Here is a 57,671-nt window from a genome sequence, read left to right as displayed (position 1 = left end):
TGAATACATCGATCCAGAAAGAGGCTCCATTAAAATTGGTTTTCCTACCAGTTTGGCAAGTAACCTATTACCTACAGTTGTTTCGGAATTTAAGAAAAAGCACCCTAAAATCGGCTTTCAGCTACGACAAGGTTCTTATAACTTTTTAATTGAATCTGTAGAAAACCGTGAAATTGATGTAGCTTTTTTAGGTCCTGTTCCTACCGAACATCCTGATATTTTAGGCGATGTCTTATTTACAGAAAATTTTTATGCACTAGTGCCAAATTCACACCCGTTAGCAGAACAGAGCAGTGTGGATTTGCGTGATTTACATGATGAAACATTTGTATTATTTCCGGAGGGATATATCTTACACCAACTCGTTATTGATGGCTGTGTGCAAGCAGGATTCACCCCAAATGTGTCATCTCAAGGGGAAGATTTAGATGCAATTAAGGGATTGGTAGCTGCAGGTATCGGGATCACATTGTTGCCGGAAAGTGCTTTCAATGATCTAAATCCATACTATAGCGCAAAAGTAGCGCTTCAAAATCCTGAATTAAAACGTACTGTTGGAATAATTATTCCTAAGAACAGAAAACTGGCCCCATCTGAACAAGTATTCTATGAGTTTATTAAAGAATTTTTCTCGATTTTACAAAGGTTTCAGTAAGTTATGAACTAGCTGGTGTTGGCTAGTCCATGGAATCCATTTAATCAGATATCTACTAGTGCTTCATTCAGTAACATTTTTCTTGTTTTGTTTGCCTTATATGTGATTATTTTGATTGCAAATAGATGGTTAAGAAAGAAAGAGTGTATGTAAGAAAAAATAATTAGTACTAAAACAAAAGAGCTAGCTTTTAGGCTAGCTCTTTTGTTTTATACTTTCATGATTATCTAGCTGCTTTCTCCCATAATTTATCCAACCAACGTCCAGGATTTTGGAATTCTAATTCATCGATTAGATACGTTCGAATATTTGTTAAATCATTGTTCCACACTGCTGTGTCTACTGAAAAAGCAAGGGGTACTTCTGTATGAATAGCAGCTAATTTTCGAGAGATTGCTAGATCGTCAGCATATTGCTCCAATTTCTTTTGCATACCTTTTGTTAAATTCTCTTTATCTGCTAACAAGTTGTCAATTGTTTCATATTGCATTAATAATTTTAAGGCAGTCTTTTCCCCTACACCTTTTACTCCTGGATAGTTATCAGATGAATCTCCCATCAATCCTTTTAGATCGATAATTTGTTTAGGAGTCAATCCCTTCTTCTCATAGAAGTTATCAGCATTAAAGACATCATAATTGCCTTGTCCTTTTTTCATGATAGCAATATTAATATTATCATCTACTAATTGCAACAGATCTTGATCACCAGTTACGACTGTCACTTGATGTTCTTTGTGCAGTTGTTTGGCAAGCGTACCAATACAGTCGTCCGCTTCAAATCCAGTAACTCCTACATTCGGAACTTGAAATGCTGTCACAATCTCTTTTGCCAAGTCAAACTGTGGTACAAGCTCTTCAGGAGGTGCATCACGGTTTGATTTATAGCTATCATATAACTCATTTCGAAACGTTTGGCTTCCCATATCCCAACAGCAAATAACGTGTGTTGGCTGAAAAGTTTCGATGGCATTGGTAAAATAATTCAAGAAACCAAACAACCCGTTTCTTGGAATGCCTTTACTATTGACCATAAAATTACCGGTAAATGCTGTTGCGAAAAATCCTCTAAACAATAATGCCATCCCATCTATAATAAGGATGTGAGATCTATCCGTCATTTTTTCACCCTCTAAGTTTAATTGATTTACTTCTTTTCATATAACTTGTATATTAAATGCTACAAGCGGATTTTGCAAGGTAAAGGAGAAACTGACAAAATGAAAAATTTAGAAAAAGCTACATTTGCTGGTGGTTGTTTCTGGTGTATGGTTAAACCTTTTGATCAATGGGATGGTGTTGAAAGCGTCATTTCAGGATACACTGGTGGAAATACAGAAAACCCAACCTATGAAAAAGTGAAAACGGGTATGACAGGTCACTATGAAGCTGTACAAATCACCTATGAACCTGAGAAAATATCGTATCAACAAATTCTCGATTTATTTTGGCCGCAAATTGATCCTACCGATGATGGTGGTCAGTTTCATGATAGAGGTCCACAATACCGGACAGCGATTTTCTATCATAATGATGAGCAAAAAAAATTAGCGATTCATTCTTTAGAGAAGCTAAAAAATTCAAATCGATTCCAAAAAGAGATCGTTACGAACATATTACCTGCTAGTACGTTTTATCCGGCCGAGGAATATCATCAAGACTTTTATAAGAAAAACAAAGAAGAATACTTGGAAGACCGTGAAAAATCAGGTAGAGATCAATTTATTGAAAAGCATTGGGAGCAAAACTAATCTTTTAAAAAGAAGAACAGCCTTATGTATCCTCGTAAGGCTGTTCTTTAATTATGCCATTGGTTATTTTAGATAGTGTCTTCCTAAGTAACAGCATAATGATATACATCGAAACTGCCACTATAATGAAAAACACTAAGTACTTTAATATATTTACAGGAATAAAGCTCACTAACCAGTTGCCTCCATAATAGATAACTACTAGCGCTATTCCAATATATAGTATATAGGTAAGTACTACTCCGATAATTTGGAGAATGGATAGCTTTTTAATTAAACTTTTGTTATCCAGTATGTGATATAAGAGAATGATCATTGCAGTGACAGCGATAATAGAATCCATAACTGTCCCCTTCCTTCAATCATGTAACCGTCGATTAACAAATAAATAATCGATTTGTATTAGCTATAATCAGTAAATAAGTAAAACGAGCAAAAAATCAGTACTAGCTAGAAAGAAAATTCATTATAGCTAATGGAATAGTCCTGCCTTATATTATGATAGATATATATTGCAAATTAATTCACTACCATTTCGCAATTTCCACACGGTCACCTTTACTGTTCCCTTTCTTAGCAAAGCGATTGGATAATTCTTGTTTGACATCTTCTAATGTTACACCTTGATTCGCCATCATAACAAGAGTGTGATATAACAGGTCACTCACCTCATTAGTCAGTTCTTCCTTATCATCGTTTTTGGCTGCGATTACCACTTCACCTGCTTCTTCAATGACCTTCTTACCAATCTTATCAACACCTTTATCATATAAATAATTGGTATAGGAATTCTCAACACGTTCCGTTTTACGCTGCTTCACTTCTTTCATAACATTTTCAATAATGGAAGTATCAAAGTTCGTTTCCTTTTCAGCTACGCGATTGAAAAAGCACGATGTCTCACCAGTATGACAAGCTGGTCCTGCTGGGATAACTTGAATCAACAATGTATCCTGATCACAATCTAAATCAATCGTCTGGACCTCTTGGGTATTTCCAGATGTCGCTCCTTTATTCCATAATTCTTCACGAGATCTGGAATAAAACCAGGTCTGTTTCGTTTCTAACGTTTTTTCGTACGCTTCTTCATTCATATAAGCAAGCATTAACACATCTTTTGTATAATAATCTGTTACGATTGCAGGTATAAGTCCTTTTGAAAAATCAGGCTTCACGAATATTCACTCCTTGCTGCATGCATACATCCTTTACTTGTTTGACTGTAAAGGAGTTTTCATGGAAGATTGATGCTGCTAAACCTGCAGATACATCGGTTTTATTAAAAACTTCTGGGAAATGCTCTGGCTTCCCGACACCTCCTGAGGCAATAACAGGAATACGCAAAGCGGAAACAACCGCAGCTGTTAATGGAAGATCAAAACCGTCTTTGACACCATCTGTATCAACACTTGTCAGCAAAATTTCACCTGCACCTCTTTTTTCAGCTTCTTTTGCCCATTCAATCGCATCCATACCGGTGTCTTTCGTTCCCCCATGTGTCATCACATGCCACTTGTCTCCAACTCGTTTTGCGTCAATTGCTACAACCGTGCATTGTGCACCAAATCTGTTAGAGGATTCTGTAATGAGTTGCGGATTATAAACCGCAGCAGAGTTCATCCCTACTTTGTCAGCGCCAGCCTTTAACAAACGGTTTACATCTTCAATTGTTCGAACCCCACCACCAACAGTAAACGGGACGTAAACTTGTTCAGCAGTACGTCTTACTATTTCCACCATTGTTTGTCGTCCCTCGTTTGTCGCTGAGATATCCAAAAAAATGATTTCGTCTGCACCATCTTTCGAGTAATTAGATGCCATCTCTACCGGATCACCTAGTTCTCTTAAACCAACAAAGTTCGTCCCTTTTACAACTTTTCCTTCTTTGACATCTAAGCATGGAATTATCCGTTTGGCAATCACACTAATTGCCCCCTATCGCTTTTGGTTTCTGCCATAAATACCTTTAACAACTCTACTCCGACTTCCCCACTTTTTTCCGGATGAAATTGCATACCATAGACATGACCATTTTGTACAATTCCGGGAACTTTTGTACCATAATCTGCTGTTGCGACAAGATATTGTTGATCGGTTCTTGCTTGAAAAGAATGCACAAAATAGACATGCTTATCTTGGAAAGTTGCAAAGGCTTGATTGTTATTTTCTATTTGTAATTGGTTCCAACCAATATGTGGCAGTATATATTCTGTTTCTATTCGATTAACCTCACCAGGAATCAGTCCAAGACCATTTGAAATACCATTTTCATAGCTTTTATCAAACAGTAATTGCATACCCAGGCATATACCTAAGAACGGTTTTTCTACAGCTAGCTTCTGCAATGGTTCAGCCAATTTCCGCTGGCTAATCTCCGAAGCTGCAGCTTGAAAAGATCCTACACCTGGTAAAACAATATGACTGGCAGCCTCTAATCGTTCAACAGAGTCAGTAATCTCTACCTCATATCCTAAGCGCTGAAAAGCTGTTTTCACACTTGCTACATTTCCCATACCATAATCTACAATTGCAATCATTCGATTAACCCCTTTGTAGAATTAACCCCTTTAATTTCCGGATTAATTCGGATTGCTTCTCCCAATGCGCGACCAAGTGCTTTGAAAATCGCCTCAATCTTATGGTGCGTATTGTGTCCGTACACAATTTTTGCGTGTAACGTAATGGCAGATTGGAAAGCAAAAGCCTGTAAAAATTCTTGGACTAATTCCGTGTCGAAGTTTCCAAGCTTGTCATTCGTAAATTCCCCATCAAATACAAGAAAAGGTCGTCCACTAATATCCAAGGCAACAAACCCTAACGATTCATCCATTGGTACATAGGCACTTCCGAAGCGATTGATTGATTTTTTGTCACCAAGTGCTTCTTTGATTAGTTGCCCCAACACTATACCGACATCCTCGACGGTGTGATGACTGTCGATGTGCAAGTCCCCTGAAGCTTTCACAACTAGACCGATTCTACCATGACGAGCAAATGCTTCAAGCATATGATCAAAAAAACCGACACCCGTTTCAATCCGAATTTCATTCGGATCATCTAAATTCACGGTAACTTCAATTTGCGTTTCTAGTGTTTCTCTTTTCTTAGTAGCTGTTCTCATTATTTCTCCTCCAAACGTTTGCTTACCGCAAGTCCATGGCCTGTTAATTGTTCTTGATTAGCAATTTTTATAACATCTTCACCAGCTTCTCGCAACGCATCTTCTGAATAATAGAGATACGTGGTTTTCTTAACAAAATCATCTACCGATAAACCGGAAGAAAATTTGGCTGTACCCGAGGTTGGTAAAACGTGATTAGGTCCTGCATAGTAATCACCTAAAGCTTCTGGTGTGTAGGAACCTAAAAAAACGGAGCCAGCATGTCTTACTTTGCCTAAATAGCTGAATGGATCATTTACTTGGATTTCCAGGTGTTCCGGTGCAATCCTATTTACTAGATCAAATGCTTCAGATAACGTACCTACAACTACACTCCCACCTTTTTCCTGAAGAGAAGCAGTCGCTATCTCCTTACGTGGTAGTACCTTACATTGTTTGACCAGTTCATGATCAACTGCTTTCACCAATGCTGGAGATGTCGTTATGAGGAAAGCACGGGCATTGGTATCGTGTTCAGCCTGCGCGATCAGGTCAGCTGCAATCATGACAGGATTTGCCGATTCATCAGCGATAATTGCTACCTCACTTGGACCTGCAATCATATCAATGCCAACATCACCATAAACTAATTTTTTCGCAGCAGCAACATATGCATTGCCAGGACCAACAATCTTATCAACCTTTGGAATAGATTCCGTACCATATGCTAGGGCTGCAATTGCTTGTACGCCGCCGACACGATAGATATTGGTTACACCTGCAATATCAGCTGCAACAGCTAAAATTGGCGCAAGCTCTTCGCCGTCTTTAACAGGTGTTGTCATATTTACTTCAGAAACACCAGCAAGAACAGCTGGAATAGCATTCATTAAAACCGATGATGGATAAACGGCTGTTCCCCCTGGTACGTAAACACCTACACGGTCGATTGGACGATACAGTTGACCAGAGATAATGTCTCCATCAACCTGCATCATTCGGGCATTAGTATGTTGCTTGCGATGAAACTCACGAATATTAGTAGCAGCACGTTGTAGCGCATTTATGACGTCTTCCTCCACTTTATCCCATGCTGCTTTTCGTTCTTCAGCTGTGACTAAAAATGTATCCGGGGCTTTACCGTCAAATTTCTCAATGTATGACCGTACAGCTTCATCACCACCATTTTGTACATCTGTGATAATGCGGCTTGCTGCTTGTAAGTATTTTTGTTGCTCTTGACTATTTGTTTTTTCTGGTGCTGCTTTTGTTAAAAATTCCTCAGGCGATAATAAAGGAATCATTCCTTTCTCGCTCCTTCCCTAAATCGTTCTATTACAGGTACTAATTGATTTCGTTTAATTTTCAATGACGATCGATTAGCAATTAACCTGGCACTAAACGACAAGAATTCGTCTTGTATCACTAGACCATTCTCTTTTAGTGTCGTTCCTGTTTCCACAATATCTACAATTCCATCAGCGAGTCCTAATATTGGTGCAAGCTCGACAGATCCTTCTAGCTTGATGATATCAACCGATTCACCTTTTTCTTTAAAATACGTTTTTGTAATATTGGTAAATGTACTGGCAATACGTTTTTTTTGATCTGGCCACTGGTAATCGCTTTTGGTTGCCAATGCCATTCGGCAATAACCAAATGGTAAAGGGAATAAATTAAATACATCAGGCTGATGCTCGATTAAAATATCTCCACCGACAACCCCGATATCTGCTATACCGTTCTCTACATATGTGGTTACATCTACCCCTTTGGCAAAAAAGAAGGAAAATTCCTTTGTCTCAATTTGAAGCTTCCTGCCTTTTTCTAATAGTGGAGCAACTTCATATCCTAAACCTTCGAAAAATTTCAAAAATTGCTTTTCCAGTCGTCCTTTTGTTAACGCAATTACAGGCTTCATTTTTCAACCACCTTATACTGACTGTTCTCCTCTACCACGTGATATATTTTATGATAGCTTGATTGATTCTTTAATTTATATTGGATATCAACTACTTGCTCATCCATTTCCATACGGAACTTTTCAGCAATTGCGTGTGTTTCCGGAGAAGCTATGATACAAATTTTTTCCGGTTCTCGTTCCGGTTCCATGTGTTTCGCTAACTCATCGACATCAAAAGCAAGTCCTACTGCTGATGTTGATTGATCAAATTGCTCGTAGAGACGGTCATACCTGCCACCAGAAAAGCAAGTCGATCCATCATTAGTGAGAAACCCTCTAAACATAATACCATCATAATAAGGCAGATTTTTCACACGGCCAAGATCTACGATAACCTCTGTGACACCGGAAGCTTCAAGTAAATCAATCAACCTGTCAATATGGCTTAAAATCTCTGTCAATTCTTCACGATTGGCCCAACGTTTTCGATATTGTCCAATAATATCTCGGGATCCGTATGCATCAATTAATGCAAGTAATGGGTCAGCTAACTCCGGATTTCCAGCTTTCACAACGATCTCTTTGACAAGATCTGATCGTTTGTCATGCATTGCTTTCAATAATTCCTCTTCCTCACGTTTACTGAATTTAAATGGTGAAATCAATGCATCAAAAATTCCCGTATGCCCTAACTCGATAACATAAGCATTGATATTTAAATTTTTTAGGTATGCTACTGCTGTTAGCAGGCTCTCTGCCTCTCCAAAAAAACGATCAGCATGAACGATCTCAATACCGGCCTGTCTGCTCTCTGTATCTTCTTTATCAAAGCGAAACACACTGCCTTGATAGGACCACTTTTGTTTGGAGGGATGTTGTCCTGCTATCGCTCGTGCAATAGCTGCAGTCCAATCGGGTCTTAACACTTCAATCTCACCATCACCATTAAACCATTTCAGCATAGAATGTAAGTCCATTCCTGCTACTTCATTGGTAAAGGTCTCGGCATACTCTACTACCGGGGTAGAGATTTGCTGAAAATTACGTTTCTGAGTAACTCTTCTAAAAATTTCAGATGCTCGTAGCCTGTTAGATATTTGACTACCTGTTTCGTCTTGGCTTCCTGCCGGTAAAAACATAAGATCTTCACATCCTAATTATCACTTTATTGATTTACCACTCTACCGTGGTAAAGTGGTTGCTTCTGTCTACAACATTAGCATATTTTTTTCTATTCTGTCAATCATCACTTTTCATTTTTGTAAATTCTGTATACAATAATAAGCATACTTATTTACACAAGGAGATGTCTACTATGTACTTGAAGGGAGATTATCATGTACATACCCAATATTGTCCGCATGGCTCAAATGATAAAGTCGAAAGATATATAGAACAAGCCATTAAAAAGGGTATGAAAGAGTTAAGCTTTACTGAACACGCACCATTGCCGAAAGATTTCAGTGACCCAACGCCAGACCAAGACAGTGCGATGTCATGGGACAATCTTGATGCATATATTGAGACTATTGAGCATGCCAAACAAAAATATAAGGCAGATATTAAAATTAATGTAGGCTTTGAAATCGATTATATTGAAGCATATGAAGATGCAACTACTGCATTTCTTGATCAATATGGTCACTACATCGATGATGCCATTCTATCAGTTCACATGCTGAGAAGTCCTGATCAAAACTATGTATGTATTGATTTCAGCAGTGAAGAATTTGCACGGATCATTCAATTATTTGGCAGTGTAGAAGCGGTTTACGATAAATATTATCAAACACTCGAAAAAGCAATTATTGCTGATCTAGGTACTTATAAGCCAAACCGAATCGGTCATTTAACGTTAATTCATAAATATCAGCGCAAATATGCTGTCGATCAGAGCTATCATGTTACCTTAGACAGGATGCTCCATCTAATTCAAGAACATCAATTAGAATTAGATATCAACACAGCAGGTCTTTTTAAAGAAGAATGTCAGGAATTATATCCTCCATTGCCAATCATCGAAAAAGCAATACAAAAAGGCATTCCATGCAAACCAGGTTCCGATAGTCATAATTATCATACCATTGCACGTGGATTTGAACAATTAAAGATCAAGTAGACTATGAACAGTGGGGTTATACAGACGTTTAGGACCGAGTGACGGATATTCTCTCGGTTCTTTTTTACTACTATTTGGAAGTGCTTTGTCTTTTTCCAATCTCTTTATTATTCCTTCGTATCGTTTTGTTTTTATTACTAAAATCTCCTCAGCTTTTTTATTTCAATTGGTTGAAATGATCGCTTTCTTACTTATAGTATTCACTGATGATAAACCTCATTGATTTATTTGAATTATCTCTTATTTCTTCAGTTTCTAATCAATCTTACCAAAATAATCACCTCTAAACACTTCACTAAAAGGGCATTCTTTGTAAGGATATCTCCAAAACAATCTCATGTTTAACAGCGGATAATGCGAAATAATCTGTAAAATCATCTTACAACATACCAGACCACCATTCCAAAACATGTAAAAATGATACTAAATTTAATTCTTGTTGGGGAGTGGCTGAATGAAATTCACAGATTTATTTTCTTTTAAGGATGAACGTGTGAAAGTATTACATTTTACTTGGTTTGCTTTTTTTGTTTCCTTCTTCGCGTGGTTCAATATGGCACCATTAGCAACGACCATGATGGCAGATATGGACTGGTTAACTGCGGACCATATTGCCGCCTTAGGGATCTGTAATGTCGTACTTACTATACCTGCCCGAATTATTATTGGGCAACTACTTGATAAATTTGGGCCAAGAGTTGTTTATGCAGGTCTGTTGATTACGATGTCAGTACCTACACTTGTATTTGCATTTGGAGACTCGTGGGCACAACTGATGATAGCAAGGTTAATTCTAGGAAGTATTGGCGCAAGTTTTGTAATTGGTATAAGAATGGTCGCTGAATGGTTCCCCCCTAAAAATGTCGGTTTTGCTGAAGGAATCTACGGTGGCTGGGGAAATTTTGGCTCTGCAGTTGGGGCAATGGTACTACCGTGGCTTGCATTAACCTTATTAGGAGGAGATGATGGCTACCGTTATGCCTTAGCCTTTACAGGTATTATTTGTTTCGTCTACGGTATTATTTACTATATTTGTGTCCGAGACACACCCGAAGGTAAAACACTGATTAAACCAAAGAAGGCTGCTGCCCTTGAAGTTAGTAGCTGGGGAGATATGATCCAACTTATTCTTTGGACCATTCCTCTAGGTGGTGCAGTTGCTGTTAGTGCATGGAGACTGGAAGGATTAGGGTTTATCTCCAATCAATTATTATATATTGTATATGCTACAATTGGCATTGTCTTAATTTATCAAATCTATGCCATTTTGAAAGTAAACGTCCCGATCCTAAAAAAAGGAGTACCTGAACAAGATAAATACAAGTTCAAGAATGTTGTAGCATTAAATAGTACTTATTTTGCCAATTTTGGAGCGGAACTTGCAATTGTTTCGATGTTGCCGATGTTTTTTCAGTTAACATTTTCTTTGTCACCAGGGCAGGCTGGATTAATTGCCTCCTCTTTTGCTTTCGTAAATTTATTGGCTAGACCGCTTGGGGGTGTTCTGTCAGATAGAATGGGAAGCAGAAGAAAGGTTATGCTTGTATATATGATTGGTATTTCGATCGGTCTTGTATCAATGGGTTTCATCAATTCGAGCTGGCCAATTATTGTTGCTATAGCCATTACCATTCTTACTTCTATGTTTATCCAAGGAGCAGAAGGAGCCACCTTTGCGGTTATCCCAATGGTAAAGAAGCGGGTTACAGGACAAATTGCGGGTATGTCTGGTGCTTATGGAAATGTTGGTTCAACTATTTACTTAACCTTATATACCTTTGTAAATCCACAGCAATTTTTCTTTATCTTAGCTGGTGGTGCTTTCTTAAGCTTTGTTATTTGTTATTTCATGTTAGAGGAGCCTAAAAACTCCTTTGGAGAAGAATATTATTTAACAGATGATGAATTGCATGAACAATATGAACAAAAAAAGGATACCGATAATATACCGTTACAAAAACAGGCATGATCAGAGCAACATAGGACTAGCGAATAACTTCATTAGTAGTTATAAATGGCAAGAGGATGTCCAAGTATTTTGGACATCCTCTTTTTCTTCTTACACTAAACGCTTTGATGTTAACACTTGCTCTAAATAATTGTTAATCTGATTCAACTGCTCTTTATTTTTCTCCTGGTCTGCGATACCTTCCATCACCTGGCGATAGTAAGTGTTTATTTCGTCTTGATACTTATCCCAAATCACTTGGTCACGTTGCTTCCATTGCTGTTGGTAAAACGTGACTAAATCTTTTTCCATTAATTCAACCGCTTGCTTCCAGTTATCTGTAAAGTATTCGATGGTAACTTCTTCTAATTCTTTTCTTCCATTTCCAGCAAAAAAGGATTTAGAATCTTTGTAGAAGTTACTCCACTTTGTTAGCAAACCTTTATTTTCTTTTATCAGTGTGACAGGTGAGTCTGGTTGAGATAAGGAAATCTCTTCTAATGCTGATAAAGAAAATTGCGGATCAATTTGTTTCATTTTCTCTTGTATATGTTGGTGCATTTGTTGTAACGATTGATTAAAACTTTGCTCCAAACGAATTAGGATAGCTTGATATTCATGCTTTAACCATGTATTCATTGCTTCCCAAAGTGCAAGAAGGGCTGTTTCCAGTTCTTTTTTTCCTTTTCGTCCATTAGACTGAATAGCCCCAGGATGTATATAATCCTTGAATTGATCTGTATACTGAATAGAAAAACGTTGCTTGGCAAAAAACGTTTGTTTGGTGAGTTTCTGAATAACTTGATCAAGATATGAATGATGATCTCGCTCACTGATTAAACGATTTAATTCCGCTTGATTATTTTTATTTTGTGCAATTAATCTTGTTCTTTCTGCTTGATCTCCGTTTATCATCGATAACCAATTAGTGACTAATGCGTTAGCTCTCTTAAGATCTGTATAGATCGAACGCATACTCATCTGGGTTAATTCTTCCTTTACAAAGCGATAAAAGGATTTTTCAAACTGCGGAAATCCATTACTTTCCCTTTTCTCCTTCAACGCATCTTTACTTGAAACAGAAAACATTCTCGGGTCCTTTATATCAAATTGCTGTAATTGATTACGGACATAATCAATCACTAATGTTGCTTCTTGTTCGTCTTCTGCCAAATCAATTGCATTAATAATGAAAAACATTTTGTCTAATTCGAATGCAGACTTTACCTTGCCTAAACGTTCTAAAAATTGCTGGTCAGGCTTTGAAAATGGGTGATTATAGTAGGTTACAAAAAGGATAGCGTCAGCATCCTTAATATAAGAAAATGCTAAATCAGTATGCCGGGCATTGACAGAATCCGCTCCTGGTGTATCTACTAACGTAATTTGCTTTTTCGTTAGTGGACAGTCATAGAAAAGCTCCATCTCCTTCACAAAACAGGCAATCTCTTCATCACGTATATAGCGATGGAATTCATCAAAAGGAATAACATAATCTGTTCCAATTCGATGCTCCATTTCATTAAAGCCATTGTAAAAAGCGGTTAAAAACGATTTATGCTGGTCTGCGATATCTAATTTGTCAAGCTTTGTTTTCTTGATCCATTTATGTGCATCAGACAAATTGTTGAAATCTCCTCCAACAATTTGGCGTATATCCACTAATAGTTCATGCTCCTTTTTCATCACAACGTACACATCTTTGTGTTGATACGTATCGTTTACAGGACTAATTTTATTAATGGCCGCTGTTGTTGGATTGGGTGAAACAGGCAATATCTTTTCTCCGATTAATGCATTAGCAAAAGAAGATTTCCCCGCGCTAAATGCTCCAAATAATGCGATCGTAAACGTTCGGTCACTTAACCGTTCTTTTTTCTGAAGGACCTCTTGACGGATGGAATCCAAGCTGTTGATTCCTTCCATTAGTTGGTCTGCTTTTTCTACATCAGTCACTGTTTCTTCAAAAGAAAACAGAGGTGTATCACTATCTGGATCTTGTTTCACAGACGTCTCTTGCTCTATTTTGCCTGCTGGCAATTTTGAGGGCAACTCCTGCAACTCCAACACATTATCTACAATTCGAGCATCCAGTTCCTTCTCAATTGCTAATAATACTTCGTCCCCAAAAGTGTATTCTCGTTTAAAAATCGATTCTGCTTGTTCTTTGTACGCGGTAAATGCTTGCTTCCGTTCTACCATTTCTTGTTGAATACTTTGATACCTCTTAATGTTTTCTAATTCTTTTTGCATCCAACTTAATTGATCTTCGATTGGCGTTAAAATGTTATCTTTTAATTCAGACCATTTACTCTTATAATACTGACGATATATTTTCTTAATCGTTGCGGAGACTTGATCTGTATAGACAAGAATATAGTCATTATTAACGGTCGCACCATCATTTATTAATTTTAGCAAATCATTTGGTTGGATTTGTTGTTCAAAAACAGATTCTGTAAAGTGGACGGATAGAAAAGGCTTTAAAAAGGCTGACATTTTATCTCTTAATTTCCACTCTAAACTTATTTCTGCTTTTTCCTTGATTGCCTGGTAGAAAGATTGTAATCGTTGCTCACGTTCTTCTTCTATTTTTCTGCGGTTACGAAAAAATCCGACTTTGAATTTAGGATCATACGCTTCTAACAAATGTCCTGCTTTTTCCCGAATTTCGTAGGGAATAAGCTGGGCATTTTTCGTTGTCTGTTCTACTTCTTGCAGATATTCCTTTTCGAGATTATTGCGCTTCTGTTGTAATTGTTTATAGGTTTGTTGTACTTCTTCCAAGGGGTTTTCTGGCAGTTTTACTTGCTCCAAATCCATCTCTAACTGATGTAGGCTGTCATTCAATTGTTGTTGCTTTTCCTTGATGCTTTGGTATACGGTGTATTCCGTTCCATACCATAAGGTATCCTGTAGAATGTCTTGATGATTTGCTGTAATTAATCGAACAATGGTTGCTTGCAGCTCGGCAAACTGATTTATTTTATTGTCTTTTTCCCGCATAGAAGTAAAAAAAACTCTTACAGGATCGATCCCCCACTGGTCAAATACATTCTCTAAGCTTTGCTTAAAATGGGAAAAGGGAATCTCCGCTTCATCATGTTTATCCATCTGGTTAATAATGACATAATACGGCTTATTCATTTCGTCTATTTGTTTTAAAAATCGCGCATTAACCTCTGACTGTACATGGTTATAATCCATTACATAGAACAATACATCAACTTGATGGAGCGCAGATTCTGTCATTAATCGATCAGCATCATTTGCTGCATCAATACCAGGCGTATCCATAAATGTTACTCCATAAGGTAAGTCTTTGATGTCTTTAAAGATTTCTATCTTTTTTACTTCATTGCCATCTCGACATAATTGATGAAGATCTTTGACGGAAGGAAGAGCTTTCATTTTAATAGCAGGCTGACCGGTAAAATGAACGATGACGCCTTCTTCTCCTCTTTTTATCTCCACGATATTTGCGCTTGTAGGAATGGGACTTTGTGGTAATAAGGCTTCATTCATTAAATGATTAATTAACGTAGATTTTCCTGCTGAAAAATGTCCACTAAAACAAACGTTCATCATTTGATTTTGTAATTTGGCATAATAATCAAGTATTTGTCCTTGGAGAGCTGTTTGATCAGTTTGATTAAAAAAATGATATAAGTCCGCTAATTGTTGTTTATCTACCATTTGGCTACTTGTTGTCAACATTATCTAAACTCCTTGATTCATCAGTCTATTTTCCCATTATAACGATTTTTTACAATTATGGCTAATGGTTTTCTCACTTAAAGGGGTAGCGTCAGGAAAATGCGGATTTACAACGTTAAGGAAATTTTCAATATTAAAAAGCCTAATTTCTCAATTTAAAGTGAAGAAATTAGGCTTTCATTGCTCCATTAAAGCGCCCTTTAATTGAAGATCATTCTGCAAAGGATGTAAGCTAGTGATATTACAGTAACGCCTCAGATTGATGAATAAAACTATTCATTTAGCCACTCATTTTTGAGGAGTCCATATATAGTTCTATCTAGATATTCACCATTAAGGAATTCTTAATTTCTTATAACTCCTTCTTTTTTAAAACCCAATCGGTTTGGAATAGCTGCACTCCTAAAATTGTTTGTGGCTACGTTATTTCCACTTGTTCAATTTCAAATTATTGAAAGCATTCTCGATTAACAATTTACTTGCTCTAGTTGCAACCCTAAACCTTCAAAATTCCCACCTAACCAATACCCGATTTCTGTCTTTTTGTTGTCATTATCTACATACAAATAGCCGATTGAACCAGCCAATCTTCCTTTATACCAAATTCCATCCCAATATCGTCAGGACACACAGGATTTTATTAATAGATCTCTAAACCGATTTGCTTCAAACAACACTTTATTTGTGTATGCAGGAAAAGACAACCACTTAAAGATAAACTTAACCACCGACAACACTCTCAAATAGCCTAATATAGTAAATTAGGTTGTTGTTTTAACGATAACCGGTAGCATTTGCTTGCTTACCAGCATTCTCCACTTCCACGATATACCGCCAGCAATCTGGCTGAGAACCATCAAGATCAGTGAAACCATAAACTTGTGCAAGCTTTCCGCTTGACAAAGATTGACCGTTCCAACGTGAGACTTCGAGATCTCCAGCAAGGGCAGCAACGGCGCGCCCCACATAACGTGGCGTTTCTGAGATGACGAAATGAGGTTCCTTCTCAGTAGCGTCACGCCAGTTTTCTTCATTAACACCATAATGATCGAGCATGATTTCGGATCGCATCCATCCTGGGGTTAAAGAGACAGCTGTGCAATGATGCTGTTCTAATTCGTGAGCGAGCCCTTCTGCTATACGGGTGACTGAGCTTTTCGCTAGATCATAAAACATTGGTAGGCGATAGTTCTCATTATTATACTCTTTTGTACCATCGGTCATTTCTATGACAAGTCCTCCTTCGTTTTTGATGAGCAACGGTAATGCGTAGTGGCTCGTAATCAAATGAGTATCGATCGCTAAACGAAGCATTCGTAAGCCTTTCTCAAGCGAATGCTCCCATACTCTCGTATTCCAGTCAACGAGATATTCACCTCCCCAAATATCATTTACAAGTATATCTAACCTTCCATGTTCCTTCTCAATTCTTTCAATTAAGGACTGTACTTGTTCATGTATAAGATGGTCAACTTGAACAGCGATTCCGATTCCACCTAAGTTATTTACTAAATCTGCTGTTTCTTCAATCGTTTCAGGGCGCCCGTATTCAGAAATCTCGTTTCGTGTAGTACGGCCAGTGATATAGACAGTAGCTCCTGCAGCACCTAATTCCATAGCAATACCACGTCCTGCTCCTCTTGTTCCACCAGCTACCAAAGCTACTTGTCCCTTTAAAGACTTCATTTGCATCTGCCTCCCATTTTGTAATATCTATAGTATAATAATTAATGATGACACCTTTTGTCATATATTGAATATCTTTTTTTATTATTTTATTTAGGGGGGAAGATATGCGCGCGGACAGACTGCTTACCATTTTGTTGTTGTTACAAAATAAAGGAAAATTGACAACTAAAGCATTGGCCAACGAATTAGAAGTGACTGAACGTACCATCCATCGAGATATGGAAGCATTGAGTGCAGCAGGTATTCCTGTTGTAGCTGAACGGGGAAAATCAGGGGGATGGCGATTACTTGAACAATATCGGACAAATTTAACTGGTTTAAAAGCCAATGAAATTAAGTCTTTGTTTATTTCACCATCATTTCAGTTGCTTACTGATCTAGGTTTAACGAAAGATTGGCAAGAAGCGCGTCAAAAACTTCTAGCTTCGATTCCAAGCTCCTTACAGAAAAACGCCGATGATGTTTGGAGCCGAATCCATGTTGATTCGAATGCATGGAGACGGTCAACTGAAAAAATTGAGTCATTTAAAATTTTACAACAAGCGATTTGGGATGAAAGAAAACTACAAATAAAGTATGAACGGGCAGATGGGGAATGTGTTGAACGAATTGTTGACCCGTTAGGATTAGTCGCTAAAGGTAGCACATGGTATTTAATAGCGTCCTCCAACGGAGATTTTCGAAATTACAGAGCTTCAAGAGTGAAGTCGGCAACATTGACGAAGGAAACGTTCTTGCGACCAACAGACTTTAACTTGGTCCAATATTGGAGGGACTCAACGCAAATGTTTATTAAAAGTCTGCCAAGATATGAGGTAGATGTTGAAATATCTCCGTCTATCGTTCAGAGAATAAAGTTTACCGGACGCTTTGTACAAATAGTAAAAATTGATTCACCCATAAAAAATGGATGGATCCCTGCAAATCTGTGTTTTGATACTGAACAAGAGGCGAAAGAATATATTCTAGGCTTCGGGGATCAGATAAGAATCATTCATCCCAACACATTAAAGCAAAATATTTATGATATGGCAAAGGCTGTAGTGGATTTTTATAAGCAATAGAATTGTAGGTAAAATTGCGAGAGGTAGAGAATTGCTTACACCGGAACAGAGACAGGCTTTTATGCAAATCCCTGAAGATGAATGGATACTGGGGACCTACTTCACTTTTTCCAAACGGGATTTAGAAATAGTTAATAAGCGAAGGAGGGAAGAAAACCGTTTAGGATTTGCTGTTCAATTAGCTGTTCTTCGGTATCCCGGTTGGCCATACACTCATATCAAAAGCATCCCAGATTCGGTCATACAATATATATCGAAACAGATTGGTGTTAGTCCATCCTCGCTTGATCATTATCCTCAAAGGGAAAATACACTTTGGGATCGTTTGAAAGAAATTCGAAGTGAATACGACTTTGTAACTTTTACCCTGAGTGAATATCGAATGACATTTAAGTACCTTCATCAATTAGCTTTGGAAAATGGTAATGCCATTCATCTACTGCATGAATGCATAGATTTTCTAAGAAAAAACAAAATTATACTGCCTGCTATCACTACACTTGAAAGAATGGTGGAAGCAAGGGCAATGGCTGAAAAGAAGCTATTTAATACGGTTAGTAAATCTCTAACATTTTAGGAATGGGAATGAATATTGGCTTGAGTAAGATGGCCGAAGCCACACCCGGACTTACATATAAGCAACTAGCCAATGTATCTCAATGGCGCATGTATGAAGATGCCATGAATAAAGCCCAAGCCATATTAGTAAACTTTCATCATAAATTACAATTGCCTTTCTATTGGGGCGACGGTACAACATCTTCATCAGATGGTATGAGAATGCAGCTAGGTGTTTCATCACTACATGCAGATGCAAATCCACATTATGGTACTGGAAAAGGAGCCATCATCTACCGATTTACAAGTGATCAATTCTCTTCTTACTACACAAAGATTATTCATACTAATTCAAGAGATGCGATTCATGTTTTGGATGGTTTGTTACATCATGAGACGGATCTAAACATAGAGGAACATTATACAGACACTGCCGGTTACACGGACCAAATATTCGGACTGACTCATTTATTAGGATTTAAATTTGCCCCAAGAATAAGGGATTTATCGAACTCAAAATTATTTACGATAGATAAAGCAAGTGAGTATCCAAAACTAGAAGCCATTTTACGTGGACAAATAAATACAAAGGTCATTAAAGAAAATTATGAGGATGTTTTGCGATTAGCTCATTCTATAAGGGAGGGAACAGTTTCAGCATCCCTTATTATGGGGAAGTTAGGTTCCTATTCAAGACAAAACAGCTTAGCTACAGCCTTACGTGAGATGGGCCGAATAGAAAAAACGATCTTTATTTTGAATTATATATCGGATGAATCATTAAGAAGAAAAATACAAAGAGGATTGAATAAAGGAGAAGCCATGAATGGATTGGCAAGAGCTATTTTCTTCGGAAAACAAGGTGAGCTTAGAGAACGCACCATACAGCATCAATTGCAAAGAGCCAGTGCTTTAAACATAATTATCAATGCTATAAGTATTTGGAATACTCTCCACCTAACAACAGCAGTTGAATATAAAAAACGGACAGGTAGCTTTAATGAAGATTTGTTACACCATATGTCGCCCTTAGGTTGGGAACATATTAATTTACTAGGAGAATACCATTTTAACGCAGAGAAAGTAGTCTCATTAAATTCTTTAAGACCACTAAAACTTTCTTAACGTTGTTAAAAACGAGGGATTCGTCAGGAAAATAGGCTTAGCGTTGTAAATCCGCATTTTCCTGACGCTACCCCTTAAATGACGAGTGAGTGCTATAATAAGAGTCAGGCTTTTCTTCCCTTCTAACTAACAACCTTATTATATATTTACCCAATTTTTTACTACATGCCCTATCTAAAAAAAGATACCCAACTAAATGCTGGGTATCTGTATATTCTATTCTTTTTCTTCGTCAAAAACTTTGGTTAGTTCGATTTTGGATTTGATTGTTGTTACTTCGCCTTCAATATCCGTATCGATTACATAGGATCCATTACTATAACGATCACTTATCGGAAGGTCCATTGGTTTTACTTCATGGATTTCCCCCTTAGTCGTTACTAGGCTGATAACATCTGTACTATCGACGATATCGAATCCAACTATACGGTGAGGTTTTGATTTCAGTTCTCGTAACATAACTAATCCTTTTTTTGCTCGTGATGATTTTTCGAATCGATCAATCGTCATTCGCTTACAGGCACCACGTTGTGTCGTTACAAATAAATGTCGATTCTCACGTAATTCATCCATAAGTACCCCATTGATAACAAATTCATCTGCTTTTAATTGAATTGCTTTTACACCTGCCGCACGTTGACCAATAGCAGATACTTCTGATTCATGATACCATAGTCCATACCCTTTATTAGTTGCTACGAAGATATCTCGATTGCCGTCAGTCTCATACACATTGATTAGTTCGTCCCCTTTTTTCAAATTCAAAGCAATCAACGGACGAGAAAAACGTTGTGAAAAATATAAATCTAATGTACTTTTCTTCACCATCCCATTTTTGGTAAAGAAAATCAGATATTTGTCTTTAGCAAACTCCCGAATAGGTATTGCTTTAACAATTGTTTCATCTTTATCAATAGAAGCTATATTAGATAGATGTTGTCCGAGCTCCTTCCAACGAATATCTGGTAACTGGTGAACTGGGATTGGTACATACCGCCCTTTATTCGTGAACAATAACAAATGATCAGTCGTATTCAGTTCTAACAAAGAAATTAAGTAATCATTATCTTTGATCGAAAAATCTTCATTGGTTGAAGCGGTATACGATCTGATACTTGTTCGTTTTACGTAGCCTTGTTCAGTTACAGAGGTAATAACATCCTCACTTGCGACTGTTACCTCAACATTAATTTTTAATTCTTCGATTTGTTCTTCTACTTTTGTCCGACGATCTTCTGCATACTGTTTCTTCATACTTCTTAAGTCTTTTTTAATCACTGATAATAATTTCTTTTCATCAGCTAGAATCGCTTGATACTCTGCTACTCTTTTTTGAAGCTCATCTGCTTCTTTTTCTAAAGCGGTGATATCTGTATTAGTTAAACGATATAATTGCAATGTCACAATTGCTTCTGCTTGAGGTTCTGTAAAACCATATGCTTCCATAATTCGTTTTTTGGCATCTTGTTTATCTTTAGATGCTCGAATTGTTTGAATTAATTCATCTAAAATGGAAACAGCTTTTATCAGACCCTCGACAATATGAGCCCTTTTCTCTGCCTTATTTAAATCGTAGCGCGTTTGTCTTGTAACAACTTCTTTCTGGTGCTGAATATAAGCATCGATCATTTGTAATAAATTTAACAACTGTGGTGTTTTATCTTTGATTGCTACCATATTGAAATGATAGGTAATTTGCAAATCAGTATTTTTATATAGATAATTGAGTACACCTTGACTATCTGCGTTCTTTTTCAGTTCTACCACTATTCGTAAACCTGTTCGATCCGTTTCATCACGAACTTCTGCGATTCCCTCTACTTTACGGTCAATTCGCAGCTCATCCATTCGTTTGACTAGAACTGCCTTATTGACTTCATATGGTATTTCATCAATCACAATTTGTTCACGGTTTCCTTTTAATGGTTCAATACTTGCTTTCCCACGTACGACAACTTTTCCTTTACCTGTCTGATAAGCTTTCTTTAATCCTTCATATCCTTGTATAATACCACCAGTTGGAAAATCTGGACCTTTCACAATCTCCAGTAACTCTTCCACTGTAACAGAAGGTTTATCAAGACGTTTAATAATAGCATCAATAACTTCTCCTAAATTATGAGGCGGGATCTCAGTTGCATAACCAGCAGATATACCGGTCGAACCATTTACTAATAAATTCGGGATTCTTGCTGGTAGCACAACCGGTTCATCAATGGAGTCATCAAAGTTCGGAATGTAATCCACGGTTTCTTTATCGATATCGCGAATCATCTCAGATGCGATAGCAGATAATCTTGCCTCGGTATAACGCATCGCTGCTGGTGGGTCACCATCGACACTACCGTTGTTACCGTGCATTTCTACAAGGACATTACGAACCTTCCAAGTTTGACTTAACCTTACCATTGCTTCATATACAGATGAATCACCGTGAGGGTGATAGTTACCAATTACAGTCCCTACCGTTTTGGCTGATTTACGGAACGGTTTATCATGTGTATTTTTTTCCTCGTACATTGCATACAAAATTCTGCGTTGTACCGGTTTTAATCCATCGCGTGCATCAGGCAATGCACGGTCCTGGATAATATATTTACTATAACGTCCAAAGCGATCTCCCATTACATCTTCTAAAGGGAGATCTAAATACTTTTCTTCTATTGCCAACGAAATTCCTCCTATAAAGTAAGACTTCCAACAGTGAGTATCTTTTACACTGTTGATTAGCAAACTTATCACGGTGATAGCGGCCGTTCCCCCTCTTCGTTCTTTAATGTAGGATTTTACGGACGATTAACACCGTGATAAAACCTTAAATTTGAATATTTTCATTATCTATAATATTATCGTCTTCTTCTAGTGAAAATTGTACATTAGATTCAATCCATTTACGACGAGGCTCTACTTTATCCCCCATTAAGGTGGTCACTCTTCGCTCCGCTCTGGCTAAATCATCTATTGTTACGCGAATTAACGTACGGGTTTCAGGATTCATCGTTGTTTCCCATAACTGATCTGCATTCATCTCTCCTAGCCCCTTATAGCGTTGCAGGTGATAACCATTTTTGAATTTTTTCGTGACGTCTTTTAGTTCATCCTCCGTCCAGCAATACTCTATCTGGGCTTTGGCACCTTTTCCCTTTGATATTTGATACAAAGGTGGCAAGGCAATGAATACTTTTCCAGCTTCAATCAATGGTCTCATATATCGATAGAAAAAGGTAAGCAATAGTATTTGGATGTGAGCTCCGTCTGTATCGGCATCTGTCATAATGACGACTTTGTTGTACTGTACATCATCTATCGAAAATTCACTGCCGACACCTGCACCGATTGTATGAATGATTGTAGATATCTCTTCATTTTTTAATATATCCACCAATTTAGCTTTTTCCGTATTTACAACTTTACCTCTCAACGGCAATACCGCTTGAAATTTTCTGTCTCTTCCTTGTTTGGCAGATCCACCTGCAGAATCACCCTCCACAAGGTACAGTTCGTTCTTGTCTGGATTACGGGATTGTGCTGGTGTTAATTTTCCGCTTAATAAAGCGTCTTTTCTACGCTTTTTCTTTCCGCTTCTAGCTTCTTCTCTTGCTTTTCTTGCAGCTAATCGAGCATCTTTAGCACGAATCGCTTTTTTAATAAGCATAGAAGCAACGTCTGGATTTTCTTCCAAGAAATAAAGTAAATGTTCAGCGACAATTGTATCAACAGCAGAACGAGCTTCTGCAGTCCCTAGTTTACCTTTTGTCTGCCCTTCGAACTGTAGCTTTTCTTCCGGAATTTTTATCGAAATAACAGCAGTAAAACCTTCCCGAATATCATTACCTTCAAGGTTTTTATCTTTTTCTTTTAAAAGGTTTACTTTTCTTGCATAATCATTCACAATTCTCGTTATTGCAGTTTTGGCACCAGACTCATGTGTCCCACCATCTTTGGTTCGAACATTATTAACAAATGACAATATATTTTCCGTAAAACCATCATTATATTGAAAAGCAAAATCCAGTTCCATGCCTTGTTGCTCGCCTTCAAAAGCAACTACTTCATGCAGGGCATCTTTCTCCTCATTTAAGTAGGCTACAAACTCTTTTAAACCATCTGGATAATTGTAAGCCTCCTCTACTTCATTTCTCTCATCAATTAACTTGATCGTGATTCCTTTTAGTAAAAAAGCTGATTCCCTTAACCTTTCCGCTAATATATCAAACTGGTATGTATTAGTGGAAAAAATCGAAGGATCTGGTTTAAATGTAATCGTAGTTCCTGTCTTTTTTGTTTTCCCTTTTTTCTCTAAAGTTGTAACTGGCTTACCGCCATTCTCGAATCGCTGATAAAAAACAAAACCGTCCCTTTCAATCGTTACTTCTAGCCATTCTGACAAAGCATTAACAACAGAGGCTCCTACACCATGTAAACCTCCACTGGTTTTATAACCACCCTGACCAAATTTCCCACCAGCATGTAAGACAGTTAATATTACCTCTGGAGTCGGTCTACCTGTTTGGTGCATTCCTGTTGGCATACCTCGACCATTATCTTTTACGGTGATACTTTGATCTGGGTGGATGATTACGGTAATTTCTTCTCCATAACCTGATAATGCTTCATCAACTGAGTTATCTACTATTTCAAAGACAAGGTGATGTAAGCCTCTTGCATCTGTACTACCAATATACATCCCTGGTCTTTTTCTGACGGCTTCTAGCCCCTCTAAAACTTGAATTGAATCATCGCTATATGTTGTATTACTCTTCATTACCTTCTCGATACTCCTTCCCTGGCACTACCTCTAACTAGAATATAGAACATACATTCTTGTTTGTAAAGTTATTTCATTAAAACAGCGTGTGCTACTTTTATACATTTGTCCATTATAACCTGTTTGTTATGTTCCGTTAAATAGTTATAAGCTTCCTTATCTTTGACTCCCTGTTGCATCCATACATATTTAGCATCAGTCTTCACAATTTCTTTGGCTAGCTCTTTTAAATATTCGGATCGTCGGAATACATTAATTAATTCGAATGGTTCTTCCACATCTGTAATTGTATCATATGCCTTTTGACCTAAAGCTTCCTCAATATTCGGATTCACAGGAATAATGCGATAACCAGCTTTTTGCATCGCTTTGGCAATCTGATAAGATGTTCGATGGGGTTTGTCCGAAAGTCCGATCACCGCAATTGCTTTTGATTTTTTTAACATATCAAGCATTAATGCTTGCTCATTTTCATGATTCATATTGTACACCTCATTTTTATTGATTAAACCATTTAATAAGCTTTGACGCAAGTCTAGACGTATAAAAGTATACCTGTTATTAACCATTTCTTGCTAGTTATTTCAGCATTTTTATCATAAATGAACAAAAAAAATATATATTGCATGTACTCTTTTTACTAACATCATGCTAAAATAAAGTCATCAATTGCAATCATAACATTTATTTAAGGAGTTTGATGATGGAGTATATTATTTTTATCATTCTTGCCTACTTATTAGGTTCCATTCCAACTGGGTTAATTGTAGGTAAAGTTGGCTATCAAAAGGATATAAGAGAACATGGTAGTGGTAACTTAGGTGCTACTAACACATTTCGCGTTCTCGGTCTAAAAGCTGGTATAATCGTAATAACAGTAGATATTTTAAAAGGTACTTTAGCAGCTCTTTTACCGATACTTTTTCAAGCGGAAAATGTTTATCCCTTGGTAGTCGGAGTCTTCGCAGTTATTGGACATATGTATCCGATTTTCGCGAAATTTAAAGGTGGAAAAGCAGTAGCAACCTCAGCTGGAGTGATTTTAGGAGTTAATCCATTATTATTTGTTATTATGGTGTGCAGCTTTTTACTTATTCTTTATTTATCTAAATATGTATCATTAGCATCTATGTTAACAGGCATTATCACCATTATTGTGACAATTATTCAACAAGATATCGGCTTAATCATTGTTACTTCTATCTTAACAGCCTTTGTCATATATCGTCACCAGGCGAATATTAAAAGAATTCTCAATAAAACCGAACCAAAAATAAAATGGATGTAAAGATCTAACAAATCGTTAGATCTTTTTTGTAATGGAGATTTAAGTCGCTTATGCTAGGTTTTTAAGCTTTTTAAATTGAATATTACAGGAAGATTAAGTATACTTTGAAATAGTTGAAGACGAAAGGGGTCTAATCATGAAAGATTTTAGCACCAAACAACTTCCAAACAAAGCGGAAAGACATAAACTGTTTGGCTCAGTTGAACCAGGTGAAAAAACAAAGCCAACTGAAAAAGAAAAAATGCCTGATTTACAAAACACAAAGAAGGATTTTTTGTTTGATATAGATCAAGTAGGAATTTCCAATGTTAAACACCCTATACAAGTGTTCAGTAAAATGACACCTGAAACACAAACAACAATCGGAACATTTAAAATGACATCTTCTATCAAGAAGAATCATAAAGGGACAAATATGAGCCGTTTTACAGAACTTATGCAACAGTATAGTAATGGAAATCCATTAAAGATATCCATTACTTCACTGAAGCAATTTACGAAAGAAATGGCAGATCGCTTGGAACAGGAAGATAATCAAATAACCGTCTCCTTCCCTTGGTTCTTTGAACGGAGCGGACCTGCATCTAACATGGCTGGAATGAACCATGCAGATGCTGAGATAACAATACTTTATGATAAAAATTCAGGATATCATATAACCGTTTCTCTTGAAGGCACTATTACGACATTATGTCCTTGCTCAAAAGAAATAAGTGAGTATAGTGCACATAACCAAAGGGGGAAGGTTAAAATGAGCGCAGAACTATCAGCTAATTATGATGAAACGGATGCCGACTGGAAACAGGCATTACTAGAGGCAGCGGAAAGTAATGCAAGTGCACGTATTCATCCAGTATTAAAACGACCAGATGAAAAAATGGTTACCGAGCAAGCTTACGAAAACCCTCGCTTTGTTGAGGATATGGTTCGCTTAGTAGCAGCGGATTTATACGAATTACCATTTGTTGAGAAGTTCACCGTAATATGCGAAAATGAGGAATCTATTCATTTACATGATGCCATTGCATCGATTACGTATGATAAAGCTCTTCATCGTTGAGGTGAATATTTTGAAAAAAGTGATTATGTTAATCATTCGTTTTTATCAACGATTTATTAGCCCAATGTTTCCACCAAGTTGTCGCTTTCAACCAACTTGTTCTCACTATAGTTTGGAATGCTATCAACGTTTTAATATATTCAAAGCAACCTATTTATCCGTTAAAAGAATCTTAAAATGTCATCCATTTCACCCAGGAGGCTTTGATCCTGTTCCAACCAAAAAGACCGAGCACTGATCTCGGTCTTTTTTATATGCTAATATAATTATCGATATCTATTGCAGGAAAGAACTTGCTATATTCTTTATTCCTCTTTCCAATTATTGGGGTAGTGGCGCATTAATTTACAACTGAAATTTCTTTATTTGTTCCCATTGATGTTCTTTTGTTAAAATTTCTTTTTGCATATCCCCGAATAAATCAAAATGCGGAAACGCAGGATCTCGATGAATCCACTCACTTTTCAATCCATATTGATTCCCCCATGCAATTAACTTCTGATAATCAGCACAACCTACTTTGGTAACAGTTGTGCAATCAGGAAATCGATCATCAAGCCAATAATGTGTTAAAAAGGCTATTTTCCCGTTACGGACATCTGCTTTCCATTTTTTTAACGTTTTTCTATCAATTCCAAACGCCATTAATTATTCCGCGCTTTCTAATGCTTTTTGGTATGCTTCATGCCAGTTTGGGAACTGCTTTTTCAAAGATAGTGGACGGAAATTTTCTTTTCTTACAATAACATGTTGGGTTTCTCCAGTAACAGCCTCTTGACCATCCTGATTAATGATTCGATAACCATATGTTGTACGTATACCATTGTATTTCTCCAGCCATGTTTCCACATAGGCATCGTCTCCATATCGAATTGGATGCTTAAACTGAATATTGGCATCGACAACCGGAGATACAATACCCTCCGCTTCCATTTCATGATACCTAAATCCTAATTTTTCAATAAAGTCAGTCCTTCCAATTTCAAACCAGATTAAATAGTTAGCGTGATAAACTACTCCCATTTGGTCTGTTTCCTGGTATCTCACTTTAATTGGTGTTGTTACTTTCATTGTTGATTCGTCCCCCTAACCGATTTCCATGCTAATTCAACATCTTTTTTCGTCAAAAGTCCAAGCTCTTCTATTTCTTCGGTTTCCATATCAAGTCGTAACGCTTGGTATTGGATTGCTTCGTTGATCAAGTTTACGACAAACCTTCCATTTCCACTAATTGGCGTATCGTCCAATTGCTTTAACAGATAGTTGATCACATCTTCATCTAATTGATATTGATATTCCTTCACATGATATCGGATCATCTCCAAAAGCTCTTGATTGGAATAATCTTGAAAATGAAAATATTTCTTGAATCTTGATTCCAAACCAGGGTTACTTGCTATAAATTGCTCCATTTCTTTTTTATAGCCAGCAAGGATTATGACAATATTCTCATTATGTTTGGTCATTTCATCCACTAATGTATCAATTGCTTCTTTACCAAAATCTTTTTCCCCGCGATATAACGAGTATGCTTCATCGATAAATAATACGCCACCTAACGCTTCGCGGATTTTATTCTTGGTTTTTATTGCTGTTTGGCCTACAAATCCTGCAACGAGGTCACTTCTTGAAGCTACAACTAAATGACCTCGTTTTAGAAGACCACATTGTTTTAAGATTTGGGCAAATAATTTCGCAACAGTTGTTTTCCCAGTACCGGGATTACCCGAAAAAACAGAATGTAATTGAATAGGTACAGACGGCAGTTGTAGTGATTTGCGTTTTTGTTGAATCTGAACAAATGCAGATAGCTTTTTCACTTCTTCCTTTACATTATCGAGCCCTATTAATTGTTCTAACTGTTCCATTGGTTCAGCAGAATCTCGCTGATCATCTAAAGCTGTAATATCTTTTTCTGCTATTCTCATGTGGGCTAACCAATTATTCTCTAAAGGTAAATTATGGTTTGCGCCAATATGGAAAATAACTTTTAATACCAAATCTTTAACCGTTCGAGCATTCCCAAATGATTCATCCACACGCGCTTTTTCTATTAAGGATAAAAAACGATGTCGTGCCTTTTCGGTAAAAAAATAGTCATTTTGTAGAGCTGTTTCTTCTGCAATTTGTAACAATTCTTCATTCGAAAAATTAGGCAACTGAATAAAATTCCCTTCTGGGAAACGGCTTCTCAATCCTTGATTGGACCATAAAAAGTGTTGCATTTCTTCCGGATATCCTGCAATAATAACCGCAAATTTATTAGCATATTCCTTACTGGTCATACTAGATACTAGTGTATCAATAACTGCCTGTCCATAATCATTACCAGATTGATCTTCACGTTTTAAATTATAGGCTTCATCGATAAAAAGTACTCCACCCAATGCTTTTTTCACATAATTTAGCGTATTCTCTTCACTTTGACCCATGTAAGAACCTACTAGTTGAGATCGGTTAACCTCCACAACTTTATTTGTTTCAAGCAAGCCGAGTCGGTAGTATATGTTAGCCAACAAACGGGCAATTGTTGTTTTACCTGTTCCTGGATTCCCGGTAATTACCATATTTAGTCCCTGCTCATCCACCATTTGAAATCCAGCTTCTTTTCTTTTTTGCTGATATTTTAAATATTGATAATAATAATTAATATAATTTTTCACCTCATTAAGCCCGATCATGCTTGACAATTCATCCAATGGATCTGAGGTTGTTTCTTTTTTTATGAAGGCAGGTAAAGAATCATAAAAAATCGTAATATAATAACTTAACTTTTCAATTTCTTCATTGTATGGCTGAATGTCTCTAGTTGATTTTCGTTGTTCTAAAGTGTAAACCATCGCTTCAGCAACATCTTGAATTAAATCAACTTGTTCAAATATCCGATCATACGTCTTCTTAATACGATTGGTTGAAACTGTTTGGATCGACTTCAGCTTTGACAAACGGTCCATTTCAGCTAAAAGTGCTTTCGCTTTCTTTAATTTTACAGGATCAAAATCTGTTTCACGAATGTAATACTGTACGAGTTCTATTTCTTGAAAGTCATTATAAATAGATAAATAGTGCTTTAATGATTGGACTTCTGCAATCATTGGATGTTTACTTTTTTTCTTTAATTGTTCTAGATGCTTATTTAAATGATCATCTGTTACATTCCTTTTCAAACGATAAAACGTAAGCATACTGTATAACAATGCTTCTGAGTCTACATGTAGTGAAAAAGTTGCTTGTTCAACCTTGTCTAGAATTCGTAGTATTTCTATTTCGTTATAAGGTGGAATATCATCAAGTGAATTCCAACTCTGAATTATTTCTTCTGTTTCTTTCCAATTTTTTGTTGACACAAACATACTCCTTCCAATCATTCTAAGTTCTGCACTTCTTTTAGTTGGTCTTGCATTTGCTCTAATGACATCGCACCATTAGTTCGTTTCATGACCTGTTGATCACTTGTTCTAATAAGAAAGGAAGTTGGCATACCAATAATGGAATAGTGATCATATACGGTATCATTCTCATCCAATAAAATAGTAAACTGATAATCCCCTTCCTCTACGAAGGCTTCTACTTTTTCTATTGAATTCTCTCTATTTGTTGTATTTACTGCAATAACCTTAACTATATCTTTATTTTCATTTTCAAATGTCTGCATATCTGGCATTTCTTCTAGACAGGGTTTACACCAAGTTGCCCAAAAGTTCAATAAAATATAATCCTGCTCTACATCAAATGCCTCCACCTCATTACCGGCTAGGTCAGGTAACTGGAAATTAGGCGCCTGATCACCGGGTTGTAGTTGTTTTACATTTGGTGCAGTAATACCTACTCCTTCTACAGACGTATCTTCTGTAACATCTATAATATTCGGTTTAGATTGCTTATCTCCAATATTTGTAAAGTTGGTGACTATCAAAATAACGACCAATAGCAACACAACCGATAACGATAAAATACTCTTCCACATAACGATCATCCTTTACAATACACTAAATCCTATTATATAAGATAACAACCTAAGCGTCTAATTATTAAATTTAAATAAAACGCTGCGAAAAAATGCGATACTCCTGTAGAAAAGCTAGAATTGAAGATCCGCTTGGTAAAGTGACTTTTTTACCCAATTTAGATAAAAACCGCCGAGAAAAAGGAAATAATTTTACCCTCGGTAGTTTTGCGTTCATCCGTTATCAGCGTGGAAAAGCAAACCTAATCTGATAATATAAAAAAAGATAGCCCGTTTTAGGACTATCTTTTTCTTATAAGCTATTAAGCTAGTTTATTACGAAGTACCATTTGAAGGATACCACCGTGACGATAGTAGTCGATTTCTACTTCACTTTCGAAACGTGCAACTGCTTCAAATTCGGTTACTTTACCATTTTCGTCGGTAGCTTTCACCGTTACAATATCACGCGGCATTACAGACTCATCAATGTCCACTTCGAATGCTTCCTTACCAGTTAAACCTAGTGAATCCGCACTTTCGCCTTCTTTAAATTGAAGAGGTAATACACCCATCATTACTAGGTTTGAACGGTGGATACGTTCAAAGCTCTGTGCAATAACCGTTTTAATACCTAGTAGGTTGGTACCTTTTGCTGCCCAATCACGAGAGCTTCCCATACCATAATCATTACCAGCAAGGATTACTAGCCCTGTACCATCTTGTTGATATTTCATTGCTGCATCATAGATAGGCATTACATCGCCAGTTGGCCAATAAGTAGTATAACCGCCTTCAGTTCCTGGTGCTAATTGGTTCTTAATACGGATATTTGCAAAGGTACCACGCATCATTACTTCATGGTTACCACGACGGGAACCATAAGAGTTAAAGTTACGAGGTGATACGCCTTTCTCTTGCAGATATTTACCTGCTGGCATATCTTTTGCAATGGCACCAGCTGGTGAAATATGGTCAGTTGTTACAGAATCACCAAACTTTCCAATAGCACGTAATCCTGATAATTGCTCTACTTTTCCTGGTTCTTTTGCAAGACCTTCAAAGAACGGAGGATTTTGAATATAAGTAGAATCATTGTTCCAAGAATATAACGGTTCATCTGTTGTTTCGATTGCATTCCATTTTTCGTTAGAATCAAATACATTCTTATATTGTTCACGGAAGATTTCCGGTGTTACTACTTTCTTAACTTGTTCACGCACTTCATCCATAGATGGCCAAATATCATCAAAGTAAACAGCATTTCCATCCTTGTCTTGACCAATTGGATCGTTTTTCAAATCAATATCCACTGTTCCTGCCAGAGCATACGCTACTACTAATGGCGGAGAAGCTAAGTAGTTCGCTTTCACTAACGGGTGGATACGACCTTCAAAGTTCCGGTTACCTGAAAGTACGGATGAAACAGTTAAATCGTTATCAGCGATTGCTTTCTCAATTTCCTCACGTAATGGGCCAGAGTTACCGATACATGTTGTACAACCATACCCTACAAGGTTGAAGCCTAATTGATCTAAATATGGCATTAATCCTGCATCCTCGAGGTATCCTGTAACAACTTTTGAACCAGGTGCTAATGAAGTTTTCACATAAGCTGGAACTTCTAGCCCTTTTTCTACTGCTTTCTTGGCAAGTAAACCTGCTCCAAGCATAACATATGGGTTAGAAGTATTTGTACAAGATGTGATAGCAGCGATTGCAACCGCACCTGTCTTCATAACAGATTTACGCCCATTTGGTTGATTGATTTCCACTTCTTTATCAAATTCAGAAGCATCTAAACCAAAACCTTGGTTTCCTGCAGGAGCAGTAATTGCCTCATTAAATGATTTCTTCATATCAGATAATGGGATTAAGTCTTGTGGACGTTTTGGACCAGATAAGTTTGGTTCTAATTCAGAAAGGTTAATCTCCACTAGATCTGTGAACTCTGCATCTGGTTGATCTGGTGAATACCACAAGCTGTTCTCTTTACAATATTTCTCTACAAGCGCGATTTGCTCTTCACTTCTACCAGTTAGACGAAGATAGTTTAATGCTTCCTCATCTACAGGGAAGAAACCACATGTTGCACCATACTCCGGTGCCATGTTAGAAATAGTGGCACGATCTGCTAAAGGCATATCTTTAAGACCAGGCCCAAAGAATTCTACGAACTTACCTACTACTTTCTTCTCGCGCAATACTTGCGTAACTTTTAATGCTAAGTCTGTAGCTGTTGTACCGTTAGGGAAGCTGCCAGTAAATTTCACCCCGATAACATCTGGTGCAGGGAAGTATGAAGGTTGTCCTAACATTCCTGCTTCTGCTTCAATACCACCAACACCCCAACCTAACACACCTAAACCATTAATCATCGTTGTATGTGAGTCAGTACCAACGAGTGTATCAGGGAATGCCTCCATTTCTCCATCCTCATTGTCAACTGCATGAACTACGTTTGCAAGATACTCAAGGTTTACCTGGTGTACGATACCAGTTGCTGGAGGAACAGCACGGTAGTTATCAAAGGCCTTTTGTGCCCAATTCAAAAATTCATAACGTTCTGCATTACGTTCAAACTCTAATTCCATATTTGCTTGTAATGCGTTCTTTGTACCGTATTCATCTACTTGTACGGAATGGTCAATGACAAGATCAACCGGTACTTCCGGGTTAATCTTTTCTGGTGATCCCCCCATGTCTACCATTGCTTTACGTAAAGAAGCAAGGTCTACTACAGCTGGTACACCGGTAAAGTCTTGCAAAATAACACGAGAAGGTTTGAATGGTACATCTCCACCTTGCTCTTTTCCCCAGTTTGCTAGACTCTTAACATGTTCATCTTTAATAACATGTCCATCGTGTTGACGGATTAACGATTCGAGTAAGACACGAATCGAAAAAGGTAAACGATCGATATTACCAATTCCCGCTTCTTCCAAGGCTTTTAATTGGTAATAGTTGTACTTTTTACCGTTCAAATCAAACTGCTTTTTTGCTTGAAATGGATTCTGATTAGTCATTTCGCCCAGTTACCCCCTTAAAAATGTTAGACCGAAAACGGATCTCTCATATCTCTAAATACTATGTAACATAGTATGCACCATACTATTTTAAATGAAATCGGTTTATAAGTAAAATAATTAACCATAAAAAATCTATTAAATTAAAAATCTATGATTTCTATTCTAAGTGAACTCTTTCACTTTCCATTAAAAGGAAGAAAAATTTTGAAAGTGCTTCCTTCACCATTTTCTGATTCAATTTCTAACCTTCCACTATGATTATCAATAATTTGGTTAGAAATCATTAATCCTAGACCTGTACCGTTCTTTTTTGTGGTAAAAAAAGGCTCTTTCAATTTATGAATAAGATGCTTAGGTATACCAGGTCCCTGATCCTTTATCGCAATCATGCACTCTTTACCACTATTCTTTACCTTGACATGAATCATACCACCATCTGTCATTTCCTCAATAGCATTTTTAATTAAATTGATAAAAACCTGTTTAATTTGAGAGCGGTCACAGTAAACTATACAGTCCTCATCATCTGCTTCAAGTACTAGATCAATATCATATAAGTTAGCTTGTGTTTTTAGTAGAGTTATCACATCATGTAGCATTTTATTTATATTTTCATCATGTTTATCATCTGTCATTGGTTTAGAAATAAATAATAGCTCCGATGTTATGGTGTTTATTTTATCAATTTCGTCCATCATAATTTTATAATATTCATCTTTACTAGTTATTCCGCCTTGCAATAACTGAACAAACCCTTTCAAGGAAGTAAGAGGATTTCTGATCTCATGAGCAATACCTGCTGCCAACTGACCTGCGATTGACATTTTTTCCGAGCGTATTAACATTTCCTCTGCTTGCTTTTTGTCCGAAATATCTCTTGAAAGTGACAAAATCTTCTTATCTCCGTTCCAGTTGATTACCTGTAAAATTGTTTCGAAAACAATAAATCTGCCAATCTGATTACGTATATGTACATAAAATTTTTGTTCCTCAGAGCTTTCAGTATCAAAATGTTTTCTGACATACTTCTGGTCATCACGCATAACATAACGAAACACTGACTTACCAATCAATTGAGCTTTGTTAAAGCCAAGCACACTTCTAACAGATTCTGATATATATTCAATCTTCCCAGAATAATTATTAATACAGATAAGATCAAACCCATTAGCTTCAATCCTATTGAGAATGCTTTTTGGTAAATCCGAAAGCAAGATAGTTTTGTCCGCTTCGTGATTGACGCTCGTGTTATCTGGTTGATCGACATAATTAAGCAAGGCCTTACCCCCTAACTTTTTTCATCAAAATTATTTTGTTAAAAAGTCTAAACATGCTATAATATCAACGATCTAGTAAATTATATGAGAAATTTAAATATTCATGACTTAATATACGATTTATAGTTATATTACTATATTTTACATAAAAATAAAATGATAATAATTTAGAATGGCGGGTGTTAACTAAATGTCCTTTCACTTTATGACATTCATCGTCGTATGGACTTTTATTTTATTAGGACTGATAGCGATCGGCGGGTATTTCATGTTTCGTAAATTTCTAAAAAGTTTGCCAAAAGATGATGGAAAATCAGATTTGGATTGGGAAAAATATTATATTGAGAAATCAAGCCACCTATGGGAAGATGCTGAAAAAGAATTTCTGGAAGAGTTAGTCTCCCCAGTACCCGAGTTGTTTCGTGATGTAGCAAGGCAGAAGATTGCGGGAAAGATAGGTCAATTAGCTCTTGAGAAGAAGGAAGAGGCAATCACACAAGAAACATTAATTCAAGGATATATTATGGCCACTCCTAAACGAGACCATAAGTTTTTAAGAAAAAAGCTGAAAGAAAAATCGATCGACATCACCGCATATGAGCACTACTTCAACTATTCACCTGAAGATTATCGAAATAAAAAATACGCAGCAAAAACACGTCAAAATCTACGTTAACGTGTTTTGCTGCGTTTTTTACCGATCACTAGAAATAGTTAAAACAATTGTCATAGCTACTCCAATAACCGTCAAATAAACACCAATATCAAATAATAGCGCTGTTGCGAGCTCTACCTCACCAAATATTGGGAAGTGAAAATAATCAAATGTTTGACTTAGGAAGGGCTGCCCAAATAGAAATGCGCCAACACCAGTTGCTATTGCAATAAGTAATCCGACAATAATCATGGTCCGATAATTAAATGGTAATACTTTATTGACAGCTTTTTCCCCATAAGCCATATACATTAGTACAATTGCTGCCGCAGTCATTAAACCACCGATAAAGCCACCGCCAGGTTCATTATGTCCAGCAAAAAATAAATTCACTGCAAACCCAAACAAAATAAAAGCTATTAATACTGTCATGGTTTTTAATATTAAGTCATTTGTTTTTGTCATAATATCTCCTCCGAATGTAATTAGTATGTCTCTCTCCAATATTAAAATCCCTTAAAATTGAAAAATCCTGCAAGAAATGACGTTAATTTCGTCATTAAATCAAAAAACAAAAAGAATCCCATAAAAATCATCACATAACCACCGATTCTCACCAGTTTCTGTGCATTATTCTTAATCCATTTCATTTTACCAATAAAAAAGGCAAGAATAAAGAATGGAATCGAAAAACCTAACGAATAAGCAGTCATTAATATAATTCCAAGCTCTGTATTCGTTGCAGCTAGTGATATGACCGCCATCAAAATTGGTCCTGTACAAGGCGTCCATCCTAAAGAAAATGCCATCCCTATAATAAATGATCCTATGAAGCCTGTAGGTCTATTTTTAAAGCGCAACTTCTTTTCTTTCATTAAGAAATCGAAATTTAAAGCACCTACTATAATAAGACCGAAAAAAATAATTAAAATTGCACCTATTTGTCTAATTAAGTCATCCCATCTTGTTAAAAATTCACCGATAAAACTTGTTGTAAAGCCAAGAATAATAAAAATACTTGAAAACCCTAGCAGAAAGAATAATGTATGTAAGATGCTTTTATAGTTAAACATGGCTTTTTCTTCTTTAATATCGCTGACACTCATCCCGGTGATGTATGATAGAAATGCAGGGTATAGTGGTAAAACACATGGGGATATAAACGATAAAAATCCTGCACCAAATGCAATAAAAATATTTACTTCATTCAAGTTGGTCACTCCAGACTCAATATATTTATAGATGCACTGTTCTATAAATATGATAAAACCCTTGCTGTATAATAGCAAGGATTCTAATTCGACAATTATGTTACAACCTGTTATTATTTGTTATCCATTTGGTTGTTCATTGCACGCATCATTTGTTTAATTTTCTTTTGCGATGGTTTTTGACCCATCTGCATCATTAATGTTCTTAGCATTTGTTCATTAATTGGTGGATTTTTCTTTAAATAGTTCATCATATACTTTCTCGCGATAAAAAAGCCTAGGGCAACCCCGGCTAAAAGAGCAACCACGATAAATATAATCCAAAGAACAGTGCTCATTCAATTGTTCCTCCTTCAATTTGTCTCTTATACAGTATAGTAAAAGTCATTTAATAATACAAGCACTTGTTTATTTACTTGTTACGGTAAAAAAATGGGACGAGGAACTGCCCCTCTGTCCCATTTAGTTTAATTAAAATAATTCATTTACGTGTTTTACGACATTTTCTACAGTAAAACCGTATTCTTCAATAATTTTGTTTCCATTTGCAGATGCACCAAATTTATCGATTGCAATAATTTTTCCTTCTAGACCTACATAACGCTCCCAACCAAGTGAAGAAGCCATTTCAACAGCAACACGTTTCGTTACAGCACTTGGCAATACGGATTCTTTGTACGCTTCATCTTGTTTATCAAAACGATCCCACGAAGGAATACTTACAACACTCACATCTTTACCTTCTTCTTTTAATGCTTTTTGTGCTTTGACTGCAAGCTGTACTTCAGAACCAGTTGCAACAAGAATAGCATCTGGCGTCTCTTTCGAAGCAGGGCTTACTACATATCCACCTTTTTTAACCCCTTCGTATGCATTTTCAGCAGTACCAGGTAATGTAGGTAGATTTTGACGAGTAAGTACTAGTGCTGTCGGTTGTGAAGTAGATTCTACTGCTAAGCGCCATGCTGCTTGTACTTCATTACCATCTGCCGGACGAATAACAGAAAGATTTGGCATTGCTCTAAACGCAGCTAATTGTTCAACAGGTTCATGTGTCGGACCATCTTCTCCTACTGCAATCGAATCGTGCGTTAACACGTATGTTACAGGCAGGTTCTGAATAGCAGATAAACGAACTGCTGGACGTAAGTAGTCACTGAATACGAAGAATGTACCACCAAATACTTTAAGTCCTCCGTGTAATGCCATACCATTTAACGCAGCTGCCATTGCAAATTCACGTACACCAAACCAAATATTACGTTTGTCTGGCTCTGCTGCTGAAAAGTCGCCAGCATCTTTAAGGTTTGTTTTGTTAGAACCTGCTAAGTCTGCACTTCCACCAAATAAAGATGGTACAGTTTTAGCGATGGCGTTTAATACTTCCCCAGATGTAGCACGTGTAGCAGCTTCATCCTTACCTGCTTCATATACTGGTAAGTCTTTATCCCATCCTTTAGGTAATTTGTTATTAATCGCATCCTCTAATTCTTGTCCTAGTTCAGGATACGCTTTCTTGTAAGAATCGAATAATTCCTTCCATTCTTGTTCTACTGCTTTACCGTTTTCAACGATTTTTGTTTCGAAATCCTTGTATACTTCATCAGGAACTAGGAAATCTTCATGTTCCCATTTATAGTATTCTTTCGTTAATTTAACTTCGTCTTGTCCAAGTGGTGCACCATGTGATGCAGCTGAACCAGATTTGTTAGGTGAACCGTAACCAATGACTGTTTTCACTTCAATTAACGTAGGTTGATCGGTATTAGCCTTAGCATCCGCGATAGCTTGTGAGATCGCTTCTGTGTCTGTACCATCTTCTACACGGATTACTTGCCAGCCATATGCTTTAAAACGATCTTCTACATTCTCAGAGAATGCTTTGTTTAATTCACCATCTAAAGAAATATCGTTAGAATCATATAAAGCAACAAGCTTACCTAATTTTAAATGACCTGCTAGAGATGCAGCTTCGTGGGAAATACCTTCCATTAAGTCACCATCACTAACAAGTGCAAATGTATAGTGATCTACTACATTGTAATTATCCTTATTGTATTTAGCAGATAAATGTTTTTCAGCCATCGCCATACCAACACTCATCGCAATACCTTGACCTAACGGCCCTGTTGTTGCTTCAACCCCATCCGTATGGTGTACTTCTGGGTGACCAGGTGTCTTCGAACCCCATTGGCGGAATCCTTTTAGGTCATCAATGGTAACATCATAACCAGACAAGTGGAGTAAGCTGTAAAGTAACATAGAACCATGACCTGCAGATAATACAAAACGGTCACGATTGAACCATTTAGAGCTTTTCGGGTTATGATTCATGTGTTGTGTCCAGAGTGTATATGCCATTGGAGCCGCACCCATTGGCAATCCTGGATGACCTGAATTAGCTTTTTCAATTGCGTCTATTGATAATGTTCTAATTGCATTAATAGACATTTGTTCAATTTGATTTGCCATCGTTACATTTGTCCCCTTTCAAAAAAGCAAAATATGTACGCACATTTATAATCGTATAACGAAATCACCATAAAGACAAGTATATCAAGTCAAAAAGCGAGTAATTTCTTTAAAAATAACAGTTTTTGATAAAATTTTTAATATAATAATATAGAAGAAAAAGTAGCAGTCACTACTTTTTCTTCTCTTTTTGTAATTGTTTTAATTTTTCAGGGGTAACATCATTCCCATTAGGATCGATGACCGTCATCCCTTTCATATGGTTTTTAAAAGATTTTCGAACGTTTTTCAAATAGGCTTCACGTAACGATTTTTGTTCCTTCTTTTCTTCATTCGTTAATCCTTCATTTTTCGCTTTATTAGCTAACTCGTTAATTCGAGCTATTTTTTCCTTTGATAACATAGAGAAACTACACCTCGTTTCTTTTTCCAAATAACTATACTTCCATCTTAAAATGAAAAAAAGAGTATACTTGTATAGTATACTCTCTCTCATTTTAATCTTCACGCTGTTACTTTTCAAGGGATTGGTATTCCTGATAGCGGCGGTGAACGGTTGCTTTCGACACGTCATAACCCATTCCACGGAGAACAGATGCAATTTCTTGAAAAGTTAGATTGTTCCGCTTTAACCTAATAACCTCTTCTATCGGAAATTCTTTTCGTTCTCTTCCTTTTGCAAGATGTTGGTTGGAAAGGTTATCAGCTGGATTAAATCCATTACCAACAGCCTTCTTCATCCCTCGTTTAATTTTCGCATTATGTAATTTTCGTTGATATTCCTCTACTATTGATACGATCTGTAATACCATCGAATCGCCTTCAGAAAGCTGCAATTCACCATTATGTGATAGTGTATATATATTTACATTTAATCGATTTAATTGATGAAGTAATGCAATTTTAGTATTCCCTCTTCCTAGCCTCGTTTCGTCTTGGATAAGGAGGGTATCAGCCTGTCCATTCTGAAATGTCTCTAACATATCAAAAATACCCTCACGTTCAATCTCATACCCACTTTGTTTTTCCTGGATGATTTTATGAATTTCCATTTTATATTTATTTGCAAACATGTGTAATTCTTCTTGCTGTCGTTGAATAGATGTTTCTTGGGAATCCTTTTCGGTACTTACACGACAGTATATGATCGCTTTTGCCATAGGTTAAACTTACTCCTTTATGCTATAAACTTGTTACTGCTGAATAATAGAAAAAGACAATAGCTAGTATAAAAGTAATCAAGTAAAAAATGTCAACTTTAGATATATTTTTTAACATAATATCGCCTCCTTCGAACCTTTGTTCGTATTTATATTATACACGAACAAATGTTCATGTCAATTGTTTTCTCGAACGAATGTTTGTAAAACTTATTTTCCTATGCTATAATTTGATTAATAAATAATACGTGTAAGGAGATTTAAATATGACAAATCTATCAAAACGACAAGAGGAGATATTAGCTTATATTAAAGAGCAAGTTGAGCTAAAAGGATATCCACCATCTGTTCGGGAAATTGGTGAAGCAGTCGGTTTAGCGTCAAGCTCAACCGTTCACGGTCATCTAGCGAGATTAGAGAAAAAAGGCTATATCAGACGTGATCCAACTAAACCGAGAGCTATAGAGGTACTTCCACAAGACGGAGAATTGGAAATTCCAAAAACCGAAGCCACATTTGCACCGGTTATCGGGAAAGTTACGGCCGGCCTTCCGATAACCGCGGTAGAAAATATCGAAGAATATATCCCTATTCCTCATAATGAAATGCATGTAAGCGAGCAATTATTTGTATTAATTATCGAAGGAGACAGTATGATCGAAGCTGGCATTTTAGATGGTGACAAAGTAATTGTCAAACAACAAAATACAGCAGAAAATGGTGATATTGTGGTAGCAATGACCGAAGAAAGTGAGGCCACAGTAAAACGATTCTTTAAAGAAAAAGATCATATACGTTTACAACCAGAAAATGCAACGATGGATCCTTTAATTTATAAAAATGTTAGTATTTTGGGTAAAGTAGTAGGGTTGTATCGTAGTATATAATTAATGGAAAGTGCGCACTTGTCTAAGTCGCACTTTTTTTCTACCATTATTTACTGTATTTTTATTATGTAAATTAAATGTCGGGAAAGCTTCCTTGGATTATGACGATTGTCTTCAATCGTGTGGTAATTGGTATCAATTTGAATATTCTAGTAAAACATATAAACCCATCAGAGCACTAGATTCGCTGGTATTAGTAGTCAACGGCCGCTTATAAGAAAAAGTATCTTCCTAATTACCAATAAAGGTTCTTAGATTCATTTCTACCATCAATGCTGTCGAGAAGGTATCATCTGCAAAAACTGTTCCTCTCCCCATGTTCATCTCATCAATCGATAAAGTTATTTCCTCTACAAAACTTCTAGGAAATATCCCCCTGAGCCCATGCTATATCTAATACACGAGCAGATGAGCATCTTCAATTCTTCGTCTTGAAGTGAAGCTACTGGCTTTTTAGTTGGTATTCAGTTGTCTTGGATTATTATTCCATCCACATTATCTTTAACTCTATATCTCCTAAGTCCCATCTAGGTCAATTATCGATTTTTAAGGAAGACGCATATAATAAGAAAAAGCGTTAGAAGGTGATGACATTTATGGGACTATTTATTAATAAATCCGAACATTCAAGTGTATTTCAACATAAAGGAGAGATTCAAGTTCCAAATCAACGTTATTTTAAAACGGATTATTTCGCTGAACTAATTCATAAACAGAAAAAATTCAATGAAACTATAACCAAAGAAGTGAAGGATATAAATAAAAGGCATCAGCAATATGAATTTACAGAGGCGAAAAATTGGAATGAACTGCGTATTAGTTTAGCACATCTATCTGAAAGAACTACAAAGCAGGAAAAATTTGAACAGGATGCAAGGGAGTGGCTACATTTGCTTGAGAAGAAAAATCATGAACTAAAATGTTTATTGAAAGAGGAAAAAGATGTAAAGCAAGAGATAAAAGAAAAAATAAATCATGTTAGCAAGTCAAATCAAGAGATCATACGACAGCTTTCAGACTATAAGTCATCTTCGGAGCAACTTACCTCTCAGATGAATGAAATGTATACACTACATCAACAAATGATAGACCAAATTTCTAAACAGGATAAAAAACAAGATAAAGTTCTAGACCGCTTTGAAAATCAAGAAGCATTAATGGAAAAAACATTAAGACAGGTAGATAATCTTCGCTCAATTTTATTCGAGCGAGCTTATCACATTGTAGAAAAAATAGAAAACAGTTGGAAGCCACTTACTATGATGATGCCGGGGAAAAATAAGGAGATAAAAGAAAAAAACAATAAAGTAAGACTATAAGGGGCTTGTCAAGAAAAGTGTGTAAGTTGGGAGTGTTATATTAACTGTGTAAGTAAGAAATGCGTACGGTTTCTTACTCACACAGTTTTCTATTTGGTAGAAAAATAACTATAAAAGCTAATCCACTAACCCCATACATGGAAATAAAGAAAATATATTTCCGTAAGTTATATAATGAAAGGCAATAAGTTTGAAATTGATGAATTTGAATTGGTCGATATTCAAGAAATAAAATTACTTTATTTCCAAAATAAGAAAGCTTATACAAAAATATGTTAGGTAGTAAAACTTTTTATGGAGGAAAATACTTTACAAATAAATATGAAAGAATGCACTTAAACTAACGTACAGGTATGGTTAAAATAGATAATCACTAAAACTACATAAATGTATTACTTTGAAAAATGTTTAAGGAGGACTGTTCGAAATGAAAATTGAATTTCTTGGAACAGGTGGGGCAATAACTATACCACGACCACTTTGTAATTGTAATGTTTGTTTAGAAGCAAGAAATAAAGGGATACCATTTAGTAGAATGGGACCAAGTATATTTGTACATGGCCCTAATTTATTGATAGATACACCTGAAGATATTTACCATCAAATCAACCGTTCTACTATTGATGATGTCAAGGGGATCATATATTCCCATTGGCACCCAGACCATGTAATGGGGAGAAGAATTATTGAATCTTTAAGTGCGGACTGGATTAACTATCCCCCTCAAAATAAGAAAGTAGAAGTTTATATTCCAGAACAAGTAGATATAGATTTCAAAACATTCCTTGGTAGTAGTGACCATTTAAACTTTTTTGAATCACAAGGATTTGCTAACATAAATCGACTAAAAGATGGAGAGAGTTTATTCTTAACAAATACAAAAGTTTTTCCGTTTAGATTGGCGGAGAATTATGTTTATGCTTTCTTAATTGAAAGCGATAGCAAAAAAGTGCTTATTGCTATTGATGAGTTGAATAATTGGAAACCACATGAAGATGTAATAGGTGTTGACCTCGCTATATTACCAGTAGGTATATTTGAATTTCATCCATTGAGCGGCGAAAGATTATTACCCGAAGACCATCCTGTTTTTCAGGAGGAAGCGACATTTAATGAAACATTAGAAATTGTCAAAACTCTTGGAGCTAAACATGTAATCTTAACACATATTGAAGAACCATGTGGGTTAAGTTTTAGTGAATTTAGGGAGTTAGAAAAGAAGTTGAAAAGTTCTGGATTAAATGTAGAGTTTGCTTATGACACGCAATTGGTAAAAGTATAATTTTTTTAGATAACGGGGGCTTTAGTTTAATTGATCAGTTTTAATATTTCTAAAAGATTAAGCCCAGGCTTTCCACACCTGGGCTATTGTTAACTATGAATCATATTTTAATCAAATTACATCATCAAGCGATGATTAATTTTTTTGTGGGTGTTTCGTGGTGCGGTTGTGGGCTGACAAAACCACAACATTTTATCACACAAAACAAAAACCCTCGACACCAACAGTGCCAAGGGTTTTCATAGATTAATAGGCTTGGATATATTGTTCTCTTTCCCAAGGATGTACTTGTGTACGGAACATATCCCACTCGATTTCTTTTGATTCGATGAAGTGTTCAAATAAGTGCTCTCCTAGAGCTTCAACAATAACTTCATCTTTCACCAATTCATTTAGTGCGTCTGCTAATGTTGCAGGTAAATCTTTTACCCCATTAGCTTCACGCTCTTCTTTATCCATAATATAGATGTTACGATCTACTGCTTTTGGAGCTTCCAGATTATTTTTAATTCCGTCCAAACCAGCAGCTAATAACACAGATAAAGCTAAGTATGGGTTAGCAGATGGATCTACACTACGTACTTCAACACGTGTACTTAAACCACGAGATGCTGGTACACGGATTAAAGGACTACGATTTGAACCAGACCATGCTACATAACAAGGTGCTTCGTAACCAGGTACAAGACGCTTATAAGAGTTTACAGTAGGGTTTGTTACTGCTGTAAACGATAGTGCGTGCTTGATAATCCCTGCGATAAATTGATAAGCAGTTTCACTTAATTGAAGTGGTCCATTTTCATCTAAGAAAGTATTTGTGTTGCCTTTGAATAATGACATATTACAGTGCATACCAGAACCGTTCACACCAAATAGTGGTTTTGGCATAAATGTCGCATGTAAACCGTGTTTACGTGCAATAGTTTTGACAACAAGTTTAAATGTTTGGATATCATCAGCGTGCTTAACAGCATTAGAATATTTAAAATCAATTTCATGCTGACCAGGTGCAACTTCGTGGTGAGATGCTTCAATTTCGAATCCCATTTCTTCTAATTCAAGTACGATATCACGACGGCAGTTTTCACCTAAATCTGTAGGTGCAAGGTCAAAATATCCGCCTTTATCATTTAGTTCTAAAGAAGGTTCGCCCTTTTCATCTAATTTGAATAAGAAGAATTCTGGTTCTGTACCAATATTAAAGGATGTAAATCCAAGTTCTTCAGCTTTTTTAAGGTTACGTTTTAAGTTATAACGTGGGCATCCTTCAAATGGCGTACCATCAGTGTTATAAATGTCACAAATAAAACGTGCTACTTTACCTTTTTCAGAAGTCCATGGGAATACAACGAAAGTATCTAGGTCTGGATAAAGCTTCATATCAGATTCTTCAATACGTACGAAACCTTCAATTGAGGAGCCGTCAAATACCATTTCATTGTCTAACGCTTTATCCAATTGGCTTAACGGAATCTCAACGTTTTTGATTGTTCCAAGTAAATCAGTGAACTGCAAGCGAATAAATTTTACGTTTTCCTCTTTGATTCTTTGCTTGATCTCTTCTTTGGTTAATCCCATTGCTTAAACTCTCTCCTTTATATTTTTAATGGAAGAATCTTGATAATTCTCCCTGTCTTAACGAAGTTTTACCTAATCTTCCAGCATCCAATAATTCCTTTTGCAAAATTTTACGTAATTCCTTTTCAGATATTTCGGAAGATTTATCTTCCGAAACCGATTGGTCTGTCTTCGGCATGCTCTTCATTTCAAGCACTTGTTTAATCCCTGCTAAATTAAGACCTTTTTCAATTAATTCTTTAATTTCTAAAAGCCTATCGACATCATTGAAGGAAAAAAGCCTTTGATTCCCTTCTGTCCGAGAAGGATGGATCAATTGGTGCTGTTCATAATATCGGATTTGTCGAGCAGTTAATCCAGTAAGTGATTTAACAATTCCGATAGAAAACAAGGGCATGGAACGTCTATCTAAATCACTCATCTCATTCACCCCTTCCGTCTGTTTTCTATAAGTCTATTATACACCGTGTAAGAATGGTGTCAAGACATGTCAGAAAACTTAACATATATTTTTACTTCCTCTTTATATTAACCCATTCGCTGCTTTAATAACCGCTAATTTTACATGACTGTATGTTAATCCTCCTTGGACAAAGGCTGTATAAGGCGCTCTTATCGGTCCATCAGCTGTTAACTCCAAACTAGCACCTTGGATAAATGTACCTGCTGCCATTATCACATCATCTTCATAGCCTGGCATTGGTGCAGGATATGGAAGTACATGTGAATTAATCGGTGACTGTCTTTGAATTGCCTGACAAAAGGCAACCATTTGCTTAGCGTTTGGAAAAGTAACCGTTTGGATTAAATCCGTTCGGTGAGCATCATAGGCAGGTGCTGTGTTATATCCAAGCTTTTCTAAGTAAGCAGATGTGAAAACAGCACCTTTAAGAGCCTCACTTACTACATGTGGCGCGAGAAATAGTCCTTGATACATTTCTTGAAGCATCCCGATACTTGCTCCTACTTCCTTACCAATACCCGGAGCAGTTAGACGATTTGCTGCCATTTCTACATACTGTGTTTTACCTACGATATAACCACCCATCCTGGCAATACCACCGCCTGGATTTTTAATCAAGGATCCTGCAATAAGGTCAGCTCCAAGATCAGTAGGTTCATTTGTTTCTACAAATTCACCATAGCAGTTATCTACAAAAATAATGACGTCTTCTTTTAATTGGCGAATGAACTTAATGATTTGGTCCATTTCATCCATCGTTATCGAAGGTCTGTCATCGTATCCTTTCGATCGCTGGATTGCAACAACTTTTGTCTGCTCATTCACCATTCGTTTTACTTCTTTCCTATTAATTAGGCCATCGTTAAGATCGGTATAATGAAATTGAACACCGAAATCGGTTAAGGATCCTGGAACATATTGTTCATGGCCTATGACTTTATTCAATGTATCATATGGTTTTCCGGTAATATACAACAATTGATCTCCTGGACGAAGCACACCGAATAAAGCGGTACTAATAGCATGTGTTCCAGAGGTGATTTGGGGACGGACAAGCGCATCCTCTGCGCCGAATACAGAGGCATATACGGCTTCTAGCTTGTCTCTCCCATAATCATCATAACCATATCCAGTTGTCGGGTTAAAATCACTATCACTTACCTGATGATTGCGAAATGCTTTTAATACTTTTTCTTGATTACGTAGTTCTTTTTCCTGTATCTGTTGAAAAATTGGTTCAATTTGTTTCTCGACTTCCCTTATTACTGATTGATTCATCTAGATGAAACTCCTTTATCTCTTTCATTATGGCATGATTTGGATCGACATACCCATTCACATAATAACCACCATCACCCTCTACATATGACTGTTTTTCGAGGATAGTATATTGCCGTATCTTGCCTAGTTTACTTGCATTGTCTTCAGAAACAAAACCCGCAAAATAATTCCATTGTTGTTTGATGAGATTTTCCACTTCCTGCTTAACGACTAAAATATCATTATCTTCTAAGGCACTGATCTTTAGATAAGGATGGGAAATTGGAATAAATTCATCGGATTGAATGAGATCCTTTTTATTATAGATTGTTAACATAGGTATGTTATCTGCTTCTAATTCTGATAACAATCGATAAACAGTCTTTTCGTGTTCATCACGGTTAGGTGCAGCAACATCTATAACATGAAGAATAAGATCTGCTTCACGGACTTCTTCTAATGTGGAACGAAAAGCAGCAATTAACGCCGTTGGTAAATCCTGAATAAAGCCTACCGTATCTGTTAATAACACTTCGAGATTGGAGGGCAATTTCATTTTTCTCGACAATGGATCAAGTGTTGCAAACAGTTTATTTTCATAAAGAGAATCACTTTTCGTTAAGCTGTTAAACAATGTAGACTTCCCTGCATTGGTATAGCCGACTACTGCAACTTGAAAAAGCTGTTTTTTTCGCCTATTACCACGGTATTGTTCCCGTTGATTTACAACTTGCTTTAGACGGCGTTTAATATCATCCATCCGGTTTTGAATGTGACGACGATCAGATTCAAGCTTTGTTTCACCTGGTCCTCTTGTACCAATTCCCCCACCAAGTCTTGATAACTCCGAACCTTGGCCGTGCAATCGTGGTAGCATGTATGTATATTGTGCAAGCTCGACTTGCAACTTCCCTTCTTTCGTACGTGCTCGTGCTGCAAAAATATCTAATATTAACTGGCTTCGGTCAATTACACGAACATTTAAGTGTTCTTGCAAATTTCTAGCCTGGCCTCCAGATAATTCTTCATTCGTTATAACTACTTCAATTTCTTTATCGTCTATTATTTGCTTGATCTCCTCTAATTTCCCTTCTCCTACATAGTACTTACGATGAGGGGATGAGCGTTTTTGAACGATTGTTTCAACTACTTCTCCTGCTGCGGTGTCTACCAGCGCTTCTAATTCACTTAATGAATAATAAAATTGTTCTTCATCTTTTTGCTCATGCATAATTGCAATTAATAATACTTTCTCGATGTTGATCACCTACTACTTTTCTTTTTATTGTAAAAACCAACTTTTCTTTTTAATGCATAGAAAAGGCGCTACTTATAGAATAGCGCCATCAATGCATCTTTATTCCTTATCAAGCGTAACATTTTTAGAAGGAACAAAAGTAGATATAGCATGCTTGAATATTAACTGCTGCTTTCCTTCTGTTTCAAGCAACACAGTAAAATTATCGAATGCTTTAATGACTCCTCGCAATTGAAATCCATTCGTTAAGAAGACAGTTGCTGGAATCCGTTCTTTACGAAGCTGATTTAAATACTGGTCTTGAATATTGACTGTTTGAGACATGGTAGTACCTCCTCTAATTTCTCTATGTTTTTTATATTCTATGTTTCTTTATAGAATCCTTCTAAATCTGCTAAAATATTTTGAAAAACCTGATTCTTCGTTTCTACTGTAACAGGATACCAATTAACAGGCATTTTATTTTTAAACCATGTATACTGCCTTTTAGCAAATCTGCGCGAATTTCTTTTTAATGTTTCCGTTGCTTCTTCTAATGATACTTCTCCTTTTAGGTAGGAAAGGATTTCTTTATATCCAATTCCTCGCATAGCCTGGGTATTTTCAAGACCAGCGTGGTAAAGACGTCTCACTTCTTCAATTAAACCTAATTCGATCATTTGATCGACCCGTTTATTTATTCGCTCATATAAGAGAGAGCGTTCCATTTCCAAACCAATAATACGAAAATCATAACGGGATTCAGCTTGCTGCTTTTGCTGATACTCAGTCATTGTCATACCTGTACGGTCATAGACTTCCAGTGCTCGAATAAGACGCCGTCGATTATTAGGATGAATTTTCTCTGCTTGCAAAGGATCTACTTCTCTCAACCGTTGGTAAACAGATTCAATTCCTTCACGGTCTATCTGGGCCTCAATTTGCTCGTGGTATTTACTAGAACGCTCATTACTAGCAAATTGATAGTCATATAAAACAGATTGTATATATAACCCAGTCCCACCCGCAATGATCGGTAATTTATTTTTTTGCTGGATTATCTTTATATTTTCTTGTACTTGCTTTTGAAAGTCTGCAACTGAAAAGGTTTCGGTCGGATCTAAAATATCTATCATATAGTGGGGTACTCCGCTTTTTTCTGCTTCCGTCACCTTTGCTGTACCTATGTCAAGTCCTCGATAGATTTGCATGGAATCTCCACTAATTACTTCACCATTCAATCGTTTGGCAACCTCAATAGATAATGCTGTTTTTCCTACCGCAGTTGGGCCGACAATGACGACTAATTTCTCGTTCAACTTATCACTTCCAATGATGACAATACTTTCTAACAGTATACATTACATTAATCAATTCTTCATCTATATTACATAACTCGCTTAAACATTTTTTCCATTTCATATTTAGTAAATTGTATAATAATTGGTCTGCCGTGCGGACAAGTAAACGGCTCTTCGCATTTCCTCAAGTCATCAAGAAGTCGTTGCATATCCTCTTTATTTAAGTAGTGATTAGCCTTGATAGATCTTTTACAAGACATAAGAATGGCTACTTCTTCTCGTAGCTTGTACAAGTTGACTTGTTTTTCTTGAATTAATTGATCTACCATGTCACGTATTATTTCCGTTTCCTCTCCCTTAGGAAACCAATAAGGATGAGACCGGACAATATAAGTATTTTGGCCAAAAGCTTCTAAGAACAAGCCTACTTTTTGTAGTTCCTCTTTATATTGCTCTATAAATAGTGCTTCCTGCTGAGTAAATTCAAATGTTAATGGTACTAATAAGTCTTGAACATGGCTTTCTACTTCCCCTATTTTATCACGGTAGTATTCATATTTAATTCGCTCTTGTGCTGCGTGTTGATCGATAATAAACAGCCCTTCATCATTTTGTGCCAATATATATGTCCCATGATGCTGACCAATTGGATACATCATTGGAACACGTTCAGCTTGATTGACGACAGGTTTCTGCTCATTTATAGTAACTTCGAGATTTTTGTCTGCTATATTATTATATCCATTATCTTCCTCGGTAATACTACTGGCAACATGCTCAGGTTCACGTATTATTTCGATATCGTCTTCGATAGAATGTTGATTAGATTTCTCTTCGGAAGATTCTTCCACTGATTGTTTTTCTATCTGTTGAAATTGGTCAAAATCAAATTGCGGTTGCTCTGACTGTTGTTTAGGTACACTTTTTTTCTGTCCACTTGGAATCAACGTCTGATGATGAAGAGCCTCTTTCACCATTTGTTCCACTGCTTGAAATAGCTCTTTCTCTTTACTAAAGCGAACCTCCAGTTTAGTTGGATGGACATTCACGTCAATTAAGTATGGGTCCATTGTTATATTCAATACAACTACTGGTTGTCTGCCAATTGGCAGGAAAGTATGAAAACCATTCGTAATAGCTTTTGCAAGACCGACACTTTTAATAAATCGACCATTAACAATAGTTGTTATATAATTCCGTGATGCTCGATTCACTTCAGGCTTAGCAATATAACCAGTTATTTCATAATCGAGCGTTTCGGTAGCCACTGGAATCATCTGTTTTGCTACTGACATTCCATAAACAGAAGCTGCGATTTGTCGCAAATCCCCTTTTCCTGTTGTGTGAAAGATACGCTTATCATTATGTGTTAGCTCAAAACGAATATCCGAATGGGAGAAAGCCATACGATTAATAATGTCGGTAATATGACCTAACTCGGTATGAACCGTCTTTAAATACTTTAGGCGAGCAGGCGTATTAAAGAAGATATCCTGGACCGTAATTTCTGTTCCTTGCCGTGCGTCACTTCTTCCTTCTTCTTTTAGATGGCCACCCTCTAATAACATTCTTGTTCCCGCTTCATTTCCCGTAGATGTTCTGATTTCTAATCGACTTACAGCTGCAATACTTGCTAGGGCTTCACCGCGAAATCCTAACGTTCTCACATGAAATAGATCATTTTCATTTTTTATTTTGCTAGTTGCATGTCGTAAAAAAGCTTTCTTGCATTGATCATGCGGAATACCATCTCCATTATCGGTAACTTTAATTTCTTGTAAGCCCGCATCTTTAATATCAATTTTGATCCAGCTACTATTTGCATCCACACTATTTTCAACTAACTCTTTCACCACTGAGGCTGGGCGTTCTACCACTTCACCAGCCGCAATTTTATTGGCTAAGTAATCTGGAAGCTCGTTGATCTGCATCTATTTTCGCCCCTTTATTTCTTGTGCTTTCTTGTGTAGCTGGTAGAGCTCATTCATAGCATCCATAGGCGTCAGCTCTAACAATTGAAGACTTTTCAAAGAATCTACTATCTCATTTTGAACTGGATCTTTAACCTTTTTCACAGATTCTTCCGGTGAAAAAAAGGCGATTTGTTCCATTGTAAAGTCTTCCTCTTTCTTGTCGGAAGAAGTAGATTGTGGCTCGTTTGACTTCCCTTCTAGTTGAGACAAAATAACATTTGCTCTTTTTATTAAGGAATCAGGCAAGCCTGCTAATTGTGCCACATGTATTCCATAACTCTCATCTGCTGCTCCTTCATGAACCTGATGAAGAAAAACTACTTTTCCTTCAATTTCTTCAGCACGAACATGAATATTTTTGAGTGCAGACAAGTTTTCTTCTAAACTAGTTAATTCATGATAATGAGTGGAGAACAGTGTTCTAGCTTTAATATGGTCATGAATATATTCAATAATCGATTGAGCGAGTGCCATCCCGTCATATGTACTCGTACCTCGTCCGATTTCATCTAACAATATTAGGCTATCCTCTGTTGCATGTTGAATTGCATGGTTTGCTTCCAACATTTCGACCATAAAAGTACTTTGGCCTGACACCAGATCATCAGCTGCACCAATACGAGTAAAGATTTGATCTGTAATAGATATTTGAGCGCTTTGAGCTGGAACATAGCAACCAACTTGAGCCATGATGATTGTTAAAGCTAACTGACGCATATACGTACTTTTTCCTGACATATTTGGACCAGTAATTAATAAAAGGTACTTATCATCAGTTAATTCAATCGTATTCGGAACAAATTGTTCATCTTTCATCACTTTTTCCACTACAGGGTGCCGACTTTCTTCCAAATATATACGATGGTCTTTTGTAAAAGACGGCCTTACATAATTATTTTCTTCACTTACTGTAGCAAAGCTTTGCAATACATCAATCTCACTCAATGTATCTGCTAATCGTTGCAAATCAGGAATATACTTTTTAACTTTCTCCCTAATTTCAAGAAAAAGTTGATATTCTAATTCGACACTTTTCTCTTCTGCTTCTAAAATTAACGCTTCTTTTTCTTTCAATTCTTCCGTAATAAATCGTTCTGCATTGGTCAAAGTTTGCTTACGTTGATAACGTTCTTCTGGGATCATAGGGAGGTTTGGGCGCGTCACCTCAATATAATAACCAAAGACTTTATTAAAGCCGATTTTTAACGATTTAATACTTGTTGCTGCCTTCTCTTTTTGCTCTAGTTCTGCAATCCAGTTTTTTCCGTTTCTAGAAGCATCACGATATTGATCCAACTCCTGATCGTAACCATCCTTTAGGAGATTACCATCAGTTATCGAAATCGGTGGGTCTTCGGCAATACTCTTATCAAGTAATTCAAATAACTCAGGTAATGGATCAATACTTCCTGCCAGCGCTTGTACAGCATGACTATCAAATTGTTTTAGCTGTTCTTTAATGAATGGTACTTTGGCTAAAGATCTTTTTAATTGAACTAGGTCTCGTGCGTTTACATTTCCAAATGAAACCCTTCCTGACAACCGTTCCATATCATAAATAGACTGCAATGCTTCTCTGATTTCTTCACGTTCAAAAAATTGCTCATAGAAGCCGTCCACTAAATCTAACCTTTTTTCAATTAAGGATTGCGTCAGCAAAGGACGCTCTAACCATTTCTTTAATTTTCGTGCTCCCATGGCCGTCACTGTTCGATCAATCACCCATAATAGACTGCCAAACTTCTCTTTTCGTAATAAAGATGACGTAATTTCAAGATTACGTTGTGAATACATATCTAATGTCATATATTCAGCCAGCTCGATTACTTGGGCTCTTTTCAAATGATCAATTGCACGTTTTTGGGTGTGAAATAAATATTGATATAATAACGTACAAGTATGCTTTAAATGCTCAATTGAAATATCTCGGACAAGTTCCGTAATTGCTTGATCAGGTTCACCTTCTTTTGCATATGAAACCGTCAATTGCATTTTTTCTTTTAGCTCATCTATATATACAGTAGAAAAGTCTTTCTCGACTACAACCTCTTTAATAGGACGATTAAATAACTCACTTAAAACCGCACTCCAACCACGATTGATTTCCATAACGAATGTTTCACCTGTCGACATATCGGTATAAGCTAGGGCAAACGTCTTGGACGATATTTCTGTCACCACGGCGAGGTAGTTATTTTCTTTATCATCTAGCATATTTCCTTCCATCACCGTACCGGGAGTAATAAGTTGTACTACTTCTCTTTTGACTACTCCTTTGGCTGCTTTTGGATCTTCCACTTGCTCACAGATCGCAACTTTATAACCCTTGTCTATTAAGGCTTTTATATAATTTTCTGCTGAATGAAAAGGAACCCCGCACATTGGGATCCTATCTTCACCGCCACCATCTCTGCTTGTCAGTGTTATTTCAAGTTCTAAGGCTGCTTTCTTTGCATCCTCAAAAAACATTTCATAAAAATCGCCTAAACGAAAAAATAAAAAGCAATCCTGGTAATCTGCTTTTATTTTTAAATACTGCTGTATCATCGGCGTATAGCTCATTCTAGTAATCCCCCACAACATCTTTCTTTTCTTGCATTTTAAGATTTTAATAATTATCTTCGATTATCGGATATGTAAACTTAGATTTTCAAAAAAGGTTTGAATATTGACCAAGTTTTCTACTAACATTATAGCATAGAAAAAGAAAGCAGATAAACATTTAATAAACGGTTGTCCTAACCGTTGATGAGAGAGTATTATATACCGCAGCGTCGATTTCTCATGCAACAGAATAAAAGAAAGCCATTCAAAATGACCATTATTATTTTATGTATTTTCTAAAAAGGCAAGAAAAAATACAGTGTGAGCATTCCCCACACTGTATACGTTATTCTTCTTCATGATCGTCAAGGAAATCAGGGTCAATTTCATCGAATTCATCATCTGATATTGCTAGATCCCAATCTTCATCATCATACACTTTGCCTTTTGGATCTACTTTGACAGAGACTTTTGTTTCGCCGATCACTTCTACAAGAAATTCGCGTTCGACATCCACTTTTATTTTATTACCTTTAGATTCAATACTACATTCTAAACAATTTGGTTGTTGAATAACTTTGGCAATCACATCACATTCATCACCGATATGATGTTTATCCCGAATCGACAACGGAATATGATCACTGTATTCTACTCGTTCTGATACTACTTCTGTTTTTGTATTATCGTTATATGCATACCATACGTTGACATCATAACTTCCTCGAATTTCAACTGTATCGTCTTTAACTAATTTAGCACGATAATTATGATTGATTATCCAACAACCTAATATACTGGATGGACGGTGCGTAGGTACGATAGTATTCGTTTCTTGTTTAAATTTCCTTCCTTTGCCAATGACCGCTTTTGTTATAATTTCTCGGTATTCTTGGTCTAAATAAGACATCGAATTATAACCTCCCTCTCATTTCAATATCATTATATGCGAGATATTCGTCTATAGTGCCTTCATTCTTTTAAAAAATGTTGGCCATAGAGCCTACTTCATCCTATGCAACTGCCTAGGAATGTGTACATATGTAAAATGAGGGATTATAATTTCGTTACAACCCTACCTACAAAACGGTTCACAAATAATATTCACTTTTCTCAATTCTTTCCTTCATTATAAGGTCATGAATTTTTACATTATCCACCTTATTCCATTAACTATTTTTCGTATACAGTCACAATTATCCCATCCATATTGTTTCCTGAAATCTCATACTCCTTATTTTCTGGTAAATTAATTGTTAGGTTTTTGGAAAAAGGATAATATGTAACAGTGTATTTCTCATCCTTAAACTCTATAGAAACTTTTTGCTTCTCCTTCAGATAATCCAAGTACTCTTCTAACACAAAATTCTTCTTCTTCATAATCGCACTATGTGGTAACCCTACATACCGAATATGCCAAGGTTCATATTCGATCCCTGTAATGTGAACTTTGTCTTCTGGATAACGTAAAATAAAGCCATATTTCCAAGCATTTTCTTTTATCCATTCTCCTTCTGAAGCTTTATACATCGATGTTTCGGTAGAACCTACATCAAGTGCTAATCCTAAATTGTGTTCACTATGTCCTGGCGGTAAAACATAATCATCGCCCGTATCTTGATAAAGAACCTTTTGTTCTTCAAAATCGCGAAAACCACTACTAATTAAAAAATGATTAACCCCTTCTTCTTGAGCAATAGTAACCATGTTAGAAAATTTTTGTGCGACATCTTTTGATAAATACATTTCAGACTCTAACAACACATATCCTTGTGTTAACTCGTTATCTGTAAATAAATTAACGATATCCGATTTTACACTGTCTTGGTCTACAGGATATTCACTATTGACCAAAAGTAGATTTCCGCGCTTGATTTGATCTTCTGTAATTTCTTTCTGTATAGTGTTTTCAGATGAAAATTCACCATCTAATGGATCATCATAATTCTGATTAGAGGGTTTAATCTCTATATCTGGAATTTCCTGGGGATCATGTACTATATAAACAATGGAGATACCACAGCATACTAACAAAAACAATAAAATTACCCACTTTTTCATTTTTAGTTCCTCCTCTTTCTAGTTGACTAAAGTATAGGAAAAACTTTTTAAATAAAAAGTAGGGTAAAGTTTAAATTTTTCTTAAATTTGTACATTGTCTTTATTCATTAACTGGTTCACTTTCCTGTGGTAAGCGCACTTCAAATATCGTGCGTATTAAATTGCTATCAACATGAACCGTTCCATTGTGCTGTTCAACAATATTTTTCGCAATAAACAGGCCAAGGCCGGTACTATTTTCTTTCTGAGTACGTGCTTTATCCCCTGTATAGAACATGTCAAAAATATGTGGAAGTTCATCCGGTGGAATGCTATCCCCATAATTGATGATTTGAATAACGACTTCCCCCGAATCGATAAAACCATTGATATCTATATACTGACCATCATATCCATATCGAGTTGCATTCGTCAGAAGATTTTCAAAGACACGTGCTAACAGATCCCCATCAGCTAAAATTGGTAATGTGGAACTCAATTTTGTTCGGCATACTAAATTATTTTTTTCGAAGATAGGATACAATTCTTCCTTTAATTGATGCAATAAATCAGATAAATCAATTTCTTTTTTATTAACTGGTAACTTACCATAGTTCAATCTAGTTATTTCAAATAATTCATCAATAAGTCCTTCTAAACGCTTAGATTTAGTAAAGGCAATCATTAAAAAATGATTAATCTGTTCTTGGGTCAAGTTGTTATCCTTTAAGACTAAATCTATATAACCTAATACAGAGGTAAGAGGTGTACGCAAATCATGAGCTAAATTTATAACTAACTGATCTTTACTACTTTCAGAGAAATCTCCTCTTTCTATGGCTTGTTGCAATTTTTCACTTGCCAAATTAATGTCCTGGGCAATGTCTTTAAATTCATCATTTGTTTGAATGTGAACCGTATTTGTAAAGTCACCACGAGCAAGATAATGAATCCCATTCGATATCTCATTAAAATAGCCAGAATAAGGCTTAGTAAAGAAATAGAAAAACAAGACGGAAAGTGGAATGAAAAAAAGTAAAAAGAAATTAATGTCCCCAACCCTTCCGATGAATAAACGAAGTTCAAATAATGGATCTCCATAATCTACCATAGTGTGATAATAAAATTGTAGAACTTTAAAGATAAAATATGTTATCAGTCCAGATAAAAGTAAACTCAAACGGGAGTGTAATATAAACTGTGTAAGTAAGAAATGCGTACGGTTTCTTACTCACACAGTTTTTTATTTGGTAGAATAATAACTATAAAGCTAAAGGAGTGTTTTAAATGGGC

Annotated in this window: 49 protein-coding genes and 1 pseudogene (1 of these 50 running past the window's edge); 13 read left to right on the top strand and 37 right to left on the bottom strand. The window is 36.4% G+C overall.

The features are described from left to right. Positions 1-655, top strand: the 3' portion of a protein-coding gene (locus tag ACTNEP_RS12790) for a LysR family transcriptional regulator (RefSeq protein WP_441162408.1). 248 nt of this gene lie to the left of the window's left edge; 655 of the gene's 903 nt are visible here — the last part of the coding sequence; its start codon lies off the left edge, out of view; it ends in the stop codon at positions 653-655. 223 nt (positions 656-878) lie between these two features. On the opposite strand, the gene ACTNEP_RS12785 is transcribed toward ACTNEP_RS12790, so the two are convergent. Continuing rightward, positions 879-1,775, bottom strand: coding sequence for a 5'-3' exonuclease (locus ACTNEP_RS12785; protein ID WP_441162407.1), 897 nt, complete (start codon positions 1,773-1,775; stop codon positions 879-881). 99 nt (positions 1,776-1,874) lie between these two features. Between ACTNEP_RS12785 and msrA the strand changes: the two genes are divergently transcribed. Then, positions 1,875-2,405: a peptide-methionine (S)-S-oxide reductase MsrA gene (gene msrA, locus ACTNEP_RS12780; RefSeq protein WP_441162406.1), complete on the top strand. Its 531-nt coding sequence runs from the start codon at positions 1,875-1,877 to the stop codon at positions 2,403-2,405. 22 nt (positions 2,406-2,427) lie between these two features. Here msrA and ACTNEP_RS12775 read toward each other — a convergent pair whose 3' ends face one another. The 8 genes from ACTNEP_RS12775 to ACTNEP_RS12740 form a co-directional block, all read right to left on the bottom strand. Next, positions 2,428-2,748, bottom strand: a complete 321-nt coding sequence (locus tag ACTNEP_RS12775) for a hypothetical protein (RefSeq protein WP_441162405.1) — start codon at positions 2,746-2,748, stop codon at positions 2,428-2,430. 184 nt (positions 2,749-2,932) lie between these two features. Further along, positions 2,933-3,580 (bottom strand): bifunctional phosphoribosyl-AMP cyclohydrolase/phosphoribosyl-ATP diphosphatase HisIE, encoded by a 648-nt coding sequence (gene hisIE, locus ACTNEP_RS12770; protein WP_441162404.1) that lies wholly within the window; start codon positions 3,578-3,580, stop codon positions 2,933-2,935. Next, entirely contained in the window at positions 3,570-4,328 is a 759-nt protein-coding gene (hisF, locus tag ACTNEP_RS12765) for an imidazole glycerol phosphate synthase subunit HisF (protein WP_441162403.1), read from the bottom strand. Before hisF ends, hisIE begins: the two co-directional genes overlap by 11 nt. Then, entirely contained in the window at positions 4,325-4,942 is a 618-nt protein-coding gene (gene hisH, locus ACTNEP_RS12760; protein ID WP_441162402.1) for an imidazole glycerol phosphate synthase subunit HisH, read from the bottom strand. Before hisH ends, hisF begins: the two co-directional genes overlap by 4 nt. Then, on the bottom strand, positions 4,939-5,526 hold the full coding sequence (hisB, locus tag ACTNEP_RS12755) for an imidazoleglycerol-phosphate dehydratase HisB (protein WP_441162401.1): 588 nt from the start codon (positions 5,524-5,526) through the stop codon (positions 4,939-4,941). Before hisB ends, hisH begins: the two co-directional genes overlap by 4 nt. After that, positions 5,526-6,809, bottom strand: coding sequence for a histidinol dehydrogenase (gene hisD, locus ACTNEP_RS12750; RefSeq protein WP_441162400.1), 1,284 nt, complete (start codon positions 6,807-6,809; stop codon positions 5,526-5,528). The genes hisB and hisD overlap by 1 nt, the downstream gene beginning before the upstream one ends. Beyond that, complete coding sequence (hisG, locus tag ACTNEP_RS12745) at positions 6,806-7,426, bottom strand: ATP phosphoribosyltransferase (RefSeq protein WP_441162399.1); 621 nt, start codon at positions 7,424-7,426, stop codon at positions 6,806-6,808. Before hisG ends, hisD begins: the two co-directional genes overlap by 4 nt. Further along, the gene (locus tag ACTNEP_RS12740; protein ID WP_441162398.1) at positions 7,423-8,547 is read right to left on the bottom strand and encodes an ATP phosphoribosyltransferase regulatory subunit; all 1,125 of its coding nucleotides are present in this window, start codon (positions 8,545-8,547) and stop codon (positions 7,423-7,425) included. Before ACTNEP_RS12740 ends, hisG begins: the two co-directional genes overlap by 4 nt. A 176-nt stretch (positions 8,548-8,723) precedes the next feature. Here ACTNEP_RS12740 and hisJ point away from each other — a divergent pair, with 176 nt between their 5' ends. Both hisJ and ACTNEP_RS12730 read left to right on the top strand, forming a co-directional pair. Next, the gene (hisJ, locus tag ACTNEP_RS12735; protein ID WP_441162397.1) at positions 8,724-9,527 is read left to right on the top strand and encodes a histidinol-phosphatase HisJ; all 804 of its coding nucleotides are present in this window, start codon (positions 8,724-8,726) and stop codon (positions 9,525-9,527) included. Positions 9,528-9,981: 454 nt separating this feature from the next. Further along, the gene (locus ACTNEP_RS12730; RefSeq protein ID WP_441162396.1) at positions 9,982-11,496 is read left to right on the top strand and encodes a NarK family nitrate/nitrite MFS transporter; all 1,515 of its coding nucleotides are present in this window, start codon (positions 9,982-9,984) and stop codon (positions 11,494-11,496) included. Between the two features lie 90 nt (positions 11,497-11,586). Here the strand turns inward: ACTNEP_RS12730 and ACTNEP_RS12725 are convergent, their stop codons facing one another. Both ACTNEP_RS12725 and ACTNEP_RS12720 read right to left on the bottom strand, forming a co-directional pair. Continuing rightward, positions 11,587-15,192 (bottom strand): dynamin family protein, encoded by a 3,606-nt coding sequence (locus tag ACTNEP_RS12725; protein WP_441162395.1) that lies wholly within the window; start codon positions 15,190-15,192, stop codon positions 11,587-11,589. A gap of 774 nt (positions 15,193-15,966) precedes the next feature. After that, complete coding sequence (locus tag ACTNEP_RS12720) at positions 15,967-16,878, bottom strand: SDR family oxidoreductase (protein WP_441162394.1); 912 nt, start codon at positions 16,876-16,878, stop codon at positions 15,967-15,969. 107 nt (positions 16,879-16,985) lie between these two features. On the opposite strand from ACTNEP_RS12720, the gene ACTNEP_RS12715 reads away from it, so the two are divergent. Further along, on the top strand, positions 16,986-17,945 hold the full coding sequence (locus ACTNEP_RS12715) for a helix-turn-helix transcriptional regulator (protein ID WP_441162393.1): 960 nt from the start codon (positions 16,986-16,988) through the stop codon (positions 17,943-17,945). A 61-nt stretch (positions 17,946-18,006) separates the two neighbouring features. Beyond that, a pseudogene (locus ACTNEP_RS12710) lies at positions 18,007-19,628 on the top strand (Tn3 family transposase). A 216-nt stretch (positions 19,629-19,844) separates the two neighbouring features. Here the strand turns inward: ACTNEP_RS12710 and parC are convergent. The 3 genes from parC to ACTNEP_RS12695 all read right to left on the bottom strand — a co-directional run bounded on the left by parC (position 19,845) and on the right by ACTNEP_RS12695 (position 24,878). Continuing rightward, on the bottom strand, positions 19,845-22,298 hold the full coding sequence (parC, locus tag ACTNEP_RS12705; protein ID WP_441162392.1) for a DNA topoisomerase IV subunit A: 2,454 nt from the start codon (positions 22,296-22,298) through the stop codon (positions 19,845-19,847). Between the two features lie 145 nt (positions 22,299-22,443). Further along, positions 22,444-24,393 (bottom strand): DNA topoisomerase IV subunit B, encoded by a 1,950-nt coding sequence (gene parE / locus ACTNEP_RS12700; RefSeq protein WP_441162391.1) that lies wholly within the window; start codon positions 24,391-24,393, stop codon positions 22,444-22,446. A 71-nt stretch (positions 24,394-24,464) separates the two neighbouring features. Then, positions 24,465-24,878: a CoA-binding protein gene (locus ACTNEP_RS12695; RefSeq protein ID WP_441162390.1), complete on the bottom strand. Its 414-nt coding sequence runs from the start codon at positions 24,876-24,878 to the stop codon at positions 24,465-24,467. A 221-nt stretch (positions 24,879-25,099) separates the two neighbouring features. Here ACTNEP_RS12695 and plsY point away from each other — a divergent pair, with 221 nt between their 5' ends. The 3 genes from plsY (at position 25,100) to yidD (ending at position 26,982) form a co-directional block, all read left to right on the top strand. Then, positions 25,100-25,684 carry a glycerol-3-phosphate 1-O-acyltransferase PlsY gene (gene plsY, locus ACTNEP_RS12690; protein ID WP_441162389.1) on the top strand — a complete coding sequence of 195 codons (585 nt, stop codon included), beginning with the start codon at positions 25,100-25,102 and terminating at the stop codon, positions 25,682-25,684. A 136-nt stretch (positions 25,685-25,820) separates the two neighbouring features. Next, a complete protein-coding gene (folE2, locus tag ACTNEP_RS12685) occupies positions 25,821-26,744 on the top strand; it encodes a GTP cyclohydrolase FolE2 (protein WP_441162388.1) in 924 nt (307 codons plus the stop codon). A 10-nt stretch (positions 26,745-26,754) separates the two neighbouring features. Continuing rightward, a complete protein-coding gene (gene yidD / locus ACTNEP_RS12680) occupies positions 26,755-26,982 on the top strand; it encodes a membrane protein insertion efficiency factor YidD (RefSeq protein ID WP_441162387.1) in 228 nt (75 codons plus the stop codon). A 107-nt stretch (positions 26,983-27,089) separates the two neighbouring features. Here yidD and ACTNEP_RS12675 read toward each other — a convergent pair whose 3' ends face one another. From ACTNEP_RS12675 to ACTNEP_RS12650, 6 genes are all read right to left on the bottom strand, one after another. Next, positions 27,090-27,389, bottom strand: a complete 300-nt coding sequence (locus tag ACTNEP_RS12675) for a hypothetical protein (protein ID WP_441162386.1) — start codon at positions 27,387-27,389, stop codon at positions 27,090-27,092. 3 nt (positions 27,390-27,392) lie between these two features. Then, complete coding sequence (locus tag ACTNEP_RS12670; RefSeq protein WP_441162385.1) at positions 27,393-27,815, bottom strand: acyl-CoA thioesterase; 423 nt, start codon at positions 27,813-27,815, stop codon at positions 27,393-27,395. Continuing rightward, entirely contained in the window at positions 27,812-30,097 is a 2,286-nt protein-coding gene (locus ACTNEP_RS12665) for an AAA family ATPase (RefSeq protein WP_441162384.1), read from the bottom strand. The genes ACTNEP_RS12670 and ACTNEP_RS12665 overlap by 4 nt, the downstream gene beginning before the upstream one ends. A gap of 11 nt (positions 30,098-30,108) precedes the next feature. After that, complete coding sequence (locus ACTNEP_RS12660; RefSeq protein ID WP_441162383.1) at positions 30,109-30,711, bottom strand: TlpA family protein disulfide reductase; 603 nt, start codon at positions 30,709-30,711, stop codon at positions 30,109-30,111. Positions 30,712-31,013: 302 nt separating this feature from the next. Next, positions 31,014-33,716, bottom strand: coding sequence for an aconitate hydratase AcnA (gene acnA, locus ACTNEP_RS12655; RefSeq protein ID WP_441162382.1), 2,703 nt, complete (start codon positions 33,714-33,716; stop codon positions 31,014-31,016). A 179-nt stretch (positions 33,717-33,895) separates the two neighbouring features. Further along, entirely contained in the window at positions 33,896-34,996 is a 1,101-nt protein-coding gene (locus ACTNEP_RS12650; protein ID WP_441162381.1) for an ATP-binding protein, read from the bottom strand. A gap of 190 nt (positions 34,997-35,186) precedes the next feature. On the opposite strand from ACTNEP_RS12650, the gene ACTNEP_RS12645 reads away from it, so the two are divergent. After that, positions 35,187-35,672 (top strand): DUF2621 family protein, encoded by a 486-nt coding sequence (locus ACTNEP_RS12645; RefSeq protein ID WP_441162380.1) that lies wholly within the window; start codon positions 35,187-35,189, stop codon positions 35,670-35,672. An 18-nt stretch (positions 35,673-35,690) separates the two neighbouring features. Here the strand turns inward: ACTNEP_RS12645 and ACTNEP_RS12640 are convergent, their stop codons facing one another. From ACTNEP_RS12640 to ACTNEP_RS12615, 6 genes are all read right to left on the bottom strand, one after another. Further along, a complete protein-coding gene (locus ACTNEP_RS12640; protein WP_441162379.1) occupies positions 35,691-36,116 on the bottom strand; it encodes a Na(+)/H(+) antiporter subunit B in 426 nt (141 codons plus the stop codon). 41 nt (positions 36,117-36,157) lie between these two features. Then, complete coding sequence (locus ACTNEP_RS12635) at positions 36,158-36,862, bottom strand: cytochrome c biogenesis CcdA family protein (protein ID WP_441162378.1); 705 nt, start codon at positions 36,860-36,862, stop codon at positions 36,158-36,160. Between the two features lie 113 nt (positions 36,863-36,975). Further along, entirely contained in the window at positions 36,976-37,200 is a 225-nt protein-coding gene (locus ACTNEP_RS12630; protein ID WP_441162377.1) for a YneF family protein, read from the bottom strand. Positions 37,201-37,333: 133 nt separating this feature from the next. Then, positions 37,334-39,334, bottom strand: coding sequence for a transketolase (gene tkt / locus ACTNEP_RS12625; protein ID WP_441162376.1), 2,001 nt, complete (start codon positions 39,332-39,334; stop codon positions 37,334-37,336). A 172-nt stretch (positions 39,335-39,506) separates the two neighbouring features. Then, positions 39,507-39,737 (bottom strand): DUF896 domain-containing protein, encoded by a 231-nt coding sequence (locus ACTNEP_RS12620; RefSeq protein ID WP_441162375.1) that lies wholly within the window; start codon positions 39,735-39,737, stop codon positions 39,507-39,509. 109 nt (positions 39,738-39,846) lie between these two features. After that, positions 39,847-40,494, bottom strand: a complete 648-nt coding sequence (locus ACTNEP_RS12615; RefSeq protein WP_441162374.1) for a YneB family resolvase-like protein — start codon at positions 40,492-40,494, stop codon at positions 39,847-39,849. A 266-nt stretch (positions 40,495-40,760) separates the two neighbouring features. Between ACTNEP_RS12615 and lexA the strand changes: the two genes are divergently transcribed. The 3 genes from lexA (at position 40,761) to ACTNEP_RS12600 (ending at position 43,982) form a co-directional block, all read left to right on the top strand. Next, positions 40,761-41,381, top strand: a complete 621-nt coding sequence (gene lexA, locus ACTNEP_RS12610) for a transcriptional repressor LexA (RefSeq protein ID WP_441162373.1) — start codon at positions 40,761-40,763, stop codon at positions 41,379-41,381. A 596-nt stretch (positions 41,382-41,977) separates the two neighbouring features. Then, the gene (locus tag ACTNEP_RS12605) at positions 41,978-42,700 is read left to right on the top strand and encodes a hypothetical protein (protein WP_441162372.1); all 723 of its coding nucleotides are present in this window, start codon (positions 41,978-41,980) and stop codon (positions 42,698-42,700) included. A 427-nt stretch (positions 42,701-43,127) separates the two neighbouring features. Further along, the gene (locus ACTNEP_RS12600; RefSeq protein ID WP_441162371.1) at positions 43,128-43,982 is read left to right on the top strand and encodes an MBL fold metallo-hydrolase; all 855 of its coding nucleotides are present in this window, start codon (positions 43,128-43,130) and stop codon (positions 43,980-43,982) included. A 246-nt stretch (positions 43,983-44,228) separates the two neighbouring features. On the opposite strand, the gene glnA is transcribed toward ACTNEP_RS12600, so the two are convergent. The 11 genes from glnA to ACTNEP_RS12545 form a co-directional block, all read right to left on the bottom strand. Next, on the bottom strand, positions 44,229-45,560 hold the full coding sequence (glnA, locus tag ACTNEP_RS12595) for a type I glutamate--ammonia ligase (protein ID WP_441162370.1): 1,332 nt from the start codon (positions 45,558-45,560) through the stop codon (positions 44,229-44,231). Between the two features lie 25 nt (positions 45,561-45,585). After that, entirely contained in the window at positions 45,586-45,981 is a 396-nt protein-coding gene (locus tag ACTNEP_RS12590) for a MerR family transcriptional regulator (RefSeq protein WP_441162369.1), read from the bottom strand. A 102-nt stretch (positions 45,982-46,083) separates the two neighbouring features. Then, positions 46,084-47,301, bottom strand: a complete 1,218-nt coding sequence (locus ACTNEP_RS12585; RefSeq protein ID WP_441162368.1) for an aminotransferase class I/II-fold pyridoxal phosphate-dependent enzyme — start codon at positions 47,299-47,301, stop codon at positions 46,084-46,086. Continuing rightward, the gene (gene hflX / locus ACTNEP_RS12580) at positions 47,261-48,550 is read right to left on the bottom strand and encodes a GTPase HflX (protein ID WP_441162367.1); all 1,290 of its coding nucleotides are present in this window, start codon (positions 48,548-48,550) and stop codon (positions 47,261-47,263) included. The genes ACTNEP_RS12585 and hflX overlap by 41 nt, the downstream gene beginning before the upstream one ends. Positions 48,551-48,640: 90 nt before the next feature. Further along, on the bottom strand, positions 48,641-48,865 hold the full coding sequence (gene hfq / locus ACTNEP_RS12575) for an RNA chaperone Hfq (protein WP_441162366.1): 225 nt from the start codon (positions 48,863-48,865) through the stop codon (positions 48,641-48,643). Positions 48,866-48,903: 38 nt separating this feature from the next. Next, entirely contained in the window at positions 48,904-49,839 is a 936-nt protein-coding gene (gene miaA / locus ACTNEP_RS12570; protein WP_441162365.1) for a tRNA (adenosine(37)-N6)-dimethylallyltransferase MiaA, read from the bottom strand. Between the two features lie 68 nt (positions 49,840-49,907). Next, the gene (gene mutL / locus ACTNEP_RS12565) at positions 49,908-51,752 is read right to left on the bottom strand and encodes a DNA mismatch repair endonuclease MutL (protein WP_441162364.1); all 1,845 of its coding nucleotides are present in this window, start codon (positions 51,750-51,752) and stop codon (positions 49,908-49,910) included. Then, entirely contained in the window at positions 51,753-54,356 is a 2,604-nt protein-coding gene (mutS, locus tag ACTNEP_RS12560) for a DNA mismatch repair protein MutS (protein ID WP_441162363.1), read from the bottom strand. 328 nt (positions 54,357-54,684) lie between these two features. Next, positions 54,685-55,248, bottom strand: coding sequence for an outer spore coat protein CotE (locus ACTNEP_RS12555; RefSeq protein WP_441162362.1), 564 nt, complete (start codon positions 55,246-55,248; stop codon positions 54,685-54,687). Positions 55,249-55,511: 263 nt separating this feature from the next. Continuing rightward, the gene (gene vanY / locus ACTNEP_RS12550; RefSeq protein WP_441162361.1) at positions 55,512-56,399 is read right to left on the bottom strand and encodes a VanY-A/VanY-F/VanY-M family D-Ala-D-Ala carboxypeptidase; all 888 of its coding nucleotides are present in this window, start codon (positions 56,397-56,399) and stop codon (positions 55,512-55,514) included. Between the two features lie 100 nt (positions 56,400-56,499). After that, positions 56,500-57,573: an ATP-binding protein gene (locus tag ACTNEP_RS12545; RefSeq protein WP_441162599.1), complete on the bottom strand. Its 1,074-nt coding sequence runs from the start codon at positions 57,571-57,573 to the stop codon at positions 56,500-56,502. Positions 57,574-57,671: the final 98 nt, after the last annotated feature.

It is taken from the genome of Gracilibacillus sp. HCP3S3_G5_2 (assembly GCF_052063305.1).
Taxonomy (GTDB): Bacteria; Bacillota; Bacilli; order Bacillales; family Amphibacillaceae; genus Gracilibacillus.
The sequence above is the reverse complement of the archived record's forward strand: the minus strand, read 5'-3'. Positions and strand labels throughout refer to the sequence as shown.

Coding starts and splice junctions, on each gene's coding strand:
- ACTNEP_RS12785 (WP_441162407.1), bottom strand. CDS start 1,775: ATGACGGATAGATCTCACATCCTTATTATAGATGGGATGGCATTATTG.
- msrA (WP_441162406.1), top strand. CDS start 1,875: ATGAAAAATTTAGAAAAAGCTACATTTGCTGGTGGTTGTTTCTGGTGT.
- ACTNEP_RS12775 (WP_441162405.1), bottom strand. CDS start 2,748: ATGGATTCTATTATCGCTGTCACTGCAATGATCATTCTCTTATATCAC.
- hisH (WP_441162402.1), bottom strand. CDS start 4,942: ATGATTGCAATTGTAGATTATGGTATGGGAAATGTAGCAAGTGTGAAA.
- hisB (WP_441162401.1), bottom strand. CDS start 5,526: ATGAGAACAGCTACTAAGAAAAGAGAAACACTAGAAACGCAAATTGAA.
- hisD (WP_441162400.1), bottom strand. CDS start 6,809: ATGATTCCTTTATTATCGCCTGAGGAATTTTTAACAAAAGCAGCACCA.
- hisG (WP_441162399.1), bottom strand. CDS start 7,426: ATGAAGCCTGTAATTGCGTTAACAAAAGGACGACTGGAAAAGCAATTT.
- ACTNEP_RS12740 (WP_441162398.1), bottom strand. CDS start 8,547: ATGTTTTTACCGGCAGGAAGCCAAGACGAAACAGGTAGTCAAATATCT.
- hisJ (WP_441162397.1), top strand. CDS start 8,724: ATGTACTTGAAGGGAGATTATCATGTACATACCCAATATTGTCCGCAT.
- ACTNEP_RS12730 (WP_441162396.1), top strand. CDS start 9,982: ATGAAATTCACAGATTTATTTTCTTTTAAGGATGAACGTGTGAAAGTA.
- ACTNEP_RS12725 (WP_441162395.1), bottom strand. CDS start 15,192: ATGTTGACAACAAGTAGCCAAATGGTAGATAAACAACAATTAGCGGAC.
- ACTNEP_RS12720 (WP_441162394.1), bottom strand. CDS start 16,878: ATGAAGTCTTTAAAGGGACAAGTAGCTTTGGTAGCTGGTGGAACAAGA.
- ACTNEP_RS12715 (WP_441162393.1), top strand. CDS start 16,986: ATGCGCGCGGACAGACTGCTTACCATTTTGTTGTTGTTACAAAATAAA.
- parE (WP_441162391.1), bottom strand. CDS start 24,393: ATGAAGAGTAATACAACATATAGCGATGATTCAATTCAAGTTTTAGAG.
- ACTNEP_RS12695 (WP_441162390.1), bottom strand. CDS start 24,878: ATGAATCATGAAAATGAGCAAGCATTAATGCTTGATATGTTAAAAAAA.
- plsY (WP_441162389.1), top strand. CDS start 25,100: ATGGAGTATATTATTTTTATCATTCTTGCCTACTTATTAGGTTCCATT.
- folE2 (WP_441162388.1), top strand. CDS start 25,821: ATGAAAGATTTTAGCACCAAACAACTTCCAAACAAAGCGGAAAGACAT.
- ACTNEP_RS12675 (WP_441162386.1), bottom strand. CDS start 27,389: ATGGCGTTTGGAATTGATAGAAAAACGTTAAAAAAATGGAAAGCAGAT.
- ACTNEP_RS12670 (WP_441162385.1), bottom strand. CDS start 27,815: ATGAAAGTAACAACACCAATTAAAGTGAGATACCAGGAAACAGACCAA.
- ACTNEP_RS12665 (WP_441162384.1), bottom strand. CDS start 30,097: ATGTTTGTGTCAACAAAAAATTGGAAAGAAACAGAAGAAATAATTCAG.
- ACTNEP_RS12660 (WP_441162383.1), bottom strand. CDS start 30,711: ATGTGGAAGAGTATTTTATCGTTATCGGTTGTGTTGCTATTGGTCGTT.
- acnA (WP_441162382.1), bottom strand. CDS start 33,716: ATGACTAATCAGAATCCATTTCAAGCAAAAAAGCAGTTTGATTTGAAC.
- ACTNEP_RS12645 (WP_441162380.1), top strand. CDS start 35,187: ATGTCCTTTCACTTTATGACATTCATCGTCGTATGGACTTTTATTTTA.
- ACTNEP_RS12640 (WP_441162379.1), bottom strand. CDS start 36,116: ATGACAAAAACAAATGACTTAATATTAAAAACCATGACAGTATTAATA.
- ACTNEP_RS12630 (WP_441162377.1), bottom strand. CDS start 37,200: ATGAGCACTGTTCTTTGGATTATATTTATCGTGGTTGCTCTTTTAGCC.
- tkt (WP_441162376.1), bottom strand. CDS start 39,334: ATGGCAAATCAAATTGAACAAATGTCTATTAATGCAATTAGAACATTA.
- ACTNEP_RS12620 (WP_441162375.1), bottom strand. CDS start 39,737: ATGTTATCAAAGGAAAAAATAGCTCGAATTAACGAGTTAGCTAATAAA.
- ACTNEP_RS12615 (WP_441162374.1), bottom strand. CDS start 40,494: ATGGCAAAAGCGATCATATACTGTCGTGTAAGTACCGAAAAGGATTCC.
- lexA (WP_441162373.1), top strand. CDS start 40,761: ATGACAAATCTATCAAAACGACAAGAGGAGATATTAGCTTATATTAAA.
- ACTNEP_RS12605 (WP_441162372.1), top strand. CDS start 41,978: ATGGGACTATTTATTAATAAATCCGAACATTCAAGTGTATTTCAACAT.
- ACTNEP_RS12600 (WP_441162371.1), top strand. CDS start 43,128: ATGAAAATTGAATTTCTTGGAACAGGTGGGGCAATAACTATACCACGA.
- glnA (WP_441162370.1), bottom strand. CDS start 45,560: ATGGGATTAACCAAAGAAGAGATCAAGCAAAGAATCAAAGAGGAAAAC.
- ACTNEP_RS12590 (WP_441162369.1), bottom strand. CDS start 45,981: ATGAGTGATTTAGATAGACGTTCCATGCCCTTGTTTTCTATCGGAATT.
- ACTNEP_RS12585 (WP_441162368.1), bottom strand. CDS start 47,301: ATGAATCAATCAGTAATAAGGGAAGTCGAGAAACAAATTGAACCAATT.
- hfq (WP_441162366.1), bottom strand. CDS start 48,865: ATGTCTCAAACAGTCAATATTCAAGACCAGTATTTAAATCAGCTTCGT.
- mutL (WP_441162364.1), bottom strand. CDS start 51,752: ATGCAGATCAACGAGCTTCCAGATTACTTAGCCAATAAAATTGCGGCT.
- mutS (WP_441162363.1), bottom strand. CDS start 54,356: ATGAGCTATACGCCGATGATACAGCAGTATTTAAAAATAAAAGCAGAT.
- ACTNEP_RS12555 (WP_441162362.1), bottom strand. CDS start 55,248: ATGTCTTATTTAGACCAAGAATACCGAGAAATTATAACAAAAGCGGTC.
- vanY (WP_441162361.1), bottom strand. CDS start 56,399: ATGAAAAAGTGGGTAATTTTATTGTTTTTGTTAGTATGCTGTGGTATC.